Annotated in this window: 58 protein-coding genes and 2 pseudogenes (1 of these 60 running past the window's edge); 15 read left to right on the top strand and 45 right to left on the bottom strand. The window is 33.8% G+C overall.

Features of this window, described 5'->3' with window-relative positions:
• Positions 1 to 505, top strand: a 505-nt coding sequence (locus BAQ46_RS29405; protein ID WP_131801178.1) for a Gly-Xaa-Xaa repeat protein, incomplete at its 5' end; no start/stop codon positions are given.
• An 80-nt stretch (positions 506 to 585) separates the two neighbouring features.
• On the opposite strand, the gene hfq is transcribed toward BAQ46_RS29405, so the two are convergent.
• Both hfq and miaA read right to left on the bottom strand, forming a co-directional pair.
• Entirely contained in the window at positions 586 to 810 is a 225-nt protein-coding gene (hfq, locus tag BAQ46_RS06095) for an RNA chaperone Hfq (RefSeq protein WP_000813896.1), read from the bottom strand.
• A 21-nt stretch (positions 811 to 831) separates the two neighbouring features.
• Positions 832 to 1785: a tRNA (adenosine(37)-N6)-dimethylallyltransferase MiaA gene (gene miaA, locus BAQ46_RS06100; protein WP_071741783.1), complete on the bottom strand. Its 954-nt coding sequence runs from the start codon at positions 1783 to 1785 to the stop codon at positions 832 to 834.
• Positions 1786 to 1966: 181 nt separating this feature from the next.
• Here miaA and BAQ46_RS06105 point away from each other — a divergent pair, with 181 nt between their 5' ends.
• Positions 1967 to 2212 (top strand): hypothetical protein, encoded by a 246-nt coding sequence (locus tag BAQ46_RS06105; protein ID WP_000814415.1) that lies wholly within the window; start codon positions 1967 to 1969, stop codon positions 2210 to 2212.
• A gap of 62 nt (positions 2213 to 2274) precedes the next feature.
• Here BAQ46_RS06105 and entD read toward each other — a convergent pair whose 3' ends face one another.
• The 8 genes from entD to gabP form a co-directional block, all read right to left on the bottom strand.
• On the bottom strand, positions 2275 to 3207 hold the full coding sequence (gene entD / locus BAQ46_RS06110; protein WP_071741784.1) for a cell wall-binding protein EntD: 933 nt from the start codon (positions 3205 to 3207) through the stop codon (positions 2275 to 2277).
• Between the two features lie 348 nt (positions 3208 to 3555).
• Complete coding sequence (locus BAQ46_RS06115) at positions 3556 to 5418, bottom strand: PTS fructose transporter subunit IIABC (RefSeq protein ID WP_071741785.1); 1863 nt, start codon at positions 5416 to 5418, stop codon at positions 3556 to 3558.
• A gap of 13 nt (positions 5419 to 5431) precedes the next feature.
• Entirely contained in the window at positions 5432 to 6343 is a 912-nt protein-coding gene (pfkB, locus tag BAQ46_RS06120; RefSeq protein ID WP_000640766.1) for a 1-phosphofructokinase, read from the bottom strand.
• Positions 6340 to 7092: a DeoR/GlpR family DNA-binding transcription regulator gene (locus tag BAQ46_RS06125; protein ID WP_071741786.1), complete on the bottom strand. Its 753-nt coding sequence runs from the start codon at positions 7090 to 7092 to the stop codon at positions 6340 to 6342. The genes pfkB and BAQ46_RS06125 overlap by 4 nt, the downstream gene beginning before the upstream one ends.
• A gap of 158 nt (positions 7093 to 7250) precedes the next feature.
• A complete protein-coding gene (locus BAQ46_RS06130; RefSeq protein ID WP_071741787.1) occupies positions 7251 to 8414 on the bottom strand; it encodes an iron-containing alcohol dehydrogenase in 1164 nt (387 codons plus the stop codon).
• A gap of 116 nt (positions 8415 to 8530) precedes the next feature.
• Positions 8531 to 9073, bottom strand: coding sequence for a DUF420 domain-containing protein (locus BAQ46_RS06135; RefSeq protein WP_000228315.1), 543 nt, complete (start codon positions 9071 to 9073; stop codon positions 8531 to 8533).
• A gap of 317 nt (positions 9074 to 9390) precedes the next feature.
• A complete protein-coding gene (locus BAQ46_RS06145) occupies positions 9391 to 9729 on the bottom strand; it encodes a hypothetical protein (protein WP_002028298.1) in 339 nt (112 codons plus the stop codon).
• 133 nt (positions 9730 to 9862) lie between these two features.
• A complete protein-coding gene (gene gabP, locus BAQ46_RS06150) occupies positions 9863 to 11257 on the bottom strand; it encodes a GABA permease (protein WP_000360117.1) in 1395 nt (464 codons plus the stop codon).
• A gap of 268 nt (positions 11258 to 11525) precedes the next feature.
• On the opposite strand from gabP, the gene BAQ46_RS06160 reads away from it, so the two are divergent.
• Complete coding sequence (locus BAQ46_RS06160) at positions 11526 to 12608, top strand: chitinase (protein ID WP_000932456.1); 1083 nt, start codon at positions 11526 to 11528, stop codon at positions 12606 to 12608.
• Positions 12609 to 12719: 111 nt separating this feature from the next.
• Here BAQ46_RS06160 and BAQ46_RS06170 read toward each other — a convergent pair whose 3' ends face one another.
• The gene (locus BAQ46_RS06170; RefSeq protein ID WP_071741788.1) at positions 12720 to 13613 is read right to left on the bottom strand and encodes a metallophosphoesterase; all 894 of its coding nucleotides are present in this window, start codon (positions 13611 to 13613) and stop codon (positions 12720 to 12722) included.
• A 195-nt stretch (positions 13614 to 13808) separates the two neighbouring features.
• On the opposite strand from BAQ46_RS06170, the gene BAQ46_RS06175 reads away from it, so the two are divergent.
• A complete protein-coding gene (locus tag BAQ46_RS06175) occupies positions 13809 to 14624 on the top strand; it encodes a formate/nitrite transporter family protein (RefSeq protein ID WP_000110527.1) in 816 nt (271 codons plus the stop codon).
• A gap of 141 nt (positions 14625 to 14765) precedes the next feature.
• Positions 14766 to 15038 carry an HU family DNA-binding protein gene (locus tag BAQ46_RS06180; RefSeq protein ID WP_001043904.1) on the top strand — a complete coding sequence of 91 codons (273 nt, stop codon included), beginning with the start codon at positions 14766 to 14768 and terminating at the stop codon, positions 15036 to 15038.
• A gap of 19 nt (positions 15039 to 15057) precedes the next feature.
• On the opposite strand, the gene BAQ46_RS06185 is transcribed toward BAQ46_RS06180, so the two are convergent.
• The 15 genes and pseudogenes from BAQ46_RS06185 to BAQ46_RS06255 all read right to left on the bottom strand — a co-directional run.
• Positions 15058 to 15537 (bottom strand): GNAT family N-acetyltransferase, encoded by a 480-nt coding sequence (locus tag BAQ46_RS06185; RefSeq protein ID WP_071741789.1) that lies wholly within the window; start codon positions 15535 to 15537, stop codon positions 15058 to 15060.
• Between the two features lie 170 nt (positions 15538 to 15707).
• The gene (locus tag BAQ46_RS06190; protein ID WP_071741790.1) at positions 15708 to 18125 is read right to left on the bottom strand and encodes a heavy metal translocating P-type ATPase; all 2418 of its coding nucleotides are present in this window, start codon (positions 18123 to 18125) and stop codon (positions 15708 to 15710) included.
• A 95-nt stretch (positions 18126 to 18220) separates the two neighbouring features.
• On the bottom strand, positions 18221 to 18427 hold the full coding sequence (gene copZ, locus BAQ46_RS06195) for a copper chaperone CopZ (RefSeq protein WP_000436976.1): 207 nt from the start codon (positions 18425 to 18427) through the stop codon (positions 18221 to 18223).
• A 187-nt stretch (positions 18428 to 18614) separates the two neighbouring features.
• On the bottom strand, positions 18615 to 18917 hold the full coding sequence (locus tag BAQ46_RS06200; protein ID WP_000509877.1) for a metal-sensing transcriptional repressor: 303 nt from the start codon (positions 18915 to 18917) through the stop codon (positions 18615 to 18617).
• Positions 18918 to 19207: 290 nt separating this feature from the next.
• Complete coding sequence (locus tag BAQ46_RS06205) at positions 19208 to 19435, bottom strand: hypothetical protein (protein ID WP_000849103.1); 228 nt, start codon at positions 19433 to 19435, stop codon at positions 19208 to 19210.
• A 259-nt stretch (positions 19436 to 19694) separates the two neighbouring features.
• The gene (locus BAQ46_RS06210; protein ID WP_000509822.1) at positions 19695 to 20642 is read right to left on the bottom strand and encodes a cation diffusion facilitator family transporter; all 948 of its coding nucleotides are present in this window, start codon (positions 20640 to 20642) and stop codon (positions 19695 to 19697) included.
• A gap of 45 nt (positions 20643 to 20687) precedes the next feature.
• Positions 20688 to 20930, bottom strand: coding sequence for a ferredoxin (locus BAQ46_RS06215; RefSeq protein ID WP_000967685.1), 243 nt, complete (start codon positions 20928 to 20930; stop codon positions 20688 to 20690).
• A 47-nt stretch (positions 20931 to 20977) separates the two neighbouring features.
• The gene (gpmA, locus tag BAQ46_RS06220) at positions 20978 to 21700 is read right to left on the bottom strand and encodes a 2,3-diphosphoglycerate-dependent phosphoglycerate mutase (RefSeq protein WP_000240140.1); all 723 of its coding nucleotides are present in this window, start codon (positions 21698 to 21700) and stop codon (positions 20978 to 20980) included.
• Between the two features lie 66 nt (positions 21701 to 21766).
• Positions 21767 to 22141 (bottom strand): ArsR/SmtB family transcription factor, encoded by a 375-nt coding sequence (locus BAQ46_RS06225; protein WP_061131629.1) that lies wholly within the window; start codon positions 22139 to 22141, stop codon positions 21767 to 21769.
• 197 nt (positions 22142 to 22338) lie between these two features.
• Positions 22339 to 23157, bottom strand: coding sequence for an alpha/beta hydrolase (locus BAQ46_RS06230; RefSeq protein WP_001098336.1), 819 nt, complete (start codon positions 23155 to 23157; stop codon positions 22339 to 22341).
• A 16-nt stretch (positions 23158 to 23173) separates the two neighbouring features.
• Positions 23174 to 23995 (bottom strand): ABC transporter ATP-binding protein, encoded by an 822-nt coding sequence (locus BAQ46_RS06235; protein ID WP_061131628.1) that lies wholly within the window; start codon positions 23993 to 23995, stop codon positions 23174 to 23176.
• A 14-nt stretch (positions 23996 to 24009) separates the two neighbouring features.
• On the bottom strand, positions 24010 to 25032 hold the full coding sequence (locus tag BAQ46_RS06240) for a FecCD family ABC transporter permease (protein ID WP_000920465.1): 1023 nt from the start codon (positions 25030 to 25032) through the stop codon (positions 24010 to 24012).
• Complete coding sequence (locus BAQ46_RS06245) at positions 25025 to 26032, bottom strand: FecCD family ABC transporter permease (RefSeq protein ID WP_001173060.1); 1008 nt, start codon at positions 26030 to 26032, stop codon at positions 25025 to 25027. The genes BAQ46_RS06240 and BAQ46_RS06245 overlap by 8 nt, the downstream gene beginning before the upstream one ends.
• A 27-nt stretch (positions 26033 to 26059) precedes the next feature.
• Positions 26060 to 27025 (bottom strand): iron-hydroxamate ABC transporter substrate-binding protein, encoded by a 966-nt coding sequence (locus BAQ46_RS06250; protein ID WP_061131627.1) that lies wholly within the window; start codon positions 27023 to 27025, stop codon positions 26060 to 26062.
• 298 nt (positions 27026 to 27323) lie between these two features.
• Positions 27324 to 27461 (bottom strand): annotated as a pseudogene (locus BAQ46_RS06255) (exodeoxyribonuclease III); the annotation flags it as partial.
• Positions 27462 to 27538: 77 nt separating this feature from the next.
• On the opposite strand from BAQ46_RS06255, the gene adaA reads away from it, so the two are divergent.
• Genes adaA through alkA form a run of 3 tightly spaced genes read left to right on the top strand, consistent with a single transcriptional unit; the run spans position 27539 to position 29554 of the window.
• Positions 27539 to 28135 carry a bifunctional transcriptional activator/DNA repair enzyme AdaA gene (gene adaA, locus BAQ46_RS06260; RefSeq protein WP_000551319.1) on the top strand — a complete coding sequence of 199 codons (597 nt, stop codon included), beginning with the start codon at positions 27539 to 27541 and terminating at the stop codon, positions 28133 to 28135.
• Positions 28116 to 28646 (top strand): methylated-DNA--[protein]-cysteine S-methyltransferase, encoded by a 531-nt coding sequence (locus BAQ46_RS06265; RefSeq protein WP_071741791.1) that lies wholly within the window; start codon positions 28116 to 28118, stop codon positions 28644 to 28646. Before adaA ends, BAQ46_RS06265 begins: the two co-directional genes overlap by 20 nt.
• Positions 28643 to 29554: a DNA-3-methyladenine glycosidase II gene (gene alkA, locus BAQ46_RS06270; RefSeq protein ID WP_061131624.1), complete on the top strand. Its 912-nt coding sequence runs from the start codon at positions 28643 to 28645 to the stop codon at positions 29552 to 29554. The genes BAQ46_RS06265 and alkA overlap by 4 nt, the downstream gene beginning before the upstream one ends.
• Before the next feature lie 37 nt (positions 29555 to 29591).
• Here the strand turns inward: alkA and pepT are convergent, their stop codons facing one another.
• A complete protein-coding gene (gene pepT, locus BAQ46_RS06275) occupies positions 29592 to 30824 on the bottom strand; it encodes a peptidase T (protein WP_000806991.1) in 1233 nt (410 codons plus the stop codon).
• Between the two features lie 195 nt (positions 30825 to 31019).
• Between pepT and BAQ46_RS06280 the strand changes: the two genes are divergently transcribed.
• Positions 31020 to 31658, top strand: coding sequence for a YczE/YyaS/YitT family protein (locus BAQ46_RS06280; protein ID WP_001241263.1), 639 nt, complete (start codon positions 31020 to 31022; stop codon positions 31656 to 31658).
• 91 nt (positions 31659 to 31749) lie between these two features.
• On the opposite strand, the gene BAQ46_RS06285 is transcribed toward BAQ46_RS06280, so the two are convergent.
• The 4 genes from BAQ46_RS06285 to BAQ46_RS06300 form a co-directional block, all read right to left on the bottom strand.
• Complete coding sequence (locus BAQ46_RS06285; protein ID WP_000809488.1) at positions 31750 to 32067, bottom strand: hypothetical protein; 318 nt, start codon at positions 32065 to 32067, stop codon at positions 31750 to 31752.
• A 324-nt stretch (positions 32068 to 32391) separates the two neighbouring features.
• Complete coding sequence (locus BAQ46_RS06290) at positions 32392 to 32967, bottom strand: histidine phosphatase family protein (protein ID WP_071741792.1); 576 nt, start codon at positions 32965 to 32967, stop codon at positions 32392 to 32394.
• Between the two features lie 30 nt (positions 32968 to 32997).
• A complete protein-coding gene (locus BAQ46_RS06295) occupies positions 32998 to 33813 on the bottom strand; it encodes an alpha/beta fold hydrolase (RefSeq protein ID WP_071678835.1) in 816 nt (271 codons plus the stop codon).
• Positions 33814 to 34031: 218 nt separating this feature from the next.
• Positions 34032 to 34421 carry a VOC family protein gene (locus tag BAQ46_RS06300; protein ID WP_061131621.1) on the bottom strand — a complete coding sequence of 130 codons (390 nt, stop codon included), beginning with the start codon at positions 34419 to 34421 and terminating at the stop codon, positions 34032 to 34034.
• A gap of 429 nt (positions 34422 to 34850) precedes the next feature.
• Here BAQ46_RS06300 and BAQ46_RS06305 point away from each other — a divergent pair, with 429 nt between their 5' ends.
• Entirely contained in the window at positions 34851 to 37571 is a 2721-nt protein-coding gene (locus BAQ46_RS06305) for a putative bifunctional diguanylate cyclase/phosphodiesterase (RefSeq protein ID WP_071741793.1), read from the top strand.
• A gap of 98 nt (positions 37572 to 37669) precedes the next feature.
• Here BAQ46_RS06305 and BAQ46_RS06310 read toward each other — a convergent pair whose 3' ends face one another.
• Genes BAQ46_RS06310 through BAQ46_RS06325 form a run of 4 tightly spaced genes read right to left on the bottom strand, consistent with a single transcriptional unit; the run spans position 37670 to position 41024 of the window.
• Positions 37670 to 38734, bottom strand: coding sequence for an undecaprenyldiphospho-muramoylpentapeptide beta-N-acetylglucosaminyltransferase (locus tag BAQ46_RS06310; RefSeq protein WP_001035068.1), 1065 nt, complete (start codon positions 38732 to 38734; stop codon positions 37670 to 37672).
• 49 nt (positions 38735 to 38783) lie between these two features.
• A complete protein-coding gene (locus BAQ46_RS06315; RefSeq protein WP_071741794.1) occupies positions 38784 to 39104 on the bottom strand; it encodes a DUF6572 domain-containing protein in 321 nt (106 codons plus the stop codon).
• Positions 39105 to 39129: 25 nt separating this feature from the next.
• Complete coding sequence (locus BAQ46_RS06320; protein ID WP_000739104.1) at positions 39130 to 40041, bottom strand: SDR family oxidoreductase; 912 nt, start codon at positions 40039 to 40041, stop codon at positions 39130 to 39132.
• The gene (locus BAQ46_RS06325; protein ID WP_000932605.1) at positions 40038 to 41024 is read right to left on the bottom strand and encodes a UDP-N-acetylglucosamine 4,6-dehydratase family protein; all 987 of its coding nucleotides are present in this window, start codon (positions 41022 to 41024) and stop codon (positions 40038 to 40040) included. The genes BAQ46_RS06320 and BAQ46_RS06325 overlap by 4 nt, the downstream gene beginning before the upstream one ends.
• Positions 41025 to 41316: 292 nt before the next feature.
• On the opposite strand from BAQ46_RS06325, the gene BAQ46_RS06330 reads away from it, so the two are divergent.
• Both BAQ46_RS06330 and BAQ46_RS06335 read left to right on the top strand, forming a co-directional pair.
• Positions 41317 to 42495, top strand: coding sequence for a DUF2515 domain-containing protein (locus BAQ46_RS06330; protein ID WP_071741795.1), 1179 nt, complete (start codon positions 41317 to 41319; stop codon positions 42493 to 42495).
• Positions 42470 to 42871 (top strand): CBO0543 family protein, encoded by a 402-nt coding sequence (locus BAQ46_RS06335; RefSeq protein ID WP_033670720.1) that lies wholly within the window; start codon positions 42470 to 42472, stop codon positions 42869 to 42871. Before BAQ46_RS06330 ends, BAQ46_RS06335 begins: the two co-directional genes overlap by 26 nt.
• A 26-nt stretch (positions 42872 to 42897) precedes the next feature.
• On the opposite strand, the gene BAQ46_RS06340 is transcribed toward BAQ46_RS06335, so the two are convergent.
• The 9 genes and pseudogenes from BAQ46_RS06340 to BAQ46_RS06380 form a co-directional block, all read right to left on the bottom strand.
• The gene (locus BAQ46_RS06340) at positions 42898 to 43758 is read right to left on the bottom strand and encodes a PhzF family phenazine biosynthesis protein (protein WP_000704342.1); all 861 of its coding nucleotides are present in this window, start codon (positions 43756 to 43758) and stop codon (positions 42898 to 42900) included.
• A gap of 164 nt (positions 43759 to 43922) precedes the next feature.
• Positions 43923 to 44348 (bottom strand): YfmQ family protein, encoded by a 426-nt coding sequence (locus BAQ46_RS06345; protein WP_071741796.1) that lies wholly within the window; start codon positions 44346 to 44348, stop codon positions 43923 to 43925.
• Between the two features lie 21 nt (positions 44349 to 44369).
• Entirely contained in the window at positions 44370 to 45041 is a 672-nt protein-coding gene (locus BAQ46_RS06350; RefSeq protein ID WP_000242953.1) for an LrgB family protein, read from the bottom strand.
• 23 nt (positions 45042 to 45064) lie between these two features.
• Entirely contained in the window at positions 45065 to 45421 is a 357-nt protein-coding gene (locus tag BAQ46_RS06355; protein ID WP_000878384.1) for a CidA/LrgA family holin-like protein, read from the bottom strand.
• A 33-nt stretch (positions 45422 to 45454) separates the two neighbouring features.
• Complete coding sequence (gene pdxR, locus BAQ46_RS06360; protein WP_000454974.1) at positions 45455 to 46888, bottom strand: MocR-like pyridoxine biosynthesis transcription factor PdxR; 1434 nt, start codon at positions 46886 to 46888, stop codon at positions 45455 to 45457.
• Between the two features lie 186 nt (positions 46889 to 47074).
• The gene (locus tag BAQ46_RS06365) at positions 47075 to 47266 is read right to left on the bottom strand and encodes a hypothetical protein (protein WP_000006450.1); all 192 of its coding nucleotides are present in this window, start codon (positions 47264 to 47266) and stop codon (positions 47075 to 47077) included.
• Positions 47267 to 47480: 214 nt separating this feature from the next.
• Positions 47481 to 47576, bottom strand: a pseudogene (locus BAQ46_RS06370) (GntR family transcriptional regulator); the annotation flags it as partial.
• A 48-nt stretch (positions 47577 to 47624) separates the two neighbouring features.
• Complete coding sequence (plcA, locus tag BAQ46_RS06375; protein ID WP_000095618.1) at positions 47625 to 48614, bottom strand: phosphatidylinositol diacylglycerol-lyase; 990 nt, start codon at positions 48612 to 48614, stop codon at positions 47625 to 47627.
• A gap of 176 nt (positions 48615 to 48790) precedes the next feature.
• Positions 48791 to 50632, bottom strand: coding sequence for a S8 family peptidase (locus BAQ46_RS06380; RefSeq protein ID WP_061131616.1), 1842 nt, complete (start codon positions 50630 to 50632; stop codon positions 48791 to 48793).
• A 290-nt stretch (positions 50633 to 50922) separates the two neighbouring features.
• Between BAQ46_RS06380 and BAQ46_RS06385 the strand changes: the two genes are divergently transcribed.
• The 3 genes from BAQ46_RS06385 to BAQ46_RS06400 all read left to right on the top strand — a co-directional run bounded on the left by BAQ46_RS06385 (position 50923) and on the right by BAQ46_RS06400 (position 55722).
• Entirely contained in the window at positions 50923 to 51720 is a 798-nt protein-coding gene (locus BAQ46_RS06385) for a cell wall hydrolase (protein WP_061131615.1), read from the top strand.
• A gap of 264 nt (positions 51721 to 51984) precedes the next feature.
• The gene (locus BAQ46_RS06390) at positions 51985 to 53322 is read left to right on the top strand and encodes an NAD(P)/FAD-dependent oxidoreductase (protein WP_061131614.1); all 1338 of its coding nucleotides are present in this window, start codon (positions 51985 to 51987) and stop codon (positions 53320 to 53322) included.
• Positions 53323 to 53802: 480 nt separating this feature from the next.
• Positions 53803 to 55722 carry an LTA synthase family protein gene (locus tag BAQ46_RS06400; RefSeq protein WP_071741797.1) on the top strand — a complete coding sequence of 640 codons (1920 nt, stop codon included), beginning with the start codon at positions 53803 to 53805 and terminating at the stop codon, positions 55720 to 55722.
• A gap of 99 nt (positions 55723 to 55821) precedes the next feature.
• Here BAQ46_RS06400 and BAQ46_RS06405 read toward each other — a convergent pair whose 3' ends face one another.
• On the bottom strand, positions 55822 to 57671 hold the 3' portion of the coding sequence (locus BAQ46_RS06405; RefSeq protein ID WP_116777225.1) for a dynamin family protein. It continues 964 nt past the right edge of the window; the window shows 1850 of its 2814 coding nt (coding positions 965-2814); the start codon falls outside the window, past its right edge; its stop codon occupies positions 55822 to 55824.

The raw sequence follows: 57671 nt of genomic DNA on the forward strand, positions 1-57671 counted from the left end.
TATTCAAGGACCGGCGGGTGCTACTGGTGCCACTGGACCTCAAGGCGTTCAAGGGCCAACGGGCGCTACTGGTATAGGAGTTACCGGACCTACTGGGCCTACTGGACCTAGCTTCCCTATAGCAACAATTGTTGTAACAAACAACATTCAACAAACAGTACTACAATTTAATAACTTTATCTTCAGTACTGCAATTAACGTAAATAATATTATCTTTAATGGCACAGACACAGTTACAGTTATCAACGGTGGTATTTATGTAATTAGCGTATCCATCTCTACAACTGCACCAGGATGTGCGCCACTCGGAGTAGGAATTTCAATAAATGGAGCAGTCGCAACTGACAACTTCTCTTCAAATTTAATAGGCGACTCACTTTCATTTACTACAATCGAAACATTAGCTGCAGGAGCAAACATTTCTGTCCAATCTACTCTTAACGAGATTACGATCCCTGCAACAGGAAATACTAACATTCGTCTAACTGTATTTAGAATCGCTTAAATTTCACTATTTATCGTTTATGGCAAATAAAAAAAGAGCGAGAAACTCGCTCTTTTTTTGTTATGTACAATAATTCATTACTATTCTAATTCAATTGAAACATTTTTTTGTGGTACAAATGTAGAAATTGCATGTTTATAAATAAGCTGTTGCTTACCTTCTGTTTCCAGTAGGACTGTAAAATTATCAAATCCTTTAATTAATCCACGAAGCTGGAAACCATTTAATAAGTACAGCGTAACAAACGTATTCTCTTTACGGAGTTGATTTAAAAACTGATCTTGAATATTGATTGATTGCTTCATGTCGAATCCTCCTCTTTTTCTCTACTTACTATTATTCGACTTTAGTTGTAGCTTTCCTTCTATGTATCGTAAAATTTCTGACGTTTTTTCACCGTCTGTAACATCAAACCATGTGACATCCATCTTATTACGGAACCACGTTAATTGACGTTTTGCATAACGACGTGAATTCGTCTTTAATTGTGATACCGCTTCTTCTAAAGAGACACGATCCTCAAAATAATCATATATCTCTTTATACCCAATCGCTTGAATAGATTGACAATCTCGTATCCCTCGATTATACAACCCTTCTACTTCTTCTAATAAACCTTGGTCCATCATTATATCAACTCGTAAGTTAATGCGATCGTATAGCATTTCACGATCCATTGTCAAGCCAATTAAGGAAACATCGTATAATAACTCGTTTTCTTGTTTTTCAAGTTGATCACTCATTTTTTCACCCGTCGTGTGGAAAATTTCTAACGCCCTAATGACACGGCGTACATTATTTGCATGAATACGCTCAGCGCTGTCTGGGTCTACTTCCTGTAATTTCTTATGTACATATTCCACACCACGTTCTAATGCTAACTTTTCCATTTGTTCTCGGTATATAGCATCACCAGCATCATCCGTAAACTGATAATCGAATAAAACAGATTGTATATACAGACCAGTTCCACCAACGATAATCGGCAATTTACCACGCTTTGTAATCTCGCGAATATGCTTACGAACACGTTCTTGAAATTCGGCAACCGAAAATGATTCTTCCGGATTTTTTATATCAACCATATAATGTGGAATTCCGTCCATCTCTTCTTTCGTCACCTTTGCGGTTCCAATATCCATCGTACGATAAATCTGCATGGAATCTCCACTTATAATTTCACCATTTAACGCTTTGGCAAGATCAATACTTAACTTCGTCTTCCCAACAGCAGTTGGTCCAATGATGACAGCAACTTTTTCACGTTGCACTTCTCCCATATCATTCAACTCTCTTTATGTAATGTACTCCATCTATTGATTATATCCAATCTTACCAATTTTAACGGCATGATTGCAAGTTCTTTCATTACGGTACATGAAATTATAAATAAAAAAGAACATAGTTTGTCCAATTCCGCATATACATGATTAAAAATACCTTCGAGAGGATGAGTTAACTATGAAACAATCCACTATCAATTTTTCATCTTTGACAAAAGACCTCATTTTAGCTACTGCTACAAAAGAACACAATTGTTCACAAGAAGAATTATACTTCGCCTTAAATTGTTTACTACGTTCTTTTCATTCTGCTCTCCAAGAAACAACATTACATCTAGAAAATAAAGATACAGAGTATATACAAAACCAATTTTGCAGCGCATATAAAATTATTACAGGTAAAACTATTTATCCTTTTCAATAATCCATAAAAGGCGATTGCTTACATACTTTCAAGCAACCGCCTTTTATATTAATACACATATACTACTCTATAACTTTCACTTTTACAGATTTGCGCCCCCAGCTATTCGCACTACCATCTGAGCCAACTAAAACATCAATACGATTTCCTTTAATCGCACCACCAGTATCTCCAGCAATCGCTTCTCCATATCCTTCTACCCATACTTTTGATCCAAGTGGAATTACTTTAGGATCAACAGCAATTACTTTCATATTTGGATTCGCTGTTAAGTCATGCCCCATTGCAGTTAATACACGACCACCATACGAACCATTCTCACTCGGATCTGCTGTATATGCTGTCGCTTCTACCGTTATTTCACGTCCACTAGTCGGTGCACTTGTTTCATTAGATTTCGCAACTTGTTTCGTAGTTGACTGCTGTTTTGCCACAGGTTTACTTGATTCTACATTCTTAACAGATTCTTTACTCTTAACTACTTTATTACTTTTAACCGGCGTATTTACTCTTTCCGGCGCTTCTTCTTTCGTTGCAACTTCTTTCTTTTCAATCACTGGTGCCGTTCCTGTTAAAAATGGCACATGAACATATCCTGTTTTTCCATTATAGTCAAATTGCAACCATTCATTTTGAACTTGATTTGTCGTTTCAATTACATCATTTTTATTCAGTTTTCCAATAATTTCTGAGTCAGTATTCGCTCCAGCGCGAACATTTAACACACCCGCCGTCACATAATATGTACTTTTTGTAAATTCAGCACTTACAAATGCTTCTTGACCATTTAATTTAATTTTTGTCCATCCGTTTTCTGTATTTACAACATCTAATTTATTTCCACTTAAAATTTTACCTACAAGCTTAGACTCTACAGTTGGGTTTTCTCTAACATTTAATACGTCTGTTGTTACAATCGTTTCCGCTTTCGCAGAACCTGCAAAAATCCCAAGACCAAAAACTGCCGCCGTTGCTATACCTAATAATTTTTTCATGAATAGCCTCCATTTGCTTTGTTTTCGTATTTTTATTATAGCAACGGATTTTTAAGATTTTTAGAAAACACACAATTACAAACCATTCGTAACATACGATTAATGAGCTGTAACATAAATTTCCATATTAATGAATTACATTTCCAATAGAATTCCCAATAGTTTTCATATATTTTCCACATACAAGCTCCAGAATTTTTTTCCAGAAAAAATTACAGTATTACTTTTTTGTTACAAAAAAATCATATTTCATTACATCTTTTACCAAAATTCATCATTCTCCAATTATCAACCTCCTTTTTTGTAATAAAAAGGAGCAGCTAATAAAAGCTACTCCCTTTACACGTATTATTTAACTTTCTTTTTCCAAATTCCCATCATAAGAGCAGAAACAACTGCCCCTATCAATATCGATAAAATATATAACACTGGTTTATTTACTAAAGCGATAACAAACAATCCACCATGCGGTGCTGGTAATGTAATTTGGAATAACATTGATAATGCACCTGCAATACTTGAACCGACAACACAACTGACAATTACCCGAACCGGATCTGCTGCTGCAAACGGAATCGCACCTTCTGTAATAAACGATGCCCCCATAATATAATTTGTTAAACCAGACTTACGTTCCGCTTCTGTAAACTTCGATTTAAAGAAGGTAGTTGCTAACGCAATTGCAAGCGGTGGCACCATACCACCAGCCATAACCGCTGAATGTACCCCAAAGTTCTTCGCTTCTATCGCAGCAATACCAAACGTAAATGCTGCTTTATTAATTGGACCACCCATATCAATTGCCATCATCGCACCTAAAATAAGACCTAGTAATATAGCATTTGTACCGTTCAAACCATTTAACCATCCTGTTAACATTTCATTCAATGCTACTACAGGCGGAATTACTACTTTTTGCATAACAACTCCTGTAATCAATAATCCAAAGACCGGATATAACAATACAGGTTTAATTCCTTCTAATTGTACTGGTAGGCCTGAAAATAATTTTTTCAATCCTAAAACAACATATCCGGCTAAGAAACCAGCAATTAATCCACCTAAAAATCCAGCATTCGCATGTGCCGCTAAAAATCCTCCGACAACACCGGGCATAAAACCAGGACGATCAGCAATAGAACTAGCAATAAACCCTGCTAAAATTGGTACAAGGAATAAAAATGCCCCTGTTCCCCCTCCTCCAATAGACATGAACAATTCAGCTAAAGGACCTTCTGCTTTTATACCACCAAACGAAAACGCTAGCGCAATTAAAATCCCGCCACCAACAACGAATGGAAGCATATTACTTACGCCGTTCATTAAATGCTTATAAATTCCTAATCCATTTTCTTTCTCCGTATTTTCTGCCTTTCCATCCTCTTTTACACCTTTAAAGATTGGTGCATCTTGTTTTACAGCCCGATTAAGAAGTTTTTCAGTTTTTCTAATCCCGTCAGCGACTGGCACTTGAATAACATGTTTACCAGCAAAACGATTCATTTCTACTTGTTTATCTGCTGCAACAATTATAGCCGTTGCGCGTTCAATATCCTCTTTCGTTAAACCGTTTTTTATACCTGTTGATCCATTCGTTTCAACTTTAATTGCAATTCCTAGCTCTACTGCTTTTGCTTTCAAGCTATCTGCTGCCATATATGTGTGAGCGATTCCAGTCGGGCAAGCTGTAACAGCTAATACGTACGGTTCATTCCCTTCTGGTTTTGCAACTTCAACCTCTTCTTCTTCTTCTTTTTCATTTTCTTTTTCATCAAATAAACGAAGAAGTTCTTCTTCATCCTTCGCTTCTAACAATTGCTTACGAAACCCTTCATCCATTAATAGTGTAGATAGGCGTGATAACGTTTCTAAATGCGTATTATTCGCCCCTTCACTTGCAGCAATCATAAAAAATAAATGCGCAGGTTGTCCGTCAAGCGATTCATAGTTGATACCGCTTACACTTCTACCAAAACAAATCGCTGGTTGCTTAACAGCTTTTGTTTTCGCATGAGGTATAGCAATCCCTTCACCAATGCCGGTTGTACTTTGTGACTCCCTCTTTAAAATAGCTTCTTTAAATTCAGCTTTGCTATTTAAACGATTTGCCCCGTTTAATTTCTCAACTAACTCATCTATGACAGCTTCTTTATTTGAAGCTGTCAAATTCATAATAACTGTATCCCTTTTTAATAGTTCTGTAATTTTCATATGTTGCTTCCCCCTATCGCTTAGTTACAATTACTTGCGACAATAATTCTTCTACTTTTTCCTTTTCACATAAATCGGCTGAAAATGCTGTTGCACTCCCTGTTGCAACGCCATATTGAAATGCCTTTTCAATATCTTTTGTCTGTTCATATCTTCCTACAAATCCCGCAACGAGAGAATCTCCAGCCCCAACCGAATTAATTACAACGCCTTTTGGAATAGTTGCTTCATATATACCTTCTGCCGTAAATAATAAAGCTCCATCTCCGGCCATTGATACGATAACGTGCTCTACACCTTGTTCAACTAATTTTCTTCCATATGGTAAAACATCTTCTACTGTGGAAATCTCTACTCCGAATAACTCACCAAGTTCATGATGATTAGGCTTTATTAAAAATGGTTTATTTTTAACTACATGCTGCAGCGCACTACCACTTGCATCTACTACTACACGAATGCCTTTTTCAGCTCCGAACGCTGCGATTGATTCATAAAAGGTAGTTGGGATAGACGCTGGTACACTTCCAGCTAGTACAACACAATCTCCCTTTTGCATACTTTCAATTTGTTTCATTAATTGTTCAAATTGTTCCTTAGTCACACTAGGTCCTTGCCCATTTAATTCTGTTTCTTCTTGCCCTTTTATTTTCACATTAATTCGAGAATCTCCATCTACTTGGACGAAGTTTGTTGTTACACCTTCCGCCTGTAATACATCTTTAATAAATCGACCGGTAAATCCACCAGTAAATCCTAGCGCTACATTTTCAACACCTAAACGATGAAGAACGCGAGAAACATTAATTCCTTTTCCTCCAGGAAACTTCATATCTTTTTCTGCTCGATTTACTGCGCCTAACTCTAAGGAATTAACTTGTACTATATAATCAATAGATGGGTTTAAAGTTACTGTATAGATCATTGTTTATCAGCCTCAATTACATTGGTTTGTCTTTTATATTTTTCTAAATCAATTTCTAAATGGTTTGTAATAATATTCGCCTCTTCAACATTGGCAATTTTCGCAAACGCAACTTCCGAAAACTTACTTTCATCAATTAAGAAATATCCTTCATTTGCTAATGTTAATGCCATTTGCTTTAAAAGTGCCTCTTCCGGATCTGGTGTTGTAAAACCAAGTTGTTCATGTACACCATTCGCTCCTAAAAAACATTTATCAAAACGATACTTCTGCATGCTTTCCTGTGCCATAGCACCGATTAAAGCTTTCGTCCTACTCTTCATCATTCCGCCTAGTAAATATGCACGAATATGATTTTCAACTAAAGCTTCAATATGCATAAGTCCATTCGTAACAACGGTAACATCCGTATTTATTAAAAATGGAATCATTTCAAATGTTGTACTTCCTGCATCTAAATAAATGCAATCACCTTGTTCCACAACGTTAGCCGCATACTTCGCAATTTGTTGTTTTATTTGAATGTTTTTGGATGATTTTTCAACCATCGTCGGCTCCTGTCCTTTTCCTGTTAAAACAGCTGCACCACCGTGAACTCTTTTTAATAACCGTTGTTTTTCCAATTGCGCTAAATCACGACGAATTGTTGATTCAGAGCTTTCTGTTCTTTCCACTAATTGTTGTAATTTAACAACCTTCTGCTCTTTTACAAGTTGCAATATCATTTGATGACGTTCAGGAGTTAACATTTTATTCACCTCTTCTTTGATTACAGTATAATGAAAACGATCACAAAAATCAACCATAAACATTCACAAATAACCAAAAACAATCACAAACAGTTATAAACAACAAAAAAGAAACCCATTGGATTGTTATATCAAATGGGTTCCTTTACTCGCTTCACTTATAAGGAAGCTTTATATATGCTTAAAACATCGTCGTTATTTAATTTTTTAAAGTTACCAAATTCGCCATAAGCCATCGCTTTATCCGCCATTACATCAATTTCATTTTCTCCAATAGCATAATCAGATAACGTTACTGGTGCTTCAATTGAAGTCCAAAATTGACGTAACGCCTCAATTCCTTCTAACGCAATTTCTCGATCAGTCTTTCCATCTGTTTCTACATCGAATACACGAATAGCGAACTGTTTAAAACGACTTACATTTTCATCTACAACATGCTTCATCCAGTTCGGGAATAAAATCGCAAGGCCACCTCCGTGTGGTATATCATGAACCGCTGAAACCGCGTGCTCAATATTGTGTGTTGCCCAGTCTCCTTTTACTCCCATCGCTAAAATACCGTTTAGCGCCATAGTACCGCAGTATAAAATCGTTTCTCTATGCTCATAATTTTCTAGATCATTTAAAAGCTTAGGAGCTGTCTCAATGACTGTTTTTAAAACAGATTCACAATAACGATCTTGTAATTCTGTATTTGTTCCATGATGGAAATATTGTTCTAATACGTGTGACATAATATCTACCATACCGTAAATTGTTTGATCCCTCGGTACAGACGCAGTATGAGCTGGATCTAAAATTGAAAACTGAGGGAAGGTAACTGGGCTACCCCAGCCATATTTTTCATTCGTTTCCCAGTTTGTAATGACAGAACCAGCATTCATTTCAGATCCTGTTGCCGCAAGAGTAAGCACAGTACCAAATGGTAATGCCTCACTGGCAAATGTTTTTTTCGTTACAATATCCCACACATCTCCATCGTACTTACTACCAGCTGCAATTGCCTTCGTACAGTCGATTACACTACCTCCACCAACTGCTAAAATAAATTCAACACCATTATCTTTACAAATTTGAATCCCTTTCTTTACAGTTGATACACGTGGATTCGGTTCAACACCTGTCAATTCAAATACTTCTGCATTTATTTCCTTTAAAATAGAAATTACATTATCATAAATACCGTTTCTTTTAATGCTACCTCCCCCGTATACGAGAAGAACTTTTTTACCGAACTGTGGAATTTCAGTTTTCAATTGCTCTAATTGACCTTTACCGAAAATAAGTTTCGTTGGATTACGAAATACAAAATTTTGCATATCCCTTTACCATCCCTTCTATATGAAAAGCAACTATACTTTTGTATACCATATTTTTTTCATTTTACAAAAACATTTGCCTAACAAAAAAATCCCAGCCTATAGGCTGAGATTTTTTATTGATAATAAGGTGAGATCATTAAGTAAACAATAACACCAGATAAACTTACATATAACCAAATCGGCATCGTCCAACGTACAATTTTACGATGACGTGTTAATTGATTTGTAAAACCAAATACAAGTGCAAACAATGCAAGTGGTACGATAATTGCTGCAAGGATAATATGTGTAATTAAAATGATGAAATACACATATTTAATGAATCCTTCGCCACCAAAATGTGTTGCTGGCGCCAAGTAATGATACGATAAATAAGAAACACAAAATAGCAACGTCGTTGTAAATGCTGCTAGGATGAAGCCACGATGCATTTTCACATTCTTCTTAATAATAGAGAATAACGCTGCTAATAAAAATACGAACGTAAAGCTATTAAAAATTGCGTTTAACATTGGTAAAATCGTTACATCAAAATGTACTTCTCCTTCATAGCCAACAGGTCCAAAGAACAAAAATAAAATAATCGCATTTACAATTACAGAAAGCGTTATCACAATAGGAGCATAGCTTTTCTGATTTGTTGATTGATCCACCAAAATGGTCACTCCCTCTTCCTTCAAATATGTATACGTAACCTCACTATTTTAACATACTATTCACAGTGTAAATGTGACAATAGTTTGACACAGCAAGACAAAACAAAGAAAAAATCCTTCTTAATAAAACTTCTTAAGAAGGATTTTATCGCTTTATTATTCAAATAGCAATGCGATTAGTTTTTGTTAAAAAATGTATCGCTATATGCTTGAAAAATTTCAGACACTTGATATCCCATTAAAGAAATTGCTGTTAATGAAAAGAAACCAATCATAAGAAATCGAAACCACATATAAATCTCCTCCTTGTATTTAGCTTAAAGAACATTCGCTATATTACAAGTTGAGTGGCACTCTTCATCGTCACTTTCCTTTTTCTTTACAATTGCTGTAATAAATCGAATCATAAAGAAAAATACAAAAGGAAATTGTTCGTAATTTACCTTGGCATAGTTCAGCAACGGCTCGCGTTGCATATCGAACGGGGATGAGAAGGAATAGAACATACCTTGCTCTTCCATATATACAATTACAATTTTCATACAAAATACGATTCCTAGAAACGAAACAATATCTTGCCATTCTGTCGTATATAGCAGGTTATACAGCTCTAATACGTACTCTTCCATCGTCATCCCCCCTTCCTTTTTTATCATTTTGCTCGCCTTCGCATAAAAAGTCAAGAAAAAAGTTTATATTCACTATGACAATAGTAATTACTCATTTTTATGATTATATATGATTCTTTTATAGCAATGATTGGGTGTAACTCTCTTCGAAAACAAGAAATTAGAATCGCACAGATTCCTCATTCTTACTTGTAGTATTCGATACTGTACTATTTTTATTTCTATTAAAAATAAAATAAGAAAGTATTATAAGAACAGTAACAAGCATCGTCAAAAGTGCTTGTGAACGTAAAGATTCAATTGCAAGCATCGCAACTAAAACAGCTATAATAGCGGCAATTGTAACATACGTTACATACGGGAAAAACCACATTTTCACTTTCAAATTTTGTTGTTCTACTTTCCCCATTTTTTTACGGATCTTTAAATGCGAAACAGCTATAACGAGATAAACGAGTAACGCAATTCCGCCAGATGCATTGACTAAAAATAAAAAGACTTTATCTGGAGATATATAACTAAAAACAACTCCAATATAAGCGAAGAACGTTCCGAATAAAACGGCCCGAACTGGAACACCACTACTATTCAATTTCAAAAATGCCTTTGGAGCATCTCCTCTTTCTGCCATTGAAAAAAGCATTCTTGAGTTCGTATATAAACCAGAATTTAAACAAGAAAGTACAGCTGTTAAAACGATAAAATTCATAATTTGTGCTGCCGCTGGTATCCCTATATGTTCCAGTACCGCTACAAACGGACTTTTTAATATGTTCGCTGAATTCCATGGAAGAAGTGTAACAACTACAGCAATCGATCCAATGAAAAATACGAGAATACGCCAAATTACACTATTTGTTGCTGTTTTTACTGCTTTTACAGGTTCAGCAGATTCTCCAGCAGCTACTGCAACAATCTCAGATCCCATAAATGAAAATATAACGACAGTAATTCCAAGTAGCACCGAACTTATACCGTTTGGCATAAATCCTCCTTGTCCTACTAAATTCGAAGTGCCAGGTGCTTCCGTTCCTGGTACAAATCCTAAAATAACAGCTAGTCCAAGACAAAGGAACAAAATAATACTTATTACTTTAATAAAAGAAAACCAATATTCAAACTCTCCAAATGATTTCACCGAAAAAACATTCGTCAATGTTAATAAAATCGTTAATATTAGGCTTAATAACCAAAGTGGGATTTCTGGAATCCAGTATTGAATAATACCAGCACCTGCTGTGGCTTCTATCGCAATAACAATTACCCAGAAAAACCAATATAGCCACCCAATTGTATAACCGGCCCATGGACCAATTGCTTCTCTTGCATATGTTGCAAATGACCCACTTGTCGGGTTAATAGCTGCCATTTCCCCAAGCATTCTCATAACGAAAACGACTAGAAGTCCTGCTAATGCATATGAAACGATAGAACCTGGCCCTGCTGAATGCACAACTGCCCCACTTCCAACAAACAAACCAGCTCCTATTACGCCGCCAATTGAGATCATTGTAATGTGGCGTATTTTGAGGTCTTTCTTAAGATTTTTATCCAACTCTTATACATCCCCTTCCAAACGTAATTTTGAAATTTATGTAAGAGTATTATGTGAAAACCTTGCCTACACTTTAAAATATATCAAAATATTCTGAATTTAACAATTGTAATGCAAGCTCCTATAAAAATTATTACATTAGGTTTAATAATTTTCCATATACAATTGTTGAGAAAATTATAGCTACCTTACGAAAGAACGAATTTTCAGATATCATTAAATAAACAAGATTATACATCTAGACAACTTTTTGTATAGGAGTGTTGATATGTTAAACAAGTTCAAATTCATTTGTTGTACGTTATTCATTTTTTTACTGCTACCACTAGCCCCCTTTCAAGCACAAGCAGCAAACAATTTAGGATCAAAACTACTCGTTGGATACTGGCATAACTTTGATAACGGTACTGGCATTATTAAATTAAGAGACGTTTCACCAAAATGGGATGTAATTAATGTATCTTTCGGGGAAACTGGTGGTGATCGTTCTACTGTTGAATTTTCTCCTGTGTATGGTACAGATGCAGAATTCAAATCAGATATTTCTTATTTAAAGAGTAAAGGAAAAAAAGTAGTTCTTTCAATTGGTGGACAAAATGGAGTCGTTTTACTTCCTGACAATGCCGCTAAGCAACGCTTTATTAATTCCATACAATCTCTCATTGATAAATACGGTTTTGATGGAATAGATATTGACCTTGAATCAGGTATTTACTTAAACGGAAATGACACTAATTTCAAAAACCCAACTACTCCTCAAATCGTAAATCTTATTTCGGCTATTCGAACAATCTCAGATCATTACGGTCCCGACTTTCTATTAAGCATGGCTCCTGAAACAGCTTATGTTCAAGGCGGTTATAGTGCATACGGAAGCATCTGGGGTGCATATTTACCGATTATTTACGGAGTGAAAGACAAACTGACATACATTCACGTTCAACACTACAACGCTGGCAGCGGGGTTGGAATGGACGGTAATAACTACAATCAAGGTACTGCAGACTACGAGGTCGCTATGGCAGATATGCTCTTACATGGTTTTCCTGTAGGTGGTAATGCAAATAACATGTTCCCAGCTCTTCGTTCGGATCAAGTAATGATTGGACTTCCTGCAGCACCAGCGGCCGCTCCAAGTGGTGGGTATATTTCTCCAACTGAAATGAAAAAAGCTTTAGATTATATCATTAAGGGAATTCCTTTCGGAGGAAAGTATAAACTTTCAAATGAGAGTGGCTATCCTGCATTCCGCGGCCTAATGTCTTGGTCTATTAATTGGGATGCAAAAAACAACTTTGAATTCTCTAGTAACTATAGAACATATTTCGATGCGATTCCCTTGCAAAAATAATGAAAACAACAATAGGTTTTATATGACCTATTGTTGTTTTTTATTTACCACCAATTAACATCGCTCGTTCATCAAAATCAAATTAAGAATGATGATGTGGAATTGAATACATTAGTTACTATTTTGCTTCAATACAAATACTGAAAGTTCAGGTACACTCCAAAATCTAACAGGCATTCGGGTTGTCCCAATACCACGATTTACATATAAATATAACGGCTTACTCTTCCCCTCTACTTCATACATACCTTCAACATGACTCTCAGCTAGTTTTGTCGTAATGAATGGACCGATAAAAGGAATTTGAACTTGTCCTCCGTGACTATGGCCTGACATTTGAAAATCAACTGGGTAACGTGCTACTTTGTCTACAACATCCGGCTCATGTACTAATAACATATTGAAATCTTGTTGCCTTACATGTTTTAAAGTTGAGTCTATTTGCGGCTTACCTAATAAAAAATCATCCAAACCTGATATTGTAATATATTTGCCGTTTTCCGCTTTAATTTTCTGCACTTCATTGACTAACACAGCGAAACCAGCTTCCTCCATATATTTTTTATAAAATAAACTACCTCCGCCGCCTCTATCATGATTCCCAAACACTGCATATTTCCCTAAGGGTGCATGTATTTTTTGTAAAATCCCTTTCGCTTCTTCTCTTTCGGCTTTATACGATCCAAACTTATCTATTAAATCCCCTGTGAAAACTACTACATCCGGACTTAATGCATTTATCTTCTCCACCAAATTTTCTAATTGTTTCAGTGTGAATTCTGGCCCTAAATGTACATCTGAGAACTGCAATATTTTTTTATTATGAAACTCTTTAGGAATTGTAGAAGATTCTATTTCATTCCACGTAACTGTTACTAGTTTTCGTTCTATTTCTGTCGCATAGAAATACAAACTTATAGAAATCATTACTACACTTACAAAACTGATTATAGATACCTTGACGATTGATTTTTTTTGTTCTTCTTTTACGTGATACGTATTCATGTTCTCACCTCTAGAAGTACTTTAAAACCTTATTGTTACATGAATGTGACAACACGAACAATGTTAGTTATATTTAATTCCAGCCCTGCTCACTTTGACAAATTTATACAGAAGTCATAACATATTTTTATAATACATAGATTCTTAAAAATGTTCCATTTATTCTTTTATCATTTTATTAAGGAGAGATTATTCATGTCTGTATTTACACCAGAAGAAATTACGGAACTTGCTGCTAATTCCGGAAGAAAAAAAGCTCATTTATCATTACTCCCTATGTTAATTCTTGGTTTTTTTGGCGGTGCTTTCATAGCATTAGGGTATTTACTCGATATTCATGTTATTGGAACAATGCCAAAGGCTTGGGGATCATTTACTAGTTTTCTAGGCGCTGCTGTATTCCCTATCGGTCTTATTCTCGTTATTCTTGCAGGCGGTGAACTAGTAACTGGTAACATGATGACAGTTTCCATGGCCTGGCTTCAAAAGAAAATTACTTTATTTTATTTCATACGAAATTTAATTATTGTTACATTGAGCAATTTCATAGGTGCTGTATTCGTTGCTTATTTTTTCGGTCATATCGTCGGATTAACAGAGGGAGCTTTTTTAGCAAAAACAGTTTCTATTGCGCAAGCTAAACTACAAGATACACCACTACAAGCCTTCATTTCTGCAATCGGATGTAATTGGCTCGTTTGTTTAGCTGTTTGGCTTAGTATGGGAAGTAAAGAATTTATCGGAAAGATTATCGGCATTTGGTTCCCAGTTATGACTTTTGTTGCAATTGGATTTCAACACGTTGTAGCCAATATGTTTGTCATCCCAGCTATAATTTTTGCAGGTCATTTAACTTGGTTTGAATATTTTCCAAACTTCATTTTTGTTTTCTTCGGAAACTTAGTAGGAGGTATGTTATTTGTAGCGTTACCTTATTTCATATCTTATAATAAGAAACTACCTTCTACTAAAGAACAAACGGAATTAAAGAAAAAATCTGTATCCGCTTAAATGGAACGACTATACAGCAATCCTGAAAAATATTACAAATTCCATTTTTTTTATGAATATATGTGCGTACACTTGTTCTTGAATGTTTTATACGTTATAATAACAACTTAAATAGCATTATTTACATATGAGGTGAAAAACATGAACAAAACAGAATTAATCAAAAACGTAGCACAAAATGCTGAGATTTCTCAAAAAGAAGCTACTGTAGTTGTACAAACTGTAGTAGAATCAATCACTAACACTTTAGCTGCTGGTGAAAAAGTACAACTTATCGGATTCGGTACATTCGAAGTTCGCGAAAGAGCTGCTCGTACAGGCCGTAACCCACAAACTGGTGAAGAAATGCAAATCGCAGCTTCTAAAGTACCTGCTTTCAAAGCTGGTAAAGAACTAAAAGAAGCTGTAAAATAATGAAAAATAGCCTTCTCGTTTACGAGAGGGCTATTTTTTTCATTACATAATTAATAAAAATCTGACCATTATGCTCTTTCTTTTGTTCCTTTATGCAAATAAAGCCTTTACTTTCAAAAAAAGGTTTTGCTGTAATACTCGCTTCTGTATATATCTCCCTATGCCCCAAGTTCACTGCTTCTTGTTCTAACTTTTGTAGTATGTATGAAGCTATCCTTTTCCTTTGATAATCTTTATGTGTAAATAAACGATCTACGTAATGATCCTCATTATAATCCCCAAATCCGACTATCATACCGTTATAATCCGCTACATAACTAATATTCTTTTCTAAAGACTTTAACCAGCTTTCCCTATCTAGTTGATCTGGTGCCCATGCCTGTAGCTGTAACACGTTATAATCTTTTGCATTAATTGTATGAACTGTTTCATAGAACAACTGTAATACTTGACCTAAATCATCTTTATGGAAGGCCCTAATGATTGTATCTTTTAACATATTTGAATCTCCTTACTACACTATCATTTAACTTTTCTACCATTTATGATTCAATATTTTTGCTTTATTATATCTTTTTTCTTTCTATATAAACAAAAAACAATACTTGTTTCAAAGTATTGTTTTTTGTTTAAAAGCCTATGAAATTACTCTATAAATTTACATTTTTATTATTTTAACTTCACTCTTTGCAATCGTAATGCATTTAATACAACTGATACAGAACTAAATGCCATAGCCGCTCCTGCAACCCAAGGTGCTAAGAAACCGAACGCTGCAATCGGGATTCCTAAACCGTTATAAGCTAGTGCCCAGAATAAATTTTGCTTAATATTTCTTATCGTCATCTTACTCATAAAGATTGCATCAGCAATACTATTTAAATCGCCACGAATTAACGTAATATCTGCCGCTTCCATCGCTACATCCGTTCCTGTTCCAATTGCCATACCGATATCCGCCGTAGCAAGTGCTGGAGCATCATTTATTCCATCTCCAACCATTGCTACTTTCTTACCTTGCGCTTGCAATTTTTTCACTTCTTCTGCTTTTCCTTCTGGTAATACTTCTGCAATTACGTGATCAATGCCAACTTGCCCCGCAATTGCCTGAGCAGTTTGTGTATTATCTCCTGTAATCATCACAACGTCTAGACCCATTTTCTTAAGTCTTGCGATAGCTGCTTTTGAAGTATCTTTTACAGTATCTGCAACGGCAACTATACCGGCATATTCTTTATCAATCGCAATAAGCATTGCTGTTTTGCCTTCTCGTTCTAACTCTTCCATCGATTTAGAAACTTCTTCAATATCAACATTGAATTTCTTCATTAATCGGCGTGTACCAATTAATAATTGTTTCCCTTCTACAACTGATTCAATACCGAATCCAGGAATCGCTTCAAACGTTTCTGAACTTGGAATATTAATTTTCTTTTCTTTAATGCCTTCTACAATTGCTTCCGCAAGTGGATGTTCAGAATTTTTTTCTGCCGCACCTACTAAACGTAGCATTTCTTCTTCATGGAATCCATCTGCTACAATTACATCTGTTAACACCGGCTTCCCGTTTGTAACAGTACCTGTTTTATCTAGAATAACTGTATCCAATCGATGCGTTGCTTCCAAATGCTCTCCGCCTTTAAATAAAATACCATACTCAGCTGATCTTCCTGATCCAGCCATAATAGATGTAGGTGTCGCAAGACCTAATGCACATGGACAAGCGATAACAAGTACTGCTATCATTTTCTCAAGTGCTCCGCCAAAATCACCTGGTGTAACAAATATCATCCACACTGCAAATGTAATAATAGCAATCACAACTACAACCGGTACGAAAATACCTGAAATTTGATCTGCTACCCTTTGAATAGGAGCTTTTGAACCTTGAGCCTCTTCTACTACTTTAATAATTTGAGCTAATGCAGTATCTCTTCCTACCTTAGTTGCTTTCACTTTTAAGAATCCATTTTTATTCATTGTAGAACCGATTACTACATCCCCAATTGTTTTATCAACTGGAATACTTTCACCTGTTAACATCGATTCATCTATTGCTGACTTTCCTTCTACAATCTCACCATCTACCGGAATTTTTTCACCAGGCTTTACATAAACGATATCACCAGCTACTACTTCTTCGATTAAAATTTTCATTTCTGTTCCATCTCGCACAACTGTAGCTGTCTTTGCTTGTAAACCCATCAACTTTTTAATTGCTTCTGATGAACGTCCCTTTGCTTTTGCTTCAAATAATTTACCTAAAATAATTAGTGTAATAAGTACCGCGCTCGTTTCAAAATATAAATCTGTCATGTGTTCCGAAGAACCGATAGATTGAATGCTTAAATATACACTATAGAAATAGGCGGCCGACGTTCCAAGTGCCACAAGAACATCCATGTTAGCACTTTTATTACGTAACGCTTTATAAGCCCCAACATAAAACTGTCCACCAATGATAAATTGAACTGGCGTTGCAAGAGCTAGCTGCACCCAAGGGTTCATAAGCATATCAGGTAAATAAATAAACGATGTAAATGAGAAGTGACTTACCATTGCCCACAGTAACGGGAATGATAAAATAAACGAAATAATAAACTTCTTCTTTTGTCGCTCAATTTCTTGTAAGCGATGATCAGTTGATCCATCTTGCTCATCTGATTTCACTTCCAATTTATATCCTAATTTCGTAATTGCACTCTTCATTTCATTTACATTAATTTCATCAGGATTAAAATCTACTGTAGCTGATTCCAAAGCGAAATTTACTGTCGCCCCGTTCACACCTTCTAACTTATTTAAACGCTTTTCTACTCTATTGGCACATGCTGCGCATGTCATTCCTGAAACAGTAAATTCAGCTTTATCACTTACAATTCCATATCCTAACGATTCAACTTTTTGCTTAAACTGTTGCGGATTTGTTTTTTGGGGATCATACATTATTTTCGTTTTTTCAAGTGCAAAATTTACATTTGCATCATGAACACCTTCTACTTTTTTTAGGCCTTTTTCAATTCTATTTGCACATGCGGCACATGTCATTCCTGATATTTGAAGATTGGCCTCTTTTTGTTCATTCATGTCTCTCACCTCTATATACCCTTATGAGGTATAATTATTAGCAAAATAAATCGTACTTCCTATAAAGTACGATTTATTTCCATATCTAAAAATAATTATTGAACATCGTATCCTTGATCTTCGATTACAGCAACGATATCTTTTAATGTTACAACTGACGAGTCGATAGTAACTTCAACAGTTCCTTCTGCTAATTGAACTTTCACTTGTTCAACACCGTTTAGCTCTTTCACACTGCTTTCGATAGCATTTACACAATGTCCACAAGACATACCTTCAACTTGTAATGTTAACTGTTCCATTTAAAATCCTCCTCTTGTTTATTCATTGTTTGTTAATCACAGTTACATCTTACCATACCCCCCTAAGGTAATCAATGGTTTTTTATCATGATTTTTCAATTATTTTCTAAAAGTTTATTTTACACACACTTTTTCACACCAATACAAGGATAAACAAAAAACAAGCTAGTTACACACTAGCTTGTTTTTACGCTTTTGAAAAACGTTCAAATACTGTCATTAATTCTTCGATTGCTTCGTCACCATTACCATTTTTAATTGCACCTGAAACACAATGACTCGTATGGTTTTTTAATACACCCATTCCTACTTTTTTCATCGCTGCATTAATCGCTGAAATTTGCACTAAAATATCCACGCAATACCGATCATTTTCAATCATATTTTGAATACCCCGAACTTGCCCTTCAATTCTCTTCAATCTATTTATAATTTGCTCTTTTTCTTTTTCTGATCTATGTGTTACTGCTTCATGCTCTTTATGCCCCATATTATCACCTTCTTAAAGTTTCTCTTCATCCAATAAAACAATTACTTTTACGAGTATACCAATTATAGCATTAAATATCTATGCATGATACCCCATATGAGTATATTTCCACTTTATGATTATTCTTAACACATTGTTAGCTTCTCAGTCTTAATTTTCATTATACCCTTTCCTTTTTTCAAAAAACAATAATAAGCGAGGGTTGTCCATCCCCGCTTATTATTCATTCCCAAATATAAAAGCCTCAATCTTCACACATGTAAATTGAGACTTTTTCTTCCTATATATAATTATTGCTGATCACATACTTTTGTATCATTCACTACTGAAGTTCCTTCAACGGTTACCGTATGAAAACAGTCATTTACACGAACTGTCACAACATTATCTTGCCGATCAATGATATGATATTCATTAAAATTTTTATTTAGAGCACTGCGAATTTGTTCTCCTTCATAAATTGGGATACCATGCGATAAAACCCAAATAAGTCCAGCGATAGCGAGAATAGTTTTCATACGATCTACCTCCTTGAGAATATAGTGAACTTTTCATCCGTGCTTTTTCAGCTCTACGAATCATAATTGGAATGAACCAAGCCTTTTCGGAAATAAGTTCATTTCGTCTATTTTATGTTTATGCTAATTGTGAACGAATTGTGACAACTTTTTGTCTCTTTAGACGAAAAATTGAAACAAAACTTTCAAAAAGGACAATTCTACTTACGCAAACAAAAGGCTATGGAGAATTTCCCCATAGCCTTTTGCTTACATTTAATTAGACGATCATTTCATTATGTTTAATAGTAAGTGTTTCAATTTGAATGGTAGCATGTTCAATATGAAACTCTTGTTTTAACATATCAATAATATTTTGAAGTACTTCTTGATCATCCTGTTTTTTATCAATCATTACATGGACGCTTAATGCGTCTAGTCCAGATGTAATTGTCCAAATATGAAGATCATGTAAATCACGTACACCTTCTACTCCTTTAATCGCTTGCTTCACTTTCTCTAGTTCAATTGCAACGGGTGTACCCTCCATAAGTATATGAATGGAATGTTTTGTTACTCCCCACGCGCTCTTTAAAATTAATAAAGCAACAACTACTGAAATAATTGGATCTGCTATATACCATGAGAATAACGACATAAGTACCCCAGCTACTAATGCTCCCACTGACCCTAAAGCATCTCCAAGAACATGTAAATACGCGCTACGTAAATTTACATTATTTTTCACATCACCTTGTCTCATCAGTGCCCATGCACTAATTAAATTTGCTAGTAAACCAATTGATGCGATTAACATCATTGGACCACTTGAAACAGTTGGTGGTTCAAAAAACCGACCAATTGCTTCCCATACGATAAGCCCTGCTACAACAAATAACGTAATTCCATTAATTAATGCCGCCAAAATCTCAAAACGATAATATCCATACGTTTTTTTAGAAGTAACCGTTCTAGCTGCTAATCCAATAGCAATTAAACTTAATAATAAGGAACTTGTATCGCTTAACATATGTCCTGAATCAGATAATAAAGCCAAACTATTTGTAACTAGTCCCCCGAAAAATTCAAGGAACATGATAGTTGCTGTAATCACTAAGGCTGTAATTAATCCTTTTCTGTTACCTTTCCTACTTTCCTCAAAATGATGATGGCCATGGGAATGCCCGTGAGCATGCCCATGATGTTGGTGACCGTGATGATGTCCCATATAAATACCTCCTTTTAATTTTGTTTGTCTTTCATAATTCCACTATTAAATTTTTATTTTATTTACAAATGGCTCTTTTCTTATTTGAATCGAACTTGTTGGACAGCCGTCACTTGCCGCCAACATTGCTTGCAAGAAAGTTTTTGGAATACCCATTATTCCTTGGTTATTATCTAATACACCAAATGATTTTCCTCTTCCGTCTACCTGATATATATCAGGTGCTATAGAAATACATAGTCCACATGCCTCACAATTCTTTTTATTTACAACCGTATAATATAACACTATAAATCACCTCCGATATAAATATACAATACGTAGGTAGGGTATATTTATACCAAACTTCCTTCTAAAGTTTCTATTTCTCTAGTTAAATAATAATAGCATATCGGTTTTAAATCGCTATCTAATTCATAAACCAATGGTGTTCCTGTTGGAATGTTCACATTTTCTATATCTTTATCTGAAATTTGATCTAAATGTTTTACTAAAGCACGTATTGTATTGCCGTGTGCTGCTATAATTACTTGTTTACCAGCTTTTACGTTAGGAGCTATCTCTTCATTCCAATAGGAAACAACTCGTTTTTCTGTATCTTCTAGATCTTCTGTAAGAGGAAACTCATAATCTTTTACATCTCTATATTTCGGATGTGCTGCTTCATATCTTTCGTCATCTTTTGTAAGTGCTGGTGGGCGTACATTTGTTGAACGTCTCCATAATGTTACTTGTTCATCGCCATATTTTCTCGCTGTTTCTTCCTTATTTAATCCTTGAAGCGCACCGTAATGTCGCTCATTTAATTTCCATGTTTTATGAACAGGTATCCACATCAAATCCATTTCTTCGAGAGTAATCCATAAAGTACGCATCGCTCTTCTCAAAACAGATGTATATGCGATATCAAACGAGAAACCATTAGCTTTCAGCATTATTCCAGCTTCTCTTGCTTCTTTCATACCTTTCATTGATAAATCAACATCTGTCCAACCTGTAAACCGATTTTCAACATTCCATTCACTTTGTCCATGTCTTATTAATACAAGTTTAACCATACTTATTATCTCCTCTCCTTTGAAAGTTGCATTTTCATAAAGAAGTATCTTTATGAAAATGCATTGTTACATATTTAGTTCTTTTTTGTTTATTTCACTACTATGACTAAACGCTAATTCAATTAATCCATTTACGTGAGAGTCATCTAATGAATAAAAAACAAGTTTCCCCTCTTTACGCTTTTTCGCCAATCCTATCGTTTGTAATAGTCTTAAGTGATGTGAAGCTGTTGCAATACTACTATGAATAATACTTGCGACATCACGTACGCAAAGTTCCTTTTCTGTATACAACGCATAAGCAATTTTTAAACGTGTTTCATCTGCAAGTGCCTTAAACATCTTCGCTACACTACTTATATTCTCTTTCTCTAGCATATCACTTGCATGTTTTACTTTTTGCTCATCATGATAACAAAGTTCACAATACTCTTCACTCATATGTAACACCTCTTATTCAAATATATATTTGATTATGTATGTAGTATACCTTATAAACGAGAAACATTCAAATGTTCATTTGAATGTTTCTCGTTTATATTAAATTACTCGCTTTCTCACTAGCTTTTTAATTGATGGATACGTTGCTTTTAAACAATAATGAAAAAAGGTAAGCAATCGCTCACCTTTTCCCTCTTCTATATGTGACTAACAAACCTCAATCCTTTACTTAAAGAAGTCGGTACAACAGATGCATGGTTCTCCCCTTCCGCCTCATAAAACGTAAATCGAAACTGATCGTGTTTTACTTTGAAAAGGCGCTCTGATAATTCGTTTGCCCCTACAACCATATGCTCTCGTTCAAGTGAACCAACTGTAAGAAATACTCCTGTTTTAACCTTTGCCTTGTTTAATTCATTTATAAGATTCCCTTCTTTTTCAAGCACAGATTGGTTATTCCACCAAATAGATGGACTACTAATAAAATAATTTTGAAAGGCATTTATGTTTGTAAATAATATATGTAAAGCAAATAGTCCACCTAAAGAATGCCCAAATAGTGTTTGCTTTCCTTTATCAATTTCAAAATTCTTTTCAATTTGCGGCTTTAATTCTTCTTCAATAAAAGTAAAGAAATGATGTGCTCCTCCTGTTTTAGGCCAAGGTTTACCATCTGGTTTTAAAGCCGCATCTTTTGAAATTACGCTAGGCGTAAAATCATAACATCTTTCTTCACCTGAAAATGCCCCTTCGATTGGATAACCAATACCTACTATAATGGCTGGTGAAACACCTGTTTTTTCCGCTCTAACTGATTGTATTTTAACCGCTTCATGGAATGTTTGAAAAAAGGCATTACCATCTAATACGTAAATGACAGGATATCCTGAATCCAGTGCTGGTTGCCTCGGCTTTGAAATATGAATTTGATATTCCTTACCATCTAATTTTGAATACATGTTCCACTGTTCAGTATTAGATGTTACAATCTGCTGTTTTTCAATCGTAGTGTTCATCTTATATCCCCCCTTCTTAACTCGTTACATATATTTCTACTTTTTCTTCTTGAAATACAATGCTATCATAACCGAAGCAAACAGGAGACCCATTATACGGATCAATCATGACACGTGCATCAATATGAAATACTTCTTTTAACACTTCATTTGTAATGATTTCTTCTGGGCTACCAGTTGTAACGATTTCTCCTTCCTTCATTGCAATAATTTCATCTGAAAACCTTGCTGCATGGTTAATATCATGTAATACCATAACGACCGTACAATTATGGTCTTTATTTAATTTCTCCACAATTTGTAATACATCTAATTGATGAGACATATCAAGATATGTAGTTGGCTCATCTAATAACAACACTTCTGTCTCTTGTGCCAAAGCCATCGCTAGCCATACCTTTTGTCGTTGACCACCTGATAAATTTGCAATTTGTCTCGTTCGAAATGCAGAAGTTTTCGTTATATCTAATGCCCAGTCAATCATCTCTTTATCTTTTGAAGTTAACTTATTTACATTATTTCGATGTGGATAACGTCCATAAGAAATTAATTCTTCTACTTTAAGCTCTCCTGGTGCAATTGGAGTTTGCGGAAGTAGAGCTAACTGCTTCGCAATTTCTTTCGTTGGAATTGTATGTAAATCTTGTCCTTGCAAATATACTTTACCACTCTTTTGCTTTAAAATTCTTCCCATCGTTTTTAACAGTGTCGATTTACCGCACCCATTTGGTCCTATAATTGTCGTTACTTTTCCTTCTTGTATTTCCACATTTAAATCGCGAAACACTGTAAGCTTTTCATAACTTGTTTCTAAATTTTTCGCACTTAAAATACTCACTTTTATTCCTCCTCTTACGCTTTCGCCTTATAAAGTAAATATAAGAAATAAGGTACACCGACAATAGAAATAACGATTCCAACTGGTAACTCTACAGGTGTGAAAACTGTTTTTGCGATAAAGTCTGAAGCAATTACAAGAAACATTCCAATTACTCCGCACGTAGGAATGATATGCTTATGCTGAATACCGACAAGTCTTTTCGCTATATGCGGTGCCATTAATCCGATGAAACCAATACTTCCTGAAACTGCAACACATGCGCTTACAAGTCCGATACTACTTAGTAGTAAAATTGATTTCTCTCTTTCTACTGAAACACCTAAACTTGTAATACTCGTTTCTTCCAATTGAAATAAATCTAATAAATAAGCTTTCTTTTGTATAAGTGGAATCAGTATGATAAGCCACGGTAACATTGCAATAATATACTTCCAGTTTGCACTATATATACTGCCTGACACCCAAACTGCAGCCATCTCGAAATCGGTTGACTTCATTTTGAGTGATAAATACATAGAAAAGGCTCCAAATCCTGATCCAATCGCAATCCCTGTTAATAAAAGACGCTGCGAATCTAACTTACCATTTTTCCAAGAAAACAGATAAATGATGATAGCTGCACCTAATCCGCCTACTAAACCAAACATTGGCATCATCATAATAGAAACCCAGTCTGTGCTTTTTAATTGCCCTTGGAAGAAAAACATAAAAATGACGATTGCTGTTCCTGCTCCTGCATTAACTCCTAAAATACCTGGGTCTGCCAATCCATTTCTCGTAATTCCTTGAATAACAGCACCTGCAACACCGAGACCTACCCCTACTAATCCCGCAATTATGATGCGCGGGAGACGAAACTCAAAAATAACTAAATCATGGTCTGGTACTGGATCTATTCTAAGGAGTGTTTTACATACATCTGTAATCGTAATATCAAACGTACCATTCGTTAAACTAATATAAATAGCACATAGTATTAAAAATATACTAATCCCCATCGTCATTCCAAAACGTTGACTTGAACTTTTAAGCATGTCTCTCTCCTCCTCTTGTACGGATTAAATAAAGGAAGAAAGGAATTCCAATTAAGGAGGTAACGACTCCAATCGGTGTTTCAAATGGATAGTTTACAAACCTACTTAAAATATCACATAACGCTAGAAAAACGCCGCCAATAACGCCTGCGCATGGCAAAATCCACTTATAATCTACCCCAATTATAAAGCGAGTAATGTGCGGAATAATTAAACCTACAAAACCAACTTTCCCCACTAAAGCAACTGCCGTTCCTGTTAAAAAGATAACTGATAAAATAGCCATCGCTTTAACTAGTTTTGTACGCTGCCCTAGGTTAATAGAAACTTCTTCTCCTAAAGAAAGAATCGTAATAGATTTTGATATTAACAGCGCTAAAACTATTCCAATTATCCCAAACGGTATCGTAATTTTAATGATATTAGGGTCTACTTGGTCTAATTTTGCATTAAACCAAAAACTAACATTTTGAGAAATTTGGAAGTATGAAGCCATTGCAGCAGACACACTGCTTAAAAATGTTCCAATAACTGTCCCAATAATCGCTAACCGAACTGGCGATAAACCATTTTGAAGGAGCGAACCAAAACCAAATACGATACCGGCTCCTAATGCAGAACCAATCATTGAACATACAACCATACCAATCGATGACATTCCCGGAAGAAAAATCATACAAAGTGTAATAACAAAAGCTGCCCCATCCGTCACACCCATAATAGAAGGGGATGCAAGATAGTTTCTTGTCATCCCCTGCATAAGTGCTCCTGATATGGCTAGAAATGCTCCAACTAAAAGAGCTGCAACTACCCTTGGTAAACGTGAAGTAATAATAATATTATGATTTACATCACTTGAATCAAAATGAAATAACGCGTTCCACACCGTTTCAGCATCAATACTTTTCGCCCCATACAAAATAGAAAGTATAACTGTAAATAAGATGAGTATGGGTGCTATACATAATATAGTTACTGGTACTGCATTTGTTTTCTGCATATCATTCAACGCACCTTACTTATTGTATTATTTAGATAAATTTTTCACTGTTTCTTTTAAGAACGCTGTTTTACTCCAAGCAGTACCACCTTGTGCCATTGGATCAACAACGTTTACAAATACTTTCTTTTCTTTCGCAGCATTCATACTTTGCCAAATTGGATTATTTTCAATTTCTTCTAGCACTTTCGGGTTTTTATTTTCAGTTGTTTCATATTGTAAGAAAATATAATCTGGGTTTAGTTCAGCAAGTTTTTCAAATGAAATTTTCTCTTGTGCTTTTACAGTTTTCAATTGTTCTGGAACAGTTAATCCAAGATCTTTATAAATTACAGGGTTGAAGTATACTCCTTCTGGGTATAGGAATAATTCGTTTGCTCTTAGTCTGATTACAAGGACTTTTTTGTCTTTTAACTTATCTCCTAGTTTTGCTTTTGCTTTTTCAGCGTCCGCATTGTAATCTTTAATAATTTTTTCAGCTTTATCTTTTTTACCAGTTAATTCCCCCATTAACTTTAAGTTATCTTCCCAATTTGTTGAAACATGTGATACCGGGAATGTAGGAGCTACTTTCGTAAACTTTTCAGCTGTTTCTGCTGGGAATTTCGTACTAGATGTAATAACGTCTGGTTTTAATTGAAGTAATGTTTCGAAATTTGGTTGCATTTTCTCACCAACAGATTTCGCACCTTCTAAATCTTTCTCCAGATACTTTGGTAATTTACCACCAACCGTAATCGCACCAACTGGTTTAATTCCAAGTACTGCTGCATCTTCCATTGACTCTAAACTAGCTGTTGCAATTTTATCTACTTTTGCTGGCACTGTATATTCTTTACCTAAATATGTAATTTTTCGTTTTTCGTCTTTTTTCGTCTCACTAGCCTTTGTCTGTTGAGTTTTTTCTCCTGAAGTTTTATCCGCACTATTACATGCTGCTAGTCCTACACTTAAAACTGTTACCATACCTAATGTAAATAACTTCTTATTCATCTTTAAATATCTCCTCTCGAATTTCCAAACTATATTCTCAATAAAATTTAACTATATGAAACTTGTCCTACATATATATTTTATTAGATTAATAATTCTATCCAGAACTCATTCTCGTTCACTTCCCCTAAGCTATAATTCTTTTATACCTCACCCATTGATAATCTTTTTATTGATAATGATTATCGTTACTAATTATATATTTAATATGTAATTATTTCAAGAAAGATTTGAAAAATTTTAACAAACTGAATTAAAAAAGAAGTATCCGCCTCATGTTAGGTAGATACTTCTTTTTTTAGAAATTTATATGTAATTCAACTGGGCAATGGTCTGACCCCATTACTTCACTATTAATTTTCGCCGCTGTTATTTGGTCTTTCATTCTCTCGGAAACAACAAAATAATCTAAACGCCATCCAATATTTTCACCTTTGTAATCTTGCTCTTACATTTATGAATACATACATACACACTTTATTCAGGTTATACTAATTTCAGAGGTGATGTTCTTTGCACAATGAAGGAGTTACGTTAACAAATGAGCATTGGCAAGCAATTATTCATAATGATTCTTCCTATGATAGCAAATTCTTTTATGCCGTGAAATCAACCGGGGTTTTTTGCCGACCGTCATGCAAATCAAGAATACCGAATAAAAACAATGTACGAATTTTTCATCATGCAGAGCAAGCATTAAGTGAAAACTTTCGCCCGTGCAAACGTTGTAAACCAAATGGGCTCACTTTACCTAATGAAGAGTGGGTAGAACAAATTAAAGAGTATATCGAAAAACACTTTGATGAATTATTAACTCTAGACATACTTGCGGAAATGTGCCATGGTAGCCCCTTTCATTTACAACGCACTTTCAAAAAAATGACAGGAATAAGTCCGATAGAATATATACAGCAGTTCAGAATTGTTAAAGCAGCAGAACACCTTTTACACACAAATCAACCCATTAAAGAAATTAGTACTGCCGTCGGGATAGAAAACCCAGAATATTTCGCAACTTTATTTAAAAAGAAAACTGGATTTACCCCTACTGAATATCGAAAAAAGAATGAAATGAAAGAGGGATACAATAATGAATTCTTACAAAAATAATTATATATATTGGACGCTACTGACACATGCAAATTGGAAGTTTCATATTGCTGCAACTGAAACTGGACTATGTTTCATTGGATCACAAAACGAAACCTTTGAAGAAGTAAATATATGGGCTAGAAAAAAACTGCCTCAACATATATTGATCCATAGTCCAGATTACTTACAAATATATACAAAAGAAATGATCGAGTATTTAGAAAACAAGAGAGAAACCTTTACATCCCCTATCGCTGCTTACGGAACTGCATTTCAATTATCTGTTTGGAGTACGGTACGTGAAATTCCTTATGGAAAAACATATTCTTATACAGAAATTGCAGATAAAATTCAAAAACCTACAGCGGTACGTGCCGTTGCGTCTGCTATTGCTGCCAACCCAATTCTCATTATGATTCCTTGCCACCGTGTTATTGGAAAGAATGGTAAACTAACTGGTTTTAGAGGGGGATTAGAAATGAAGAAAGAATTGCTTGCATTAGAAAAATTACAGGTGGAATTCATATGACAGCCGAATATAGTAACGCATTAACTTTAACAGTTCCAACAGAATTTAGTTTTCAAGAAAATTTACGCTATCTATCCCGTTCTAACAATGAATGTATGTTCCACATTGAAGATAACAAAATTTATAAAGTTATCCCTGTTCACGATGTAAATCCTTTAGTTGAAATTAGTATGAATGCGGATGATACTATTCAAATACGTTTTTTAGGAGAAACCTATATCTCTGCAAAACCGATACGCGATGCTGTAGCTAACTATGTAACTGAATGGTTTGATTTAACTACTGATTTAGCTCCCTTTTATACATTAGCTAAACATGATGTACTCCTTCAAAGACCAATTGAACAATATTATGGCCTTCGTACTTTAGGTATTCCAGACTTATTTGAGGCACTTTCCTGGGGAATTATCGGGCAGCAAATTAACCTCACTTATGCTTATACACTAAAAAGAAGATTAGTCGAGACATTTGGAAGTTATGTAGAATGGAACGATAGAAAGCATTGGATATTCCCATCACATGAAACAATTGCCAATTTACACGTAGAGGATCTCAAAAATTTAAAAATGACGACTAGAAAATGTGAATATTTAATCGGTATTGCAAAGCTTATTACAGAAGGAAAACTATCAAAAGAATCTTTACTACAAACACAAGATGTAAAGATTGCTGAAAAACAATTAACTGCTATACATGGTATAGGTCCGTGGACCGCTCACTATGTTTTAATGCGCTGTTTACGATTCCCTTCCGCTTTTCCAATTGACGATGTTGGTTTGCACAATGCAATTAAATATATAACAGGTTCTAAAAGTAAACCGACTAAACAGGAAATAAAAGATTTTGCGGCAAATTGGATCAACTGGGAGTCTTACGCAACTTTTTATTTGTGGCGAGTATTATACTAAAAAACCAAGTAGCGTTTTTGCACTACTTGGTTCTTTTTTAAGCTTGTTCTTCAAATCGTCTTGCAATTTCTATAATAACTTGAACAGCTTTTTCCATAACATCTACCGAAACATACTCAAATTTACCGTGATAGTTTTCACCACCTGTGAAAATGTTTGGGGTTGGTAATCCCATATACGATAATTGTGATCCATCTGTTCCACCACGAATCGGATGAATATTTGGTTCGATATTTAAACTTTTCATTGCCTCATATGCAATATCAACAATTTCTCTCACTGGTTCAATCTTTTCAAGCATGTTATAGTATTGATCATTCATTTCTAAAACGACTGCATCTCGTCCATACTTCTCTTGCATTTGCTTCACAATATTTTCAACGTTATGTTTACGCGCTTCAAAATTTTCACGATCAAAATCTCGAATAATATAATACGCTTTACTTTGCTCAACATCACCATTTAAAGAAAGTAAATGATAGAATCCTTCATACCCCTCTGTATATTCTGGTGCCTCTTCTACTGGTAAATAGCTATTAAATTCCATAGCAAGTTTAGTTGCGTTACGCATTTTATTTTTCGCTGTTCCAGGATGTGTATTCGTTCCGTTAAACGTTAACTTAGCACCTGCAGCATTAAAGCTTTCATACTCTAAACCACCTAATGGACCTCCATCCATCGTATAAGCAAATGAAGCGCCAAACGCTTCTACATCAAAATGCGCTGGGCCGCGGCCAATTTCTTCATCCGGCGTAAACGCAACTCTAATTTTCCCATGTTTAATTTGCGGATTATGTATTAAATAATTCATTGCAACCATAATTTCTGTAAGACCAGCTTTATCATCTGCTCCTAACAGTGTTGTACCGTCCGTTGTAATAATCGTATGTCCTTTATAAGACGGTAATTCTGGGAACTGTTCTGGCGTTAATACAACATTAAGCTCTTCATTTAATGTAATTGCGTTCCCGTCAAAGTTTTCATGAATTTGTGGTTTTACATTTTTTCCAGTAAAGTCTGTTGCTGTATCTAAATGTGCTAAAAAGCCGATTACAGGAACATCCTTATCCGTATTAGCCGGAAGTGTTGCCATTACATATCCGTTATCGTCCATCGTTACTTCTGTTAACCCAATTTCTTTTAACTCTTCAACTAATAACTTACCAAACTCAATTTGTCCTGGTGTTGTTGGCACTGTATGACTGTCTTCATTTGATTGCGTATCAATCTTTACATATCTCGTAAATCTTTCAATAAGTTCTTGTTTCAAATTCATTCACTCCCTTTTATACTTCTTTCTCTATTATAATCCTTGAGACGAAATATTTTAACTTTTTTGACTGTGAATACATATATTTCATTTGTATTTTAGCTATTTTAAATACCGTCTGAAAAGTCGTAAAATTTGTACATTAAAACCCTTACATGTAATATACATAATTATACAATATGGGAGGTTTTAAAAATGAGGCTAACTCTCTTTCGCTATTTTCTTTTTTTCTTAGGGTTAATCTTCTTTGGGCTTGGAAATGCTCTTGCAGTCAAAGTAAAATTTCTCGGTTTACATCCTTGGGAAGTTTTAAATATGGCTCTCTACCAAAGGTTTGGATGGACGATTGGTACGTGGAGTGTCATATGTGGGTTATGTCTCGTTCTCATTTCTTTACTAGTAGATCGAAAATATATAAATGTGGGAACATTTTTAAATGCACTACTTATCGGTCCCATTATGGACTTTTTCTTACAATCAAATATTCTTCCAAACGCTAGTGATTATTTATGGATAAACTTACTCATTTTATTTTCTGGTATTGCCATTACAGGTATCGGTGGAGGTATGTATGTTGCGGCTGGAATTGGTGCTGGACCTCGTGATGGATTCATGCTTACTATTTCCGACAAAACAGGTCTATCTATTAGCCGTGCTCGAATCATTGTAGAATGCATTGTACTAGTTATTGGATTTATGCTAGGTGGTCCTGTTTTTATCGTAACTTTTCTGTATACCTTTATTCAAAGTCCAATCTTTCAGCAATCATTTAAGGTATTTCAAACACTTTTACATACTCTACATAACAAAAAGAAAATTAGTGAACATGTTTAAAGTACAATTTAATACAAATAAATTCACCCTATTTACGATTCTCACCGCAAATAGGGTGTTTCTTTTTTATTCCATAATTTAAGAAGATATACTAACCATTCACAATAAAAGTATATACATCGTTATAAATACAACCATTTACCCTAATAACGTACTTCCCGGGTTTACTAAAACGAATTGTGTATTTATTTAGCTGAATTGCTTCTTTATCTCCAGAAAGAATATCAATGCTTCTGCCACTTAATACATATAATTCATTTAGATTCATCGATACATCAATTGCATTGAAATTCTCCTCTTTCACTTGCTGTGATTCCGCAGCGCTTATACTTGGTTCTAAAAACAGTAGTCCACTTAATCCAATCGTCCCCGCTAAAGCAACTCCCGCAAACTTTTTAATTTGTTTCATTACAATGACCTCCTTATAGATTTTGCGTAAAGGTGATGTCCTCCCTTACACCACAAAGCCTATATGTAATGAAATAAAAAGTAAACGAGGACAGTAAGACAAACTTCTACATCTTTTTCTCCTATTGAATATAAATCCAACGTTTGGAGTTTTGTCACATTTAAAATTGTTTACTTAAACCAACTTTCAATTATATTATTCAGAAACTGAATAATTACTTATTGATTTAACATTCTAAAAATAGTTGATAAAAATGCTTTCTATTGAAATAAAAAAGATTTTGCTATAAAAGTAACTTTTACAACAAAATCCATACAACCAACTTTATTCCGCTTTCCATAATCTCTCTACATTCATTAATTGTTCTTCATTAAATTCCATCTTATATATATCTGGTTTTGACGTATTCATTAAAAATTCAAAATCATATTGTTCATCAAAATAGTTCATCATTAATGTCATGACAAGCCCATGTGTACCAATTACAATTTTTTGTCCTTGAAAATCCATTAAGATTTCTCTTAATACTTTCACTACTCTTCTCTGGCAATCCGTATATGACTCTCCTTCCGTTCGTGCAAAGTCCGGATTAGAGAACATCTTCTTTACAAGTGGATACACTTCTTTATCTGATATAACCTGATCCTCACTTAAAAACATACACTCTTTGAGATTTTCATATATTAATACTTCTTTTTCATAGAAATTGGCTGCTTTTTCTATCATTAACACAGCCCTTTTATACGGACTTGAAATAAAAGTATCAATTGCCTCTGCTTTTAATATGTCCGTTACTCTATGAGCGTCTAAACTTCCCTTTTCAGTTAATCCCCGTGTTCTTTCACTCCCTTCTAATTTTGGTGATTCACCATGCCTAACCATATAAATATATGTATTCATACTTCCTCCTTGAAAATATTCATTCGTTTTTTATAAACTTTGCTGATTTGTTCGTCTAATCCATTCTCCTACTAAACTCTCAAATAATTCAGGCTGTTCAATTTGCAAATTATGCCCTGCCATATCTAACACCGCTAATGTCGCTCTTGGGTAATCATCAATAATTTCTATAATATCTTGATAACCTACCGATATATCTTGTCTTCCGGCTAATAAAAGAACGGGTTTCTCATATTTCTTACGGTGAAAATCCATAGTAAGAGAGTAATTCTTTTGCAATCTTTCAATAAATTCATAATTAGCAATATCTAGTCCTGGCTTAATTTCCTCTTGAAATCGCTTATATGTATATTCATTTGCTATCACTGCTAACTCACAAAATGCTTCTCTTTCCATAGAAGTGAGCTTATTTAAAAGTTCCTCATCTTGTAAAATTACTTGTTTATCTGGAAGGATCCTTTTTTCTGGCTCCGCTACAACAACAGGGCATACTAATAATAATCCGTTAACTCTTTCAAACAACTTTGTGAGTATTCCTCTGGCTAAATAACCTCCATATGACTCTCCTACCAATAAAAATTCTTCAGTAGAAATGATTTCTTCAATAAATGGGATAAGCACTTCTACTACACGATCTGAACTATTTATCCAATCTGGAGCATTCGATTTTCCCATTCCAGGTAAATCAATATATATTCGCTTATAACCTTCATACTTTTGAAATACTGATTCCATACATTCCATCATTAACCTATGGTCAGGAGCACAGCCATGTATGATAATGACTGGTTTTCCTTCTCCAACAATTTCATAGTATATTTCTGCATCTTCAATTCGAAATAACATAAAAAATCCTCCCTATTTATACATTCCTTTTGAATGGCAACACTATCAAATTTATAAGAATACACGTTCCCAATTTACATCCCCTACAATTGATTGTCAAATTTAAATTTTCAGACTAAAAATAAATCAGCTTCCTTCTATTTTTATTTCCTAGAAGAAAGCTGATTTATTTTACCCTATCCAATTTGAAACCTTGTTCTTATCAGTTTTGTTACCCCTTATTCTTCTATTTTCATCAACACAATTCTCCAACCATCTGGGTCCTCAATCGTTATCCCCTTATCTTTCCAATATGGATTTTCTGGTTCCACTTCATCGTATCCCAATGCATGCAGCCTTTTACTCACCTTTTTCATTTCACTATCTTCACTCATATAAAATACAAGTAAATTATCTTTTGTCGGAGCTGGACAAGGACTCCCATCAATATGTCTTGTAAATTCTAAATGATACTCTTCATCTGGGAGCCCAAACATGACCCCATCATAACCTTCATGATCGTAAAATTCACCTATACGTTTTAAGCCTAATCCTTTTTCATAGAATGCTATAACCTCTTCAAACTTATTCGTCGGACGTGCAATTCGAAACTTCACCAAATTTTTCATGATTTTCCTCCCATACTAAAAATTTCAAAAATGTGTTACGTATTATTGTACATACGTAACACATTTTTGAAATTACTCATTAGTATAAGAATAAATACATACAAAGGTCTTACTTAAAATAACCTCTATCAGTCAAAAATTAAAATTCAAAAAAGCCTTTATCATTTTATATGCAATTTTGCCTCTCTACTTTCAAATCACTAAAAAACCTTTACAATTCAAAAGATGACTAAATATACAATTTCTATTTAAAATCTTGATGCAGTATATACTATCAAACTCAATATCTTTAAAACTTAAGAATAATTATACTTTTCGATACTTTCCTTATAAACATGATTTTTATAAGGAAATCTGATACAATTCTTAAATAATATTATTATGTATAGATATTACGAACATAGTGCATAATTAAAGAAGGTGATTTCATTGGAATTCAATAAAAATTTACAAATATGTATATTAATTGGAACATTAATATGTTATTCAATCTATTTTATGTTTTTTTATCTGTTCCCTACTCATTTTTCAAATTCAGACGTACGCTTTGCTTCCCTTATTGTTGAAGCCATTACATTTGTATCACTCATTTATTCTATATATTCTAAAAAAGTTAGTTCAAATCCGTTTTGGATATGTATCACGATAGCAATTGGTAGTTTTTTATTAGGAAAAATAGTATATACATATCAAGAGAGTTTCTTCAAAATTCCAATACATCGTTTTACTATTTCTGATGTGTTTTATATGCTTTTTCTACTCTTCTGTCTTATCGCTTTCTGCTATAAAATCCTAAAAGAATGCGATAAATGGGAAAAAGCGTTCTTTATTTGTGATATATGCATAGTACTTACTTCCATATTCACATTGGAGTGGTATTTATTTAATCAACCAAATTTAAATATATTCTCTCTTTCACTAGGAGATGTTTTCCTTTCATTTCTATATCCAATTGCAGATTTATTATTTCTTCTACTAGGTGTTAGTCTCTTTTTCCGTCCAACAATTTTTAATTCTAAACGGAAAATTTATATCTTTATTTTTGTATTAATAAGTTCTGCAACTTTTAACTATATTTATTTTTACTTACATAACCATTTATCAACTGAAACGATAACACTATTACGTCTTTTATATAGAATACCTATATTACTTATTGCAATAGCTGGATCTATTTCAGAAGATCGTAATAGTCATAAAAATTATTTCATTGTAAACCCTATAATAGGAAAAAAGGCTTTAGTTGTATTTCCCTATCTTGCTGTTGCAATACTAATCGGGTTTACGTTAAAAGAACAAACAGCATCTTCCATTCTCATTACGGGAAATTGTATTGCTTTTATTTTCGTACTCATTCGTCATTCTATTGTACGTATGCAAAACAATTCTCTAACCAAACGTTTACAAGTATTCAATGCCCAATTGGAAGAAAAAGTTAGATTACGAACTTCAGATTTAGTTCATAAATCAGAGGCTCTATCTCAAAAGCAACAAAAATTCAAATCATTATATGAATATCATCCTGACCCTATTTTTACAATTGATTTAAATGGCGTATTCTTAAATGTAAATAAAGCTGGAAGTATACTACTCGGTGCACCAACGGATGAGTTACTTGGTGAAACTTGTTTTTCGATTATTTTAGATGAAGATAAACATAAACTAGCATCAGCATTAGAAAAAGTGAAACAACAAGAATCGGCATCCATACAACTTAGTTCTCAATATAAAGATGGCTTTACTTATTTTTTATACGTTACCATCGTCCCTATTATGATAGACGGTCAAATTTCAGGAAGCTATATTATGGTGAAAGATATTACTGCACTAAAAAAACAGCAAGAAGAAATTAAATATTTAGCATTCCATGATACTGTAACGAAAATTGGGAACCGTGCCTTTTTCCATAAGAAATTAAAAAGAATTATAAAAAATGCTAAAACGACAGAAAGCGAGTTTGCATTATTATATTTGGACTTAGATCGCTTTAAAGCAGTTAACGATACACTTGGACATTCGGCAGGAGACTACATATTAGAAGAAGTAGCGAAGCGATTCCAATCCTGTCTTCCATCACATACTCATCTATCAAGAATCGGTGGCGATGAATTTACAATCTTAATTGAAAACTATACTGACGAAGATTCCTTATTCCAGTTATGCAACCAGTTATTTAAATGCATGGAAAAATCGTTTGTCATATATGAACATACATTAACTTTATCAATAAGTATCGGCATCGCTATTTATCCACATTCTGGAATCGATACCGCTACACTTCTGAAAAACGCTAATGTTGCAATGTATGATGCGAAAGCAAAAGAACTTAATTCTGTCTCTATTTATGATGATGTAATTGCCAAAAAAATTGAAAGACGATTACGATTAGAAAAAGATTTACCAAATGCAATTCAAAATGAAGAATTGTTCCTTTTATATCAACCTCAAGTTGATAGCAAATCTAACAAAATTATCGGTGCTGAAGCTTTAATTAGGTGGAATCATCCTGAATTAGGTGTTATTTCTCCATACGAGTTTATTCCGATTGCAGAAGAAACGCTACAAATCATTCCAATAGGAAAATGGACACTACAACAAGCTTGTGAACAAATGAAACGTTGGCACACAAGCGGATATTCACATTTGAAAATAGGTGTAAATTTATCTGCTAAAGAATTTGAACAAGAAGATTTTGTAAAGTCTATTTCTGCTACATTAACAAATACTGGTTTACCAGCAAGTTCTCTCGATCTTGAGTTAACAGAGCGAATTGCAATGATGGATGAGCGAGAAACATTGATAAAACTGCGTACACTAAAAAGTTTAGGGATTCACATTTCAATCGACGACTTTGGTACAGGCTATTCTTCGCTAGCTTACTTACCTTTATATCCAATCGATACGTTAAAAATCCCAAGAGAATTTATTACAATGTCTGAAACATGTGACGATGGAATGGAAATTATTAAAACAATCATCACATTAGCAAATACATTAGGAATGTCTGTCATTGCTGAAGGTGTAGAAACGAAAGAACACGTGAGTTTCCTTCAAAAAAATAAATGTCAGTTTATTCAAGGGTACTATTATAGTAAACCTATCCATACGCATGCATTTACTGAACTATTAGAAATCGGGATTCACCCATAGTACATGGCTAATTGTTATAAGTAATAATGAATTTGAACAACTATAGCAAAAAGGAAAGAAGAGATCTTCTTTCCTTTTGTTTTTTATTTACATTTCTATTACTTCACTACTTCATTTATTATATCTATTAATTGATGAATCCCCTCATTATTAGTTTTCTTATATCCATTCATGTTTTGAATATATCTCTCCTTATTTGTATACAACTTATTTACTGCATGTATAAATGTATTCGTACTTACTCTGTCTTGAAGTATAACTTCCGCATATCCTTGCCGAGAAAAATATTCAGCATTTAAAACTTGATCTCCCCTACTGGAACTGTTAGTTAACGGGATAAGCAACATCGGTTTCTTCAAAAATAACAATTCAGAAATAGCAGTAGAACCCGCTCTGGAAACTACAACACTCGCCATATTTAGTATGTGCGGCAATTCTTCCCCTATATATTCGAATTGCATATAACCTTCCATGCCAACAGATGAATCTACCTTCCCTTTACCGCACATATGAACAATATTAAAATTTAATAACAATGTTTCCAAACTTTTTCTTACCATATCATTTATCCATTGAGCGCCTTGACTCCCACCCATAATTAACAATACCGGTTTATCTTGCTTAAATTTACAATAGCTTCTTCCCCGCAATACGTTGCCTCTCTCAATTTCTTCCCTTACAACTGGTCCTACATAAACCTTCTTCTCATTACTTACATTTTCTCCTGTCTGAGGAAATGTTGTACATAGTTTTGTAGTAAAAGGTAATGCTATTTTATTTGCTAATCCTAACGTACTATCTGGTTCACGTATTATTACGGGTACTTTATTCATCCATGCTCCTATTACTACAGGAACAGAAACAAAGCCTCCTGCCGAAAAAATAACATCTGGTTTTATTCGTTTCATTAATTTATAGCTTTGAATGCAACCTTTTATTATTTTAAAAGGATCTTTAAAGTTCTCCAAATCCCAATATCTCCTAAGCTTCCCTGTTGAAACAATATTGTATTTAACATTTTGAACTAATAGTTTTTCAATTCCATTTTGAGATCCAATATACTCAACTCCCCATCCTTTTTCCATAAATTTAGGAATCAATACTATATTAATCATTACGTGTCCGGCTGTACCGCCCCCAGTAAAGAGAATCTTTTTATTCATAATTTATATCCACCTTTATGATTAAAAAATCTTATTTTATACTAATCTATTACATGTAAGTAACCTTAGCATTATTTATATAAACCTTTAACTCAAATCCTATATCTTGCAAAAAATCTTTCATGAGGTTATAAAAATCATTTCCATACTCACTACATTCATACTGAGCAAAAACTCGGATTACAGGCCTAGTTCCTGCATCTATTACTGGATTTTTCCGATTACCCTTTTTCCCTTCCACATAGGCTCGACATTTATTTATCGCCTCATAGATACGCAAAGCATGCTCTTCTTCATTCTTCCAGTCCAGCGTATCAACAATTAAAAGAAATAGTGTATTTTGATTATTTATTGTTTCATAGCCATTCATATATTTCTTACACCCTTTTTGTTTTTCATTGCATGCAGATGTCACTACACTTCGCATACTCAAGTACATCTTTTAATGATTGATGGAATTGAATTTCTGGGATCCAACCTAACCTTTTTATTTCCTCTATTACTAAACTATCATTTGAATCACTGCCACTTTTTTCTGTTTCCTCTATGAAAAAATTCAGCTGAGTTAATTCTTTATATTGTTCTAGTACCTCTAATAAAGATCGTTTCACTCCTGATCCGATATTATACTGTTTTCCATTTATTCCATCTCGTAATAACACATGATACGCTTTAACCGCATCACGTACATCTAGAAAATCCCTACTATCTTTCAAACTGTTTACTTCAATAATGGCTTTACTTCTACCTGATTCTATATCTATCATTTTTTTTGCGAGAATCGAACAAATACCATTTGATACTCCTGGACCAATTAAGTTTGAGGGCTTTGCAATGATAATATTTGAACCCATTAATTCGCCCCAAGCCTCTGCAATAATGACTTGCATCGTTTTACTTAAACTATATGGATTTGAAATTTTTATTTCGTTTATACTATCTGCTTGCAAAGCAGATCCTATAACTAATGTTCTACAATGCGAGGCTTCTTGCTTAATTGCTTCTAATAAATATAACGTCCCTATTGCATTAATTTCTACATATTCAAGAGCAGCTGTCCAAGACTCTATGACTGAATTCCTACCGGCTAAATGTAATACATAATCTGGCTTTATTTGTTTCATTACCTTCATTACTTCGCTCTTATTCGTTAAATTACAAGTAATACCATTTTCATTTTTTTCTCTATGTGTACGATTTTGAAACATAGGAATTACATGAAAGCCCTGTTCTAAAAAATATTGGCAAGCATGGCGTCCTGTAAAACCATTTGCACCAGTTATTAAAAGGCTCGCATTTTTTTTCATCGTAAAAATCCTCCTTTTAATAGCATTTGTTTCACTTCATGTTTTGCAAGTAAGTCTTGTTGTGAACTAAAACTCTTCACATCCACAAGCGGAAAACTAGCATAATATTCTTGAAGCCCTTCTATAGGAATAGTAGGTAGTACCACAAAATAATTTTGATCAAAACTTATACTCGTTTTACTCTCTACCTCAGATAAAAGCATTTCACTTAATTTTTCACCCGGCCTGATCCCTACCTCTTTTAACTTCACATTTTCTTTTTTCGAATCTTCAATTAACACTTCTGCTAAATCTGTTATTTTACATGCCGGCATTTTCATAACAAAGATCTCTCCGCCTCTGCCTTGATATACGGCTTTAAATAACAATCCAACAGCATCTTCAATTGATAAGAAAAATCTAGTCATATTCGCATCGGTAATCCCTACTTGTGAAGATTTTTTAATTTGTTTTTTAAAAAGCGGTACCACACTTCCACTCGTCCCTAAAACATTTCCACCACGAACACAAATAAATTTTGTTTTCTTCGTTTGTACATTCGCATGAACCATTAACTTTTCACCAATTGCTTTTGTCATCCCATACGTATTTGATGGATCGGCTGCTTTATCCGTTGAAACATATATAACTTTCTCAACTTGCATCTGTAAAGATGCTTCGATTACATTTTGCGTACCATGTATATTAGTTTTTATAGCTTCATAAGGATAATACTCACATACTGGAACATGTTTTAAAGCTGCAAGATGGAATACATAATGTACACCTTGGCATGCATAAACTAATTGATCCTTGTCACGAATATCTCCAATAATAAATTTTAATCTATCATCATTTATAAACTGTTGCTGCATTTCAAACTGAACCGTTTCATTTCTTGAAAAAACCCTAATTTCTTTCGGTGATTTTTCTAATAGTTGCTTTATAAGCTCATGTCCCCACGAACCTGTGCCACCAGTGATTAAAATTATTTTATTTAGCATTCCTTTTCCTCCTACCAAGCATTTCAATTAACATTTATTGAATTATTTTCAATTGATTCAAATCATAATCGTCGTTTGTTACATTTAATTGACAAAATAAAAAAACAGAAACTATTAAAAATAGTTTCTGTTTTTCATTTCACCTCACAACAGTAAGATTTTTTATACTGTTTGTATGATAAATTCCTTGTAATAAACAGCGCTCATTTATTTCTTATACTCGTAATAAAATAAATAGAATGATTCATAGCCAATAGTCATGTTTAAATTTATGGAAAAGGGAGGTAACGGAATGTACCGAAGCAATTCAAATCATACATATAACGGACCTTCCAAGGCACTGCCTCTCTCCCTATTTGATGTGAAAAATGAATTGAAACAAAAAAGTAAACTCACTCATTCTGGCACGATGTATAAATTAACGAAAGAAGAGCAAATCATCATCAACAACATAAAAATGCAGACAGAACAGCTAAATAAAAATAATGTCACAAGAACACGTGCATACTACCAATTTTACGTTCAATATCCGCAAATACATTGGGCACTACTTGGGCATATGGTATCACGTAACGGCGGTTGGAATATGACTGATTTAAGGGGAGATTTATATACGAAAATTTTATCAGAGAAAGAGCAAATCACATTTTTTTCTTTTTTAGAAAGAGGAAATTGGCTTATTTTTCAAGATGTCTATCCTCAATTTCTGCTTTATGAACAAAGTGTAAAAAGAGCACAAAAGCTATTTCACCTTCTCCCTCACCTAAATGTTTCTACATTTATGGAAACGATGTGGAACGATTTTTGGAAAACAGGTAACAAAAAAACATTAGCAATTGCAACTATTATTAATGAACAAAACTACTTAGAAAAAAGAGTGATTCAAAATGTACACTTTAAAAAGACTGTACTAAATAGTATTGGATTTAAACTATTTGATTTCTTTCAGTTTAATCATATCCTGTTCCCATTCTACGCAAATGATAAGAAACAAAACGTATTACTATTTGGTGATACAATGAAACATTTCACTTCCTTACACGAACGGATCTTAATTGGAAAAAGGTTGTATTCATTATTATTTCGGGATACACATGTTTTATCTCAAGTAATAAGCTGGGCCCAACACCATCCTCATACAGGCTCAAGGAAAGATTACTGGCCTCATTTATTTTCAAGTGTGAATGAATCTTTTTCTCGTGAGTTTTATAAACGCCGAATAAAGAAATGCCAGTTGCGTAATGGCGCTTATCGTATATACAGTCCTGCACTCATCTACGCATGGCGAGATATAGAGCATGAAGAAGTTGACAGTGAAGATTGGTTTACGGACTGGCAAGTCGTAAATTACTTAGTGGATAAGGAGGAAAATATAAATGGACAAATTACAGAAGACTACTGTAAAACACTCGAAAAAATTGAACTTGCCATTCTTGCAAAGAAAAATGTTCTCCTTCGAGAAGACGAATAACCTTTTCGCATTAGTCATTACAATCTTACTCTCTTCTATTATCGGAACTTACTTAGATGCATTTTTTGTTGCAAAACAATTATATTCCTTTCCGGTTAGACCCTTTCCCTCCATATTTTCAGTTAACATCGGCTTTACTCTCTTTGTACTACCGATTTTAACAACGATTTTTATACAAATTTCAAAAAGATTATCTACAGTTTCTAGAATTCTTTTTATTATTTCAATCGGTATTTGTGCTAGCATTTTTGAACAGATTGCTGAAAGATTCGGTTTCTTTATTCATAGCTTAGATTGGAATCATACATATTCTTTATTTGGCTATATGATTTTCTTTTCTTTTATTTGGAAAGTATATGATTTCATACAAAAATAAAGAGATCCTTATAGATCTCTTTATTTTCAATCAATATTTTCTACATTTAAATACTTAGTTTCACAGTAATAGCCTTTGCCGCCAACATAAACTTTTTCTACTTTATTGTTGCTATTGGTTGCTAATTTAACTAATATTTCAGAAGGCGAGTGTAAAGAATAACCTTGTTCAAATACATAGACTTCTTTTTGCAAGTTGTGCTGTTCATAAAGGTAGCAAGCTAATGCACCGTTTGAAGTTCCAGTCGCTGCTTCTTCATTGATGTCGTATAGTGGAGCAAAATTTCTGCATATAATTCGATTGTCATTAAAAGTATATAGATGCATTCCGACAACATTATAATACTTGCTAATTTCTTTAATTTTTTCAAAATTAGGTTGCAGTGTATGTAATCGTGTTTCGCTTTTTATAGGAATTAAAATATCTTTTAAGCCTGTGGAGACAATTTGAATTGGATATTTATCGTCTATAGCTTTCATGTCAAAACAGTCGATGAACTCGTTTGGAGATACAACATCATAGAATATCGGTTTGTTTTGTTCCATAAATATGATGTCATCTTTTATGGTAATAGTAAGAACACCGCTGTTCGTTTCAATCGTATAGCGATTCTGGCAAAGTTTATTTAAATGCATCAGTATCACGAAAGAGCCAATTGTAGCGTGACCACATAAATCAACTTCTTCTTTTGGTGTAAAATACTCAAATTTATAATCAGCAATTTCAGATTCTGATATAAATGCGGTTTCCGCATAGCCCAGTTGTTTAGCTATTGCCATTTTTTGAGTTGTGGTCAATGTATTATTCTCAGTAAATACCACTCCTGCTTTATTTCCGCCTTTATGATCCTTGCTAAATGCACTTGCAACATAAACGGATATTTTCATAAGACACCTTCCTTCCTCACTTATAGTAAATTGTAGCATAGAAAACACTACGTATATATCTCATTGGATAAATTCACTATAAAGTAAGAGACAAACTATTTTTAGCATCTGCACTCTTAAAAAATAGTTTGTCTACAGTCTGAAAAATCCTTATAGATCTCTTCTTAAGCATACTCTTCGGTTATTACTAATGGTGCAAGAGTTTGAAGACTTTTTGAACGTAAACGATAGGCAACAATTTTCTTTTTATATTGCTTTATTACATCAATATGTTCTTCATGGCTATATAAAGAAAAGCTAATCTCTTTATTCCCTTTCTTCGTTTTAATCACGATTGGTGTTCCTTCCCCGTGCGGCGGAAAATAATGCTTATCTAAAAATAAAGCCTCATTAAATTCATGAATAACTTGTAGTTTCGTTTCTCCCTCTATATTTTTTCCATCTATCGATATAGAGGTATTCTCTTCCTCAAGTTTTTGATGCAATTCAAATTTACTAATAATTGATTCTACAACAGAAGTCGGCATACTAGAAACTAATACTTTAATAGTTCCAAAAACAAATAATGTAACTATAAACCATGTTGTCATTTTCATCATCTCCATTACATGTCAAAATATAAATTTCGTTCCAAACGGTATGAATATACTAATAAGTATTCCCGTAACAATCATCGTCACCGAACCGATTGTCGCTTCTCTCTCGCCTTCCTTCACGAGACGACTTACCCCGATAATATGTGATGCGCAGCCCATTCCCACGCCTTTTCCAATCGTACTTGTTATACGGAACAACTTAAGTACTGTTGGTCCAATCATAGCACCTGTTATTCCCGCAACAACTACAAAACTAGCAGTCATAGATGGAATGCCACCAATTTGCTCCGCTATTGAAATAGCAATAGGCATCGTTGCTAATTGTGGTAGGGTGGCTAGTATAAGTTCCTTATCTATATGTAACATTCCACCAATCACTACATTCATAGTCGTTAAAGCCAGTATACCTGTCACTACGCCGATTAGTATCGATAAAAAGTTTTTCATCAGTATCTTTCGCTCTTTAAATAGTGGTATCGCTAACGCTACGATTGCAGGACTCAATAAGCTTGAAAGAATGTCTCCCCCATTTCCCCTATACTCATGATGAGAAATACCAAAAATCAAAAATAAACAAATCATAATTGTAGTAACTGTTAACACCGGTAACGTGAATGGAAACGTAAATTTTTTATATAACTTTGTCGCCAATAAATAAATTACTACTGTAATAATAATTAAGACCATTTGCATCTTGCACCTTGTCGATTTTATTTTTTGGATGTTACTACTAATTGACTTATATACCCTGAAACAATCAAAGTTACTACCGTACTTGCAACTACTAAAAGGAATATACTACTTCCCTTACTAAAAAGAAAAGACCCGTATTTCATCAGTCCTGTTGTCGAAGGGATTAAAAATAACGGTAAAAATACGATTAACTTTTCCGCACCTTCCTCAAACCACTTTAATGGTAAAATACGAATAGAAAGGAGTAGAAAAAGCATTAACATCCCTATTAAACTTCCTGGCATTGATAGATGGAATACCCCTTGAATCCACGTACCAACTAAGCTAAATACATATAGCACGCCTACTTGAAGTAAAAGCATCACGTACTTCATTTCTTTCCCTCATTTCAATATTACGCATTACTATTATGAAATTTCATTTAACGTTTCCGCAAATCTCGTCATTCCCAGCTGAATTTGTTCGACATTTACTCTCCCAAAAGTAAAACGAACATATTCACTTTTAGTACCTAAAACACTCCCCGGGACAAACGCTACACCATTTCGTATAGATTCACCTAATAAATGATATTCATCAAACGTTCCTTGCACTTTGCACCATAAATGTATTCCACCCTCTGGAACAAAGAATTCAACCTGGTCCCCTAATATTTCTTCAAGCTTTCTAATTAACGCATCTCTTCTTTCCTTCAATTGTCCACGGAGCATTGTAATATGTGCATGAAAATCTTCTGATTCTAAAAATTGATTTGCCACCCACTGCGTAAATACGCTATGGCCAAAATCAACTTGCTGCTTTGCATCCGCTAAACGTTCTATTACACGCATTGGGCCAATTATCCAACCAATACGTAATCCTGATGCAACAATTTTTGATAATGAACTTATATAAAGAACATTGCCGTTTTGATCCATTGATTTTAATGTTGGATTCACTTCTCCATTAAATGAAGTTAAGCTATACGGATCATCTTCTACAATCGGTATACCAAATTCAGAAGACAGTTCTAAAATCTTTTTACGTCTTGCTAATGAAAGCACAGTTCCAGTTGGATTTTGATAATCCGGATTTAAAAATACCATACGAATACGATGCTTTTTATGCAAATCAATTAAGTCTTCTGGATTCATTCCATGCTGATCAACAGGTAAATGGAATATTTTTAAGCCAGCAGATTTAAACATCGGCAGTGAAAAACAATACGAAGGGTCCTCAATTGCAATCGCATCGCCAGGTTTTAATAAGCATTGAACGATAAGATTAAGTGCCTGCTGTGCTCCTGATGTAATAAGGATAGAATTCGAATCTGCTTCAATTTGTTTATATTGCTGAACATGTGCCGCAATTGTTTTTCTCAACATTTCATTTCCAAGTGGATGGTCATAACCGAGGTTTTCCATAAATGTTTTCTCCGACAAAATTGTTCGGAATCTATCACTCGGAATTAATTCTGGTGACAATTCACCACTCGCTAAATTAATTAAGTCTTCTTTTTGTGTTTCCGTTCTAATTTGTTGAACGAGTGGTACGTTAGGTAAGAACGATCCATCCTCAACGTACCTACCCCAGTTCGGTATTCGTTTATGTGAAACACCCCATATGTCTGTATTCACCCGTGTTCCGCTTCCTTTTTGCCGTTCTACTACTCCAAGTGATTTTAATTCTTCATATGCAGCTACTATCGTACTCCTATTTACCTGTAATTCTTTTGCTAACATGCGCTCAGAAGGTAACTTACTGTCAGAAGGAAACTCACCTGAAGAAATACCTCTTTCAATATAATCCGCTATTTGTTTATATACAGGCGTCTTATCTGCACGATTTGGTTTCCATTCCATATAGTTGCCTCCTTTCAAAGCTAACTATCCTCAATTTATTACTAACAGTATTTACCGTAAAAATAGTATTAATTAGTCACATTGTCTCATCCTAAAATGGATATATTAAAATAGCCCCGTTTCTGATTACTCGATAGCTTCTGAAATTCCAGCTTCATACTCTCGTTGCAGTTCTGTTACAAACTATCAAATTATTACCGCATACCACGTTACCCCAACAAGTAGTACGAAAAGAAGGATAATATAAATAGTGGATAAGTTTTTCACATTTCTCTTTGTAGACTTGCCGTAATTCTCCTCCACATTCCGTGCAACTAGTACGGTTCCAAACAGTGATCCAATTACAATAATAACGACTAGTGAAATCGCAAAGCTCATAGTACTTTCACCTCTCTAAGGCCAGTCTATTTTTATTAAGAACTTCCTCTTTAAAACGTTAATAACATACTACCTTTCTTCTCTTATCATAATAGATGTTTACAAAAAACGGACCAACCACTTTTATGTTTTTTTGCTCATCCACTTTAAAAATAAAAAAACAACTGAACACGTATGATCAGTTGCTTTTTTGCAGGATTATTTATGCTAATTTTCATTTGAAATTAATTTGATTTAAAAGTTTAGCCTTCTCATAATGAAACATCGATTGAGATAACTCAAAAATTGGTCCATTTACAAGATACACTGTTTTTTAATAAGAAGCGACGTATTTTATCGCTTCTTACTCTCATCATCTTTAATCTCTTATTAATGACTTATTCGCTCTTATAACTTCTTGATACAGCAATGGTGACCACTTTTCATTTATGTAGTCTTGAATGATCCAACCTACTCTTGTAGGACTCTTTTGTTTTATATAGTTTGCAATTTCAGGATTTATGTAAGAGGCGTAGTAATATGGACTATTCCATGCTGTACCACCAGAAGACAAGCTTGCAAAATTAATATATAGATGATGTAAGTCCTCACTATTATTCATCGTTTCATTGATCGTATCTTTAATAGATTTTACTTTCTCATCATAACCCACTTTATATTTATCTTGTACCGTTACATTTACGTTTTGATTTACAGTTGTCGTAAACATTTCATTATCTGGCCAATAAAAATTATTATATCCTCCAGATTCATTACTACCGCCATATCTTTTTAGTAGTACAATTTTCCCACGAGCATCTCCAAGTTTTATATTTCCTTCTGTTTTTAAAAAGATAGGATCAACAAAATAATTTTTTTCAAACGTATTACTAAAGGAACCTTCTGCTCCTTTCATATCCTCATACTCTTTTTTTAAAGACATAATAATTGTTTCACTCGGGTTATCTTTTAAAAATTGTTTCGCTTCGTTTATGAATTCATGCAGGGTTACATAAAGATATAATGGCCCATGATGAAGAACTATCGTATTATCATCTGTTAAACGTCCTCTTATATCAAAAATTCTAGCTCCATGATCCATTTGGTAACGAAAATCATATTCTTGCGTCATTCCCCATACTTGCTTAATCGGATTTTGCAACTTAAACGTTCCACTATCATGTGTTCCTGGAATTGAAATTCGTGCTAACGGGATATTATCAGGTATAGGTTGCATCCATTTTGACCAATTTTCAAGCTCATTAACAGAGCTAGCCGCAACGACCCTCTTCTCATGTAAAGCAAATACAAATGTGATAAATATCGTACTACATATGAATAATTTCAAAATAAATTTCTTACTGCTCATTATTATTCCTCCTTTTTTTGTTTTATATCAAACTTATTGAATATAATATAATCTAGTGAGTAAAAAATAAATATCATTTCATAAGTATGAAATATTGCATAGAAATAAAGTTAAAAAACATTCATATATCCTGAATTAGAAAAATTTAAAGGAACTTCATCTGAAGCTCCTTTCGTTTACTTTATATTCAATACATATGAACCATCTTTATTCTCATACTTATAGACGTATAAATAATATTTACCTGGCTTTGCATTATAAGTTCCTTTCACTACATTTCCTTCATTTTCACCATATGCTACATAGTTATTTAAATCTGATTCATGATGAAGTACCCATGTCATTCCGATATTTTGTTCATTTAGTAGGGATATGCTAATATTTTCCATAGAGTCAATTTGGAAAGTAAATACATCTACTCTATCACTATTATGTAACGTTCCTTTCACCGGTGTATGAAAGTTAACTTTATTTGCCTGTATACGTTCATTATTTGGTTCATTTTCTGTTACTTGTAACTCATTCCCACCGTTTGGTTTTCTTTTTCCATACCCTAAGTTAACTAGTATAGACTTCAAATCTGGTAAAACACCAATTTTATCTGCATATGGATCTTTAGATTTTGTTCCTGTGTTCTTGTTGCTTAATATCGCTCTTAGTTCACTCGGTCTATATGGTTGTCCTAAATTTTCTTTCGCAATGCTTTGTACTAAAGTCGCTGCTCCGGCAATAATAGGCGACGCACTCGACGTGCCACTAAAGCTAGATGTATACAGGTTTACAGCACTTCGACTTTGCTCTGCTGTAGTTGTATCTACGTTTTCTCCCCAACCATACACATCAATACGGCTGCCATAATTCGAAAACCACATACGCTCATGAGGGAGAGATGAAGAGCCCGCTCCTACCATAATTGCACCTGAATCTTTAAAATCTTTACTATTACGATTTAAAATTTGTTTACCATTTCTATCTTTAAATTGATCTAAATCATTCCAACCATTTGCTCCAGCTTCTATAATGACAACACCTTTATCTGTACCAGCACGGATCGCATCAAAGATATCTGGTTGTACTTCAACAGGTAAATATTTATCACCATATCCATCGAAAGATGCTTGTGCCTCTAACAATAAAACATCCCCAGCTTCTAACTGATTTACAGCACTTAATATTGCATCAGCTGTATTATACTGTCCGTTATCTCTTATTTGAGAAATCACCTTTGCTTTCGCTTTTGGCGCAATCCCAATATTCCCAACTTCATTGTCCTCAGAGGATACAATTCCTAGTACAGACGTCCCATGACCGACATGTTGATCTATATTTATTCCAGACATTAACTCAATATTTTGATGTACTAAATCCTCATGATTTAATAACCATCCATATTCCATATCAACAAAGGTTACATCACTTCCATTACCGCCTCGGACTCCCCAGGCGAAGGGCGCATTAATACCGTATGGTGCTGCTTCTAAATAACCTTGTTGTTTAAATCTAGGATTGTTATTAGGATTAAGAGATACACTTGATGGTTGCACTTCTGGTGGCGTTATTTTTTCTTGTTTCTTCATATACACATCTTCTATTAAAGAAGATTTCTTTAACCTATCTACTAGTTCTTCCTCTTGTTCACCATTTTGAGTTTGAAGAATATAGTAGTTTAATAAACTTGTAGATACATTATTGGGCGCTTTCACTTCAAGGTCTTCTATTTCCTCTGGACTTACAGATGTGAATAAACGCATGAATGTTACATCTGGATATTCTACCAAAAGATCTTCTAGTACTTTATCGTTCGTTTGAGATTGTATTTGTTTTTCAATACCATCTTCATATGGTAATTTCAAATCCGCATTGAATTTTACAATGATTTGCTTATCTGTTTCTTGGTCTATTCCTAATTTACTCTGCTGTTCTATAGAATCAGCATTTACAATATTGACAGTGCCTCCTATTCCTAAAAACATTGAAATGATTACAGCTGAAACAAATATTCTTTTAAATATATTCATTACATCACTTCTCCTATTAATAATATTTAATCATTATATTAATCTATAATAATTTTATTTATATAACATATCCCCCTTCTACTAAATAGATTATAGTAATCAGCAATATGAACTTCAACGGATTTTCATATGCAATATTTCATATTCGGACTCTACACTACATAAATAAGAAACTTATAATGATTATTTATTTTATATGTGCTAATATACTTACATTAAAATATTATATATAGACATTTTGAACTACAGTACTTAACCGTTTCACCTTATTTTTCCTAGGAGGATTTACAATGAAATTATTAAAAACAAAACATATAATCCCTTTATCTGCAGCTGCAATTACATTCGTATGTAATCAAAGTACAGCTGAAGCTTCTACCATTCACACAGTAAAAAAGAATGATACATTTTGGAGCATCAGTAAACAATACGGCGTTTCAATACAATCCATTAAACAGGCTAATAATAAAGGAAACGATCAAACTTTCATTGGCGAACAGTTACATATCCCGAGTTCCGTCAACTCAAATGAAACCACTGTTCACCAAAACGCCAAACCTGCGAACATTTCTGAGCAAATTATTTATCAAGTACAACCGGGAGATTCATTGGAAACGATAGCAAAGCGTTACAATGTTACCGTTCAATCTATAAAACAAATTAACAATACAGTCGGAAACAAGCTCTATGCAGGACAACATTTGAAAATCAACTCAAGCATTTCAGAAAAAGAAAAAGACTTAATGGCACGCTTAGTTACCGCTGAAGCAGGTGGAGAATCATATAGAGGAAAAGTGGCTGTAGCGAAAGTTATCCTAAATCGTGTAAATGCAAATGGGTTTCCAAATACAATAACAGGCGTTATTTATGAACCTATTAAATACGGATATGCATTTACTCCTGTTACAGATGGAAGAATTAATCAACCTGCAAGCGCAGAAGCAAAAATGGCTGTAGAAGAGGCTATCTCCACAAATGGAATACATTCTGATTGGCTTTATTTCTATAATCCGAAAACATCAACAGACAAATGGATTACGACACGTCAAACAGTAGCAGTAATTGGTAACCACGTCTTCGCTAAATAACATTTAAAATCATTAACAGACCTCTTCACTTAAAAGGTCTGTTTTTTGTATGTAAGAATTTATTTATCATGTGATATAGTGGTCTTTGAAAACTAATTCTTCTTGTAAATAAAGACACTTGTATTTACTTCATCACTCTAAGAAATTAAAAAAGCATCAAGTTCAAAAACTCCCCTTTATTAATAAAATTTATTTCTTACCTTCATAAAATTGTTATACACTAAAAAAATAAAAAACAAACTATTCGTTAGCAGGTGAAAGAATATGTATGATGTTACAATTATCGGCGCTGGAGTAAGTAGCATTTTTCTGGCTTATTCACTAGTTAAAAGTAACAAAAAAGTTTTAATTCTTGATAAAGGTAAAGCGCTAGGAGCTCGCCATTGTCCTTTAGACGAAGGAAAAGCGTGTAATTGTACTACATGTGATAAATATTTCGGATTTGCTGGTTTAGGAAAATCTGAAGGGAAATTTAATTATACAAACGGATTTGGTGGAGAACTTGAGCAAAAAGTTGGTAAAGAGGGCTTTATACAACTTATGGCTGAAGTAGATGAAATTCTATGTCAGTTCGGAGGAAATTCAGTTTCAAAATATTCTACAGAAAATCCAAATCTCAATAAGAGAGCTGAATCGTGTGGTTTACAAATGCTAACAACAGAAGTACGGCATCTTGGTACTACCCTTTCAAAGGAAATTTTTCAGCAACTCTACGAATTTTTACTTACGAAAATAAATATACAATTTCATATAGATGTACAACATATTATGAAACAGAAAAATCATTTTACTATAGATACAAATGAAGGAACATTTCAATCTAGGCAACTAGTATTTGCAACTGGGCGTTCCGGAGCAGATTGGTTAAAGGAGATGTGCACTTCTCTACATATTTCTCAGGAACAAACTCGTGTAGATTTAGGTATTAGAGTAGAGATGAAAGAACACCAATTACGTTCTATATTAAAAGATACATTTGAGACTAAACTTTCTTATGAGCATGAGGATTTCACAGCGACTACGTACTGTATGAATCCAAAAGGACGCATTATTAGAAAGTACGAAGAAGGTTTAGTTATGCCTGACGGTCAAAATTTTCGAGAGAAAGGAACTGGCACACCTAACTTAAATTTCACTTTATTCATCCCGTGCTATTTTCCAACTCTCAAAGAAGCAAATATATATGCAAGTTCAATTATTAAAAACATTAACCAAGGACGAGATCGGATTGTTATACAGCGCTTAGAGGACTTACTAAATAAACAGCCTACAATAGCGAACGACATGAAATATAACCGTATACAACCTACGCTACAAGGAGATTATGGAAATTTGAATACAGAAATTCCTCCGTTATATATTGAAGGACTTAAAGAATTTTTATTACGATTAGAACAATTCATCCAAGAACCGATCGATACAGATACTTTATTATATGGAATTGACGGAAAGTTTTATGCTCCTACGATAAAACTCAATAATCATTTTGAAACAAGTATACATGGACTATTTTTAGTTGGGGATTGTTCAGGCGTCACTCATTCATTATCTCAAGCTGCTGCAAGTGGATTGTATGTTGGAAAATATTTATCTGACATCTAATTGCATAATTAAGATACCAATCAAATATTTTAAGTTTCACAACGCTTTATTTATGTAGTAATAGCATAAATCACTATCCTCCCTCCGCTAACGATTATCCCACAAGGAATCGAGATTTCATGAGATACATATGTAATATAAACGTGTATATATAACTATTGACATTCAATTCTAACAAATTGAATGTCAATAGTTTTACAAGCCTCTATTCAGTTCCACCTTCATTTGTTCGATATTTTGTAACATCACCATAGTGTTTAATATGTTAGGATGTCTATAAGTATTTTTTACTACAACTATGACTTTTTCTGCCTGTTCTAAAAAATAGATTGGCGCTTGAAAATTCCTCATTGTACGTATGTGAATACTTTATATTTTTACCTTTAGAAACCATTAGCTAATTGATTCATTACACTCTAATAGTTATAAAAATATAATATATAACACAAGTTAAATAAATTATATAAAGAAGGAGTAAAAATGAAAAATAAAATCAATTTACAAATGCAAAATATAAGCTTTGTTTTAATAATTGCTTTAGCAGTATGGTTAAAAACATATCTTATTACAAGATTCAGTTTTGATTTAAAAATTGAATCTTCTACACAAGAGCTTATTTTGTTTATTAGCCCTCTCGCTGCTTCATTAGCTTTTGTCGGATTCGCATTATTTGCAACCGGTGAAAAGCGAAATTATATCGCGCTATGTATTAATTTCTTATTAACAATTGTACTTGTTGGGAATGTAATGTTCTATGAGTTTTATAGTGATTTCGTTACGTTACCAGTACTTGGACAAACATCAAACTTTGGCCAATTAGGCGGTAGTATTATAGAAATATTGAACTACAAAATTATACTCGCATTCGCAGACATTATTTTCTTCTTTATTTTATTAAAGAAGAAGGCACTAGTCTTCCAAACGGGGCGCGTAACTCATTCGGCACGCTTGTTATATTTTCTCTTAACGATTGGTGTATTTTTTGCAAATCTACATCTTGCAGAAAAAGAGCGACCTGAATTACTAACGAGATCATTCGACCGAGTCATGCTTGTTAAAAATTTAGGACTATACACGCATCAAGTATATGATTTAACACTACAAGTAAAAGCAGGATCACAAAAGGCACTTGCTGATAGTAGTAAATTACAAGAAACAGAAAACTACGTGAAGGCAAACGAAAGTCAGCCGAATCCTAACATGTTTGGTGTAGCAAAAGGAAAAAACGTAATTGTTGTTACTCTTGAATCCTTACAAACCTTTTTAATAGGCGCAACAGTTAACGGACAAGAAGTTACACCATTTTTGAATGAATTCATAAATGAAAGCTATTACTTTGATAACTTTTTCCACCAAACTGGGCAAGGAAAAACATCCGATTCTGAATTTCTAATTGATACGTCGTTATATCCATTAAATCGAGGAGCTGTATTCTTCACACACGGTAACAATGATTATACTGCGACTCCAGAAATTTTACGTCAGCAAGGTTATTTCACTTCTGTATTCCATGCGAATAACGCAACATTTTGGAATCGTAATATCATGTACTCTGCTCTCGGTTATGATCGTTACTATAATGAACTTGATTACAAAATTACGCCCGAAACTAATTTAAATTGGGGATTAAAAGATATCGAATACTTTGATCAATCAGTAGATATATTAAAAACTGTTGATCAACCATTTTATGCTCGTTTCCTTACTTTAACAAACCATTATCCATTTACGTATGATGAAGATACAAAATTCATTGAACCATATAACTCTGGTAATGGCGTATTTGATCGTTATATCGTAACAGCACGTTACTTAGACGAATCAATTAAAAAATTTATTGAGCGTTTAAAAGCCGAGGGAATGTATGATGATTCTATTATTGTATTATACGGTGATCATTATGGCATTTCTGAAAAACATAATCGTGCAATGGCACAGTTTTTAGAAAAAGATCAAATAACAGAATTTGATACTTTAAATTTACAACGTACACCTTTATATATTCATGTCCCTGGACAAACAGAAGGTCAAACGATTTCAAAGCCTACGGGACAAATCGATATGAAACCTACTATTCTCAATTTATTAGGGATTGATACTACGAACGATATTCGTTTTGGTCATGATATGTTTTCAGATGAATATACCGGTTTTGTTGTTTTACGTGATGGTAGCTTCATTACAGACAAATATGCATACAAAAACAACACTTTCTATGACCGCATAACAGGTGAAATTGTAGATTTACCAAAAAAAGAAGCTCAAGCACTCATTAACCGTGCACAAAATGAATTACGAATGTCTGACAAAATTATTGAAGGAGATTTACTACGTTTCTCAGAAAGTAATAAAATTAAAACTGGCGAAGTACAAACTAAAATTAAAGAAACTGAAAAATAATGTGAATATGCAAAGGGAGCAACTCATTACAGTTGCTCCCTTTTACTCTCTTATAACATGTGATGCAATTTCACATAAAAAATCTTAAATATTTTACTTTTATTCTGCACTTGTTTCTAAAATTACATCTGTATAAGTATGATCATCACCCATATGTAAAATTACTTCACATTGACGTAATCTCAATTCAAAGAGCATGATAGAATCATGATAAACTTCAGGATTTGATTTCATTTTATGTAACATCTCTTGTTTTTCTTGTATTTCTAATTGCATATTTTCTACAGCTTGTTTCAAGGAGTTAAATGGATTCCTAAAGAAGATATGAATATCTCGCTCTTGTGTGTTTTCGAATAGCTCAAATTGCAAGAAAAATTTCTTCATAATAGAATCCGTTACCTCAGTATAATCTTCATTTTCTACATACTGTTTGTATTTGTTATATAACATAGTTTTATTTTTAGGAAGAACTCCAAATAATTTACCGGCACTTTTCAGTAAAAATTGTGCTGGCGTAAATCGACGTAAAATATTTACTTCATCCATTTGTATTCTAGTCGTCATTCTGTCAGTATCTCTGCGCCAGTCATCCAACACTTTAAAGTCACATTCTAACTGTATTCGATTTTCTCCAAATAAAGAATTAAGTCCTTCACTAAGTTCTTCTAAGTACGATTGACTTTGAAGGAGCTCATTATGAGAAGTTGCAATCCAATTTTGCATAGAAAGAGCAAGATGAGGTAATACCGTTTGTTCTAAATATTTATGCACTCTTTCATTCATTGCTTTATTTAGTTGCGTATCCATGTGACCGAAATCGCTTTCTTCACTTATTAAATCAGAACAACTCTGTAATACCTTCGGTATATTTTCAGTAAGATCATTTGTAATTTCCGTTTTCATTGTACGATATGACTCTGTAATGAAATGAATTTTTTCCCTCTCAAATGCAGTAAGGTTATTCATGCTACCGTTTAGTTTCACTAGCATATCTTCATTCCACTTAATCGCATCCACTAGATTGTTTTCTTTCTCAACGCGTTTAGCTAAAAGATATGTAATTGTTTTTCGGATGAAGAACAATAGCTTTTCAGTACGTTCTGCATCAATATTTTTATGATTAAAGTTAAAATGAATAAACTCACTTAACTCATTTAATTGTTGACTACTTGTATATAACGAAGAATAAGGAAAAATCCTCGCATGCGGGAAATATGTGTTTATTCTCGCTGCCGTATCATGTAATACTCTTTTCACTTCTGCTTCACTATAAATGTTATCGATTTTATTTAATAAGAAATGCACTTGTAAATTTGGTGTATGTTCTTGAATGCTTAATAGAATATCACGCTCTTTATCAGTAAAAGGTGAATCCGCATTCAATACAAACAATAATTCATCTACGGAATTTAGATATTCAAATACCTCATCCCTAGTGTCGTTATTCCTATTAAAGCCTGGTGTAACTACAAATGTAAGTTTATTTTCACTTAAAAATTTGCATGGTAATTTAAATTCAACACATGCTCTATCTCTATACGTTTGATGGTGTTGAGACATCATATTATGATAATCAGAGATATCTTCCGTTGTTGTAATTGCAGCATCTGTTATGGCGTTAATTTCTGTATGAGCATCATTTTTTAAAACTACTACATTTGAAATTGATTTTTCTAATAGATTTCCTCCTAATATAGAGTTGATAAATGTAGTTTTTCCGTTCCCTGAAGTTCCTGTTACTAAAATACGATTTGTTCTTAAATCTGCAAGTTCGTCAACTAACCATCTAAATCGTTGACCTATTTCTATATTGTTCTTTTGTGCCCACTGTGTAATAGATTCAAAAAGATGTAGACTGTACTCTAAACCATTCACATGATTCATAGAATATAACAGTAGCTTTTCCGCATGTTGTATATCGCCTGAATCTATTTTAGATGGAAAAATCT

Source organism: Bacillus paranthracis (genome assembly GCF_001883995.1).
GTDB lineage: Bacteria > Bacillota > Bacilli > Bacillales > Bacillaceae_G > Bacillus_A > Bacillus_A paranthracis.

What these genes read in the sequence shown, in the direction of transcription:
- BAQ46_RS06335 (WP_033670720.1), top strand. Translation starts at nt 42,470, where the DNA reads ATGTTCTCCTTCGAGAAGACGAATAACCTTTTCGCATTAGTCATTACA.
- BAQ46_RS06310 (WP_001035068.1), bottom strand. Translation starts at nt 38,734, where the DNA reads ATGAATAAAAAGATTCTCTTTACTGGGGGCGGTACAGCCGGACACGTA.
- BAQ46_RS06285 (WP_000809488.1), bottom strand. Translation starts at nt 32,067, where the DNA reads ATGAAACAAATTAAAAAGTTTGCGGGAGTTGCTTTAGCGGGGACGATT.
- BAQ46_RS06190 (WP_071741790.1), bottom strand. Translation starts at nt 18,125, where the DNA reads ATGAATGAACAAAAAGAGGCCAATCTTCAAATATCAGGAATGACATGT.
- BAQ46_RS06230 (WP_001098336.1), bottom strand. Translation starts at nt 23,157, where the DNA reads ATGAACACTACGATTGAAAAACAGCAGATTGTAACATCTAATACTGAA.
- BAQ46_RS06385 (WP_061131615.1), top strand. Translation starts at nt 50,923, where the DNA reads ATGAAATTATTAAAAACAAAACATATAATCCCTTTATCTGCAGCTGCA.
- BAQ46_RS06390 (WP_061131614.1), top strand. Translation starts at nt 51,985, where the DNA reads ATGTATGATGTTACAATTATCGGCGCTGGAGTAAGTAGCATTTTTCTG.
- BAQ46_RS06400 (WP_071741797.1), top strand. Translation starts at nt 53,803, where the DNA reads ATGAAAAATAAAATCAATTTACAAATGCAAAATATAAGCTTTGTTTTA.
- BAQ46_RS06170 (WP_071741788.1), bottom strand. Translation starts at nt 13,613, where the DNA reads ATGAATACGTATCACGTAAAAGAAGAACAAAAAAAATCAATCGTCAAG.
- entD (WP_071741784.1), bottom strand. Translation starts at nt 3,207, where the DNA reads ATGAAAAAATTATTAGGTATAGCAACGGCGGCAGTTTTTGGTCTTGGG.
- BAQ46_RS06205 (WP_000849103.1), bottom strand. Translation starts at nt 19,435, where the DNA reads ATGAAAACTATTCTCGCTATCGCTGGACTTATTTGGGTTTTATCGCAT.
- BAQ46_RS06295 (WP_071678835.1), bottom strand. Translation starts at nt 33,813, where the DNA reads ATGTTATTTCGAATTGAAGATGCAGAAATATACTATGAAATTGTTGGA.
- BAQ46_RS06320 (WP_000739104.1), bottom strand. Translation starts at nt 40,041, where the DNA reads ATGAAAAAAAATGCGAGCCTTTTAATAACTGGTGCAAATGGTTTTACA.
- BAQ46_RS06240 (WP_000920465.1), bottom strand. Translation starts at nt 25,032, where the DNA reads ATGCTTAAAAGTTCAAGTCAACGTTTTGGAATGACGATGGGGATTAGT.
- BAQ46_RS06265 (WP_071741791.1), top strand. Translation starts at nt 28,116, where the DNA reads ATGAATTCTTACAAAAATAATTATATATATTGGACGCTACTGACACAT.
- BAQ46_RS06365 (WP_000006450.1), bottom strand. Translation starts at nt 47,266, where the DNA reads ATGAGCTTTGCGATTTCACTAGTCGTTATTATTGTAATTGGATCACTG.
- pfkB (WP_000640766.1), bottom strand. Translation starts at nt 6,343, where the DNA reads ATGATCTATACAGTAACTTTAAACCCATCTATTGATTATATAGTACAA.
- BAQ46_RS06345 (WP_071741796.1), bottom strand. Translation starts at nt 44,348, where the DNA reads ATGACAACATGGTTTATAGTTACATTATTTGTTTTTGGAACTATTAAA.
- BAQ46_RS06225 (WP_061131629.1), bottom strand. Translation starts at nt 22,141, where the DNA reads ATGAGTGAAGAGTATTGTGAACTTTGTTATCATGATGAGCAAAAAGTA.
- BAQ46_RS06290 (WP_071741792.1), bottom strand. Translation starts at nt 32,967, where the DNA reads ATGAATACATATATTTATATGGTTAGGCATGGTGAATCACCAAAATTA.
- BAQ46_RS06105 (WP_000814415.1), top strand. Translation starts at nt 1,967, where the DNA reads ATGAAACAATCCACTATCAATTTTTCATCTTTGACAAAAGACCTCATT.
- BAQ46_RS06250 (WP_061131627.1), bottom strand. Translation starts at nt 27,025, where the DNA reads ATGAATAAGAAGTTATTTACATTAGGTATGGTAACAGTTTTAAGTGTA.
- pdxR (WP_000454974.1), bottom strand. Translation starts at nt 46,888, where the DNA reads ATGGAATGGAAACCAAATCGTGCAGATAAGACGCCTGTATATAAACAA.
- BAQ46_RS06245 (WP_001173060.1), bottom strand. Translation starts at nt 26,032, where the DNA reads ATGCAGAAAACAAATGCAGTACCAGTAACTATATTATGTATAGCACCC.
- BAQ46_RS06115 (WP_071741785.1), bottom strand. Translation starts at nt 5,418, where the DNA reads ATGAAAATTACAGAACTATTAAAAAGGGATACAGTTATTATGAATTTG.
- plcA (WP_000095618.1), bottom strand. Translation starts at nt 48,614, where the DNA reads ATGAGCAGTAAGAAATTTATTTTGAAATTATTCATATGTAGTACGATA.
- BAQ46_RS06125 (WP_071741786.1), bottom strand. Translation starts at nt 7,092, where the DNA reads ATGTTAACTCCTGAACGTCATCAAATGATATTGCAACTTGTAAAAGAG.
- miaA (WP_071741783.1), bottom strand. Translation starts at nt 1,785, where the DNA reads ATGGGAGAAGTGCAACGTGAAAAAGTTGCTGTCATCATTGGACCAACT.
- BAQ46_RS06200 (WP_000509877.1), bottom strand. Translation starts at nt 18,917, where the DNA reads ATGGGGCATAAAGAGCATGAAGCAGTAACACATAGATCAGAAAAAGAA.
- BAQ46_RS06160 (WP_000932456.1), top strand. Translation starts at nt 11,526, where the DNA reads ATGTTAAACAAGTTCAAATTCATTTGTTGTACGTTATTCATTTTTTTA.
- BAQ46_RS06355 (WP_000878384.1), bottom strand. Translation starts at nt 45,421, where the DNA reads ATGAAGTACGTGATGCTTTTACTTCAAGTAGGCGTGCTATATGTATTT.
- BAQ46_RS06300 (WP_061131621.1), bottom strand. Translation starts at nt 34,421, where the DNA reads ATGAAAAATTTGGTGAAGTTTCGAATTGCACGTCCGACGAATAAGTTT.
- alkA (WP_061131624.1), top strand. Translation starts at nt 28,643, where the DNA reads ATGACAGCCGAATATAGTAACGCATTAACTTTAACAGTTCCAACAGAA.
- BAQ46_RS06180 (WP_001043904.1), top strand. Translation starts at nt 14,766, where the DNA reads ATGAACAAAACAGAATTAATCAAAAACGTAGCACAAAATGCTGAGATT.
- hfq (WP_000813896.1), bottom strand. Translation starts at nt 810, where the DNA reads ATGAAGCAATCAATCAATATTCAAGATCAGTTTTTAAATCAACTCCGT.
- BAQ46_RS06315 (WP_071741794.1), bottom strand. Translation starts at nt 39,104, where the DNA reads ATGAATGGCTATGAAACAATAAATAATCAAAATACACTATTTCTTTTA.
- BAQ46_RS06210 (WP_000509822.1), bottom strand. Translation starts at nt 20,642, where the DNA reads ATGGGACATCATCACGGTCACCAACATCATGGGCATGCTCACGGGCAT.
- BAQ46_RS06380 (WP_061131616.1), bottom strand. Translation starts at nt 50,632, where the DNA reads ATGAATATATTTAAAAGAATATTTGTTTCAGCTGTAATCATTTCAATG.
- BAQ46_RS06350 (WP_000242953.1), bottom strand. Translation starts at nt 45,041, where the DNA reads ATGGTCTTAATTATTATTACAGTAGTAATTTATTTATTGGCGACAAAG.
- BAQ46_RS06185 (WP_071741789.1), bottom strand. Translation starts at nt 15,537, where the DNA reads ATGTTAAAAGATACAATCATTAGGGCCTTCCATAAAGATGATTTAGGT.
- gpmA (WP_000240140.1), bottom strand. Translation starts at nt 21,700, where the DNA reads ATGGTTAAACTTGTATTAATAAGACATGGACAAAGTGAATGGAATGTT.
- BAQ46_RS06175 (WP_000110527.1), top strand. Translation starts at nt 13,809, where the DNA reads ATGTCTGTATTTACACCAGAAGAAATTACGGAACTTGCTGCTAATTCC.
- BAQ46_RS06330 (WP_071741795.1), top strand. Translation starts at nt 41,317, where the DNA reads ATGTACCGAAGCAATTCAAATCATACATATAACGGACCTTCCAAGGCA.
- copZ (WP_000436976.1), bottom strand. Translation starts at nt 18,427, where the DNA reads ATGGAACAGTTAACATTACAAGTTGAAGGTATGTCTTGTGGACATTGT.
- BAQ46_RS06130 (WP_071741787.1), bottom strand. Translation starts at nt 8,414, where the DNA reads ATGCAAAATTTTGTATTTCGTAATCCAACGAAACTTATTTTCGGTAAA.
- BAQ46_RS06280 (WP_001241263.1), top strand. Translation starts at nt 31,020, where the DNA reads ATGAGGCTAACTCTCTTTCGCTATTTTCTTTTTTTCTTAGGGTTAATC.
- BAQ46_RS06325 (WP_000932605.1), bottom strand. Translation starts at nt 41,024, where the DNA reads ATGCTAAATAAAATAATTTTAATCACTGGTGGCACAGGTTCGTGGGGA.
- BAQ46_RS06145 (WP_002028298.1), bottom strand. Translation starts at nt 9,729, where the DNA reads ATGATAAAAAAGGAAGGGGGGATGACGATGGAAGAGTACGTATTAGAG.
- BAQ46_RS06340 (WP_000704342.1), bottom strand. Translation starts at nt 43,758, where the DNA reads ATGAAAATATCCGTTTATGTTGCAAGTGCATTTAGCAAGGATCATAAA.